The following is a 57671-nucleotide window of genomic DNA, read 5'->3' on the forward strand; positions in this document are numbered from 1 at the left end:
GTATTTTTACGGATGTCTTTTACGAATTTTTCGGAACTTTTCTTTTTAGGTGTTTCCATAATTAAATGTAATTCTTTTTTTGAAAACACTCCTTAACTATTATACTATATATTGTCTACTTTTTGCTGACGATTTACAGTGTTGTAACTCCAGCTTACACAATACTTCAATTATATAAAAAAATTCTTTTAGCGGCATTTGTAGGCATTGTTACTGGGGCTATCGCAATTTTAGGCATAGCATGTTATACATATTTAACAACAGAATTTAAAGAAATAGGCTGAAAGTCTGACTGACTACGAAGATTATGCTTTTTATTGTTGATATGAATATGGAAAACCACTACGAGGAAAAAATAAATATAAATGAATTCTCGGTTATAGTTTTATACCATTATTAATATTTATGATTTTCTATTTTTTCAACCTCACATTTAATGATTTTAAATATTAAGTTATATAATGAACAAAAAAGCAGTCATTTTTCTTTTATTGATGGTATTTCTACCTATAATATGCTTATTCCTGTATTTTTGGATTCCTTCAATTATGGATGGTAGGAGTAGGCGAGAAATTTATCTGGATGATAATAGACAAATTAATTATAGTTTTAAAATTGATACTATTTTCCGAGATCACAGAAACCATAATGTATTGACTTTAAAAGGAATTTATGATTCTGATATTGAAACATCTCCTCCTGAATGGGAGAATAATATATTTAAAATTGGCGATTCCATTGTAAAAGATAAAGGATCATTAAAAATTTATATTTACAGAAATAGTAAACTGGATACTATTTTAGATTATAATGATATTAGCATTAGGTAATGAGCAAAACAGCAAAAATTATATTAGTAATAGCCTTGCTTCCTCCATTTATATTTATGGGCTATTATTTTTTTAGTGGCGTTTTTAGTAATAAAACCTCTAAACAGATATACTTGGATGGAAAAAAAGAACTATCATACGGATTTAAAATAGATACCATTTATAGGGATAGAAGAGGGCATAACGCTTTAACATTAGCAAATAATGAAAGAGATATATCCATTACATCAGCTGTTGAATGGGAAAATGGTATCTTTAGAGTGGGGGACTCCATCACCAAGCAAAAGGATTCATTAAAAATTTACTTATATAGAAATAAAAAATTAGATACGGTATTAGATTACAGCAATATCTACATACGAGAAGATTTATAGGGCTGGTCGTGTATCGGAGTTAGCGAGGCTTACCCTCGATCTACTGTGTTGACCTTGCGGAAAAAATCATTACTTTCACCGATATTTATGATAATTAGGTAATACGTTTATAGACCTTAACAAGGATGGTCATAAGAAAACTAACCTGCAACTTACACCCAATACGATTAAAAATCTAAATAAAACTCAACGATGATGTTTATAAGATTCCTATTGTTAATTACTCTATGCCTTATCGGTTGTCAATGTACAAAAAAAAGTAGCTTTGCAACTGAAGTTTCTGAACGAATAGACTCTTTGTGTATGTACAAAGCGTTTCAGTCGAAAGAATTATTTATCATACAACATGAAGAAAAACAAAATAAAAATTATATTAGAATATCAACTTCTGAATATTTTGATAAAGATTCTACCTGCTTAATATTGGAACATAAAAATAAGTTAATAGTATATTATTACACTCCTTTCTCTCCTGCAAAAAAAGATAGCGTAAAAATGAACTCTTATCTGTCCAAATATGAAAATAGGATGTATCGAGATAATACAATATCTATTTTCCGTCCCAATTATATTATTTTTGAATTAACCAATGAAGGAAAACTTAAAAATATACCAAAAGATAAATACAGAAACCTATTCCTGTATGGGAGTACCAAACAAATACAAGAATTATAGGTCGTGTATCAGAGTTGGTTGTGTACCAGAGTTAGCGATGTAGATTATTTAGAATATTGTGATCTAGAGAAGAGGTTTAAAATATTGATATGGGCTATAAAAAGCTAGGAGCATCGGGGTTAGGACAGACAGTTATTGAAGTTCAGTCAGAAATAATGTCCCAGGGTATTTCAAAGGGATTGCAAGAAAAGTATAAAAAATAAAAGAGTATGAGAGAGAAATATAGTAAGTATTTTCTATTAGTATTGTTGGTTGGTTTGTTGTTGATGTTTATGTATGGATACTTTATATCTAAACCAGATTTAGAAAAAAATGGAGTTTGGGTTGTGGCTTATCCCTATGCTACGGAAGGAGGGGGGAAAGGAGGAAGTGTCTATATAAAATTTAAGTATTATTATAAGGGTAGAGAGTATTCCAATAAAGAAAATGGTTTTAATGGGAGAATAGATAAGATTCTTGAAAATAAATATTTACTCAAAATTTCATCTAAAACGCCTTCATTATGCTTGTTTACAGATGAATATTTGATTACGGATGAGCAAATAAAATCGGCACCGCCTGAAGGCTGGAGCGAATTACCGGAATGGGCGAAGGCTCAAATGAAGGGTCGTAAGTCGGAGTAAGGAACTTAGAATGGGGAGGCTGCTCAGTAATTTGTAATTTTGGGTAGGTCTTACTGAAACATAGGGGAAACGGGGGGGGAGGGCTACAGAAGGGAAGCAAAAGCATAAAGGATGATAAAAACATTTTTCAAATCGTCGTATTTTTCGATTGTGATTATATTGATGATGCTGATATCAAGTCAGTTTGATTATATTTTTGATGGGTTTAATTTCTTTTTTAGAGAAATAGCACACATTTGTTTTAATCTCTTTTTGATTTTTTTAATGGTTGGCTATAAAGATTATGTGGGGGTTGGCAAGGGAGGGATAAGGGCGAAAGTTGGGATTTATACGGGGATTGTATGGTTTTCTTTGGTTACGGTTTGGTCTTGTTTTAATTTGCTAATGGAATTGTTGATTTGACCGATGGGATGAGGGCTGAGTGGGAAGGCGGGCAGCGGAAATTAGGATGTTGCGGCTCCGAAAAAGAAAAAACTTAGGATTTGAGGGGGTGTCCTGTGGGGCACTCCGTAAAATCCTAAGTTGAGGCTCTTATAGAAGAGAAAGATTATTTGTCGATTGACCCTAAAACTTTTTGGGCAAAGCCGTTTAGGGCGTCTTTTTCGCTCATGCCGCTTTTGACGTTGGCGTGAACTTCCATGGCACCTAGCATGTTGGTAATGAGTTCGCCTACTACGTTTAAGTCTTCGTCGGAAGCGCCACGGAATTCACAGAAGGCTTCCAAAACTTCTACGGCTTTTTCTAGGTTTTCAGGGGATTGATTTTGATAGAATTGTCGGATAATCGGTAGTTTCATTTTGTTTGATTTTTTTTAGATAAAGCCTTTCTTACCTAAATAAGAAAGGCTGTTTTATTGAGGATTAGCCTAATTCGTTAAATAAGGCGATCAGGCTTTCGGCTTGGTTGGTTTGCACCTGATTCACCAACGTTCCGTTTTTAAAGATGGCAAAGGTGGGCAGGTTGTCCACTTTGGCAAGTTTACGGCTTTCGGGTAATTTTTCGGCATCCACGTAGTAGAAGGGGATGCTTTCGTTTTCGGAAGCCAATTTTTTGAATTTGGGTTTCATAATTCGGCAGTTGCCGCACCATGCTGCGCCGTATTGTACCACGACTTTTTCGTCTTGGGCTACTAATTCTTGCAGTTTGTCTTCGGATAATTCAATGTACATAATACTTTAATATGATTTGTGTTTTTAAAAAACTAGTCCTCTCCGAAAGGAAGAGAACTAGCCGTTTTCTTTCGTTTTTTTTTGGTTCGGATTAGTGGTTGGAAAGGTATTCTGCTACTCCTTTTCTGTCAGCATTCATAGCGTCTTTACCTTCTTCCCAGTTAGCCGGGCATACTTCGCCGTGCTTTTGAACGTGGGTGTAGGCATCGATCAAACGAAGATACTCTTTCACGTTTCTTCCCAAAGGCATATCGTTTACCGACTCGTGGAAGATTTTTCCGTTTTCGTCGATAAGGTAAGTGGCACGGTAAGTTACGTTGGAACCGGTAAATGTTTCGTTGCCTTCTTCATCGTATTCAAAATCTTGGTCTACGATGCCTAGAACGTTGGCCAGTTGTCTGTGTGTGTCGGCAAGAATTGGGTATGTTACTCCTTCGATACCTCCGTTGTCTTTTGGTGTGTTTAGCCAAGCGAAGTGCACTTCGTTTGTGTCGCAAGAAGCACCGATGACTTTGGTGTTTCTTTTTTCAAACTCTGCCAAAGCCTCTTGGAAAGCGTGAAGTTCCGTAGGGCATACGAAGGTGAAATCTTTAGGGTACCAAAACAAAAGCACTTTTTGTTGGTTTTTGGTAGCTTCCTCAAAGATGTTGATTCTTAGGTTGTCTCCCATTTCAGACATGGCATCAACCGTTAGGTTGGGGAATGGTCTTCCTACTAATGACATAATAGTTTATTTTTTTTAGTTGTTTTCTTTAGGACAAAGATATTGAAGTTTTATCTATTAAAAAATTAATTTTAATTAATATAATCAATCACTTTGATAGGGGACTTTTGATTTTGTAAATCATCCGAAAGGCTTTTTTGTTTTTTTTATTGGATGAGGGCTTGGGTTAGGCAGGCTTTGATCCGTTTCATGGCTTCGGTCAGTTCGGCTTCGGAAGCGGCATAGGAGAATCTTAGGCATTCAGGATTTCCGAACGAGACGCCGCCAACCGAGCCTACGTGGGCATTTTCTAACAGGAACATGGCAAAGTCGTTTGCGTCGTTTATTGGGGTGCAGTTTATTTTCTTTCCTAAATAGAACGAAATGTCGGGATAGAAATAAAAGGCGGATTTCGGGAGCCTAACCTTGAATCCTGGGATGCTACTCATCAGGTCGTAGACCAAATCTCTCCGTTTGCGGAATTCGTCAATCATGTAGCGGTATTCCGACGGGTCGGTTTTTAGGGCGGTAATGGCGGCGCGTTGTGCTACGGTGTTGGCTCCGCTGGTCATTTGCCCTTGGATTTTGTCGCAGGCTTTGGCGAGCCATTCGGGGCAGGCGGAGTAACCGATGCGCCATCCGGTCATGGCGTAGCCTTTGGAAAGGCCGTTGATGATGGCCACTTGCTCGTAGATTTCGGGAAAGGAAGCGATGGAAGCGTGCGGTCCGTCGTAGTTGATGTATTCGTATATTTCGTCGGAGATTACTGTTAGGTGAGGGTTTTCGGCAATAACTTCGGCGAGTTGCTTTAGTTCCTCGTGGGTGTAGTAACTTCCTGAGGGGTTGCAGGGCGAGCTGTAGAGCAGGACTTTGGTTTTCGGGGTGATGGCTTTCCTAAGTTGGTCGGCGGTCATTTTAAAGTCCGTGGCGTAGTCGGTGGGGATAAAGACGGGCTGGCCTCCGGTTAGTTTCACCATTTCCTCGTAGCTTACCCAGTAGGGGACGGGAAGAAGAACTTCGTCTCCGTCATTGACCAGAGCAGACAAAACGTTGATGATGGCTTGCTTGGCCCCGTTGGAAATACAGATTTGTGTGGGTTTATAATCGAGGCGGTTGTCTCTTTTCAGTTTGTTGGCAACTGCTTCTCGGAGTTCTAAGAATCCCGGAACAGGGGAGTAATGACTGTAGTTTTCGTTGATGGCGTCAAAGGCGGCTTGTTTGATGTTTTCAGGAACGTCGAAGTCGGGTTCGCCCAAGGTCAGGCTGATGACGTCAATGCCTTGTGCTTTCATCTCGCGCACCTTATTGCTCATAACGAAGGTTTGGGAGTAGCTCAGGCGGTTGAGTCGGTCGGATAATTTATTCATGTTTTTTTTCTGTTCAAAATCGACACAAATATAAGGACAAATCATCTCTTGGAATCATTCGATTTCATTAATTTTACTTTTCCGAATAGACGGGTTTAATTAAGAGATTTATGAAATATTCTTTCAAAAACGATTACGCTGAGGGGGCGCATCCTCGGCTGTTGGAGCGACTTTTTCAGGAAAATTTTCTCCAGCAGGAAGGGTACGGTAGGGATGCTTTTTCCATAAATGCAGAGGCTCTTCTTCGCGAAGCGGTGGGGAATCCTACGGTTCAAGTGCATTTTGTTTCGGGGGGAACGCAGGCGAATTTGGTGGTGCTTTCGGCTTCTCTTCGTCCTCATGAGGCGGTGATTTCGCCTTCGGTGGGGCATATTGCTAATAACGAAACGGGGGCGATAGAAGCCACGGGGCATAAAATTATCAGTGTGGAGACCAATCGGGGGATTCTTGAACCAGAGCAGGTGGATCGGGTTTTGAGGGCGCATGCCAATGTGCCGCATCAGGTGAAGCCTAAGATGGTTTATATCTCCAATGCGACCGAATTGGGGACGATTTATACCAAGTCGGAACTTGAGGCTTTGTCGGCGTTTTGCAAATCGAAAAACTTGTATCTCTATATGGACGGGGCACGGTTGGGTCATGCGCTTACGGCTGAAAATAATGATCTTACGCTGGAGGATATTGCCGGTTTAACCGATGCTTTTTATTTGGGCGGAACCAAAAACGGGGCGTTGTTTGGGGAGGCTATTGTGCTTGTTTGTAAGGCGTTGCAGGAAGATTTTGGTTTTCATGTCAAACAGAAAGGCGCATTGTTGGCCAAGGGCAGGGTGCTTGGGATTCAGTTTGAAGAGCTTTTGAAGGACGGGCTTTATTTTGATTTGGCTCGCCATGCCAACCGTCAGGCGATGAAAATCAAAGCGGCTTTTCAACAAAAGGGGATTGGCTTTTTGGAGGAAACGTTCACCAATCAAATTTTTCCCTTACTGGAAAACCATAGGATTGAAGCCCTCTCCAAAAATTATGATTTTTACGTTTGGAAAGCGATTGATGCCGACCGTTCGGCCATTCGTCTCATTACGTCTTGGGCGACTACGGAAGCCATGACCGACCGTTTGGTGGAGACGATTCTCAGTCCCGGTTTTTAAAAACGAGGGAGAGAGGGTTAGAATGGATAACCGAAAGCGAAATTGAGGGTCGGTTTCAGCGGGTGCCATTGGCTGATGACCCAGCGCTGGCCGGAAGGCTGGTTAGGGTCGTGTACTTTCCATGCGGCGTCCAGTCTTAGGGTGATGTAGGCGACATTGACGCGGAGGCCTAAACCTGCGCCGACTCCCATTTGAGACAGGAATCGGTTGAATTTGAACTGGTCTCCCATCCCGTGGTCTCTGAGGTTCCAAATGTTACCTGCATCGACGAAAGCGGCTCCTTCAAACATGGTGTTGAAAGGCATGCGGTATTCCAGATTTGTGGTTAGTTTTACGTTCCCCATCATGTAGGCTCGTATTCTTTGATCCAGTTGTGAATCGGCAGGGCCCAATCCGCCAAACACCCGCCATGCACGGATATCGTTGGAGCCTCCGTTGAAGTAGGAACGGATGAAGGGCATGGTACTGGAGTTGCCGTAGGGAATTCCCACGCCGATGAATTGCCGAAAAACCAGCGTGTGTTTTCCATCAAAAAACTGGAGGTATTTTCGGACGTCGGCATCCATTTTTACGAATTGCGAATAAGGAATACCGAAAAGGGTTCTTTGGGTGTTGGTGGTGGCCAGTCCTTCTTGTTTCAGAGTTCGGGTAAAGAGGCTTAGGACGTTGCCTGCGGCTTCGATACGTCCGTTGAAATAGAACGGATTTAGGCGGTCTTTTCTTCCGATTTCGTTGTAGGTGAAATTGTAAATAACAGAGGAGACGATTGCGTCTTGGGTTTGGCGGTCTTTGTTGAATAGGGTTTGGACGAACGTATTGAAGAGATTGAGCGAGTTGCCCGAAAGCCCGTTTTGGTACGCTTGGTCGTTCATAATTATGGAAGAAACTTGGTCGGAAGAGACGGCTCCGTCTAAAAACTGCTGGTAAAGCGCCGGGGAATATTGTCGGAACATTTCGTTTCTTATTTCGCCTTCTCTTGGGAAGAATTCATAATAGCGGTCCTTGTTTTTGGTAAGGCTGAGCTGGGTGTTGAAAATGGACAAACGGTGGCTGACGACGTCGTTTACGTTGGCGTTGTAATTGAGTCCTGTATTGAAGGTGGTTCGTCCCAAACCGATATTGTTTTGGATGTTGATTCCCAGGTTGATGTTAGAAGTTGGCGAGTACCGTTTGGGGATTAGTTTGTAGGATTTGAATGGCAGAAGGAGTCTGGGGAAACTCAGATTTCCTTGGGCGGAAAGCTCGTAAGCGAGTATCCTTTTGTCGATGTTTTTGGTGTTGACGACGCTACCGAAAGTTCCGGATAAACTTGTGGTAAGGTTTTCGGCGCCGCGGAAGATGTTGCGGCTGGTCAGGTCCACGGAGGGAGAAAGCCCGAGATTGAGGATTTGCGAATAGTTTAAGTCGGTTGCTATTCTCAATTCGTATTTGGGGAGAGGGGCAAGGAAGTAAGACACGTCGACGATGCTGTCGCTGCCCTTTCGGAAGTCTTCCTGATAGTTGATGAGGTTAAAATTGTTCATCGCCGAAATGTTTCTTTTCGAGAGATCTAAATTTCGTTGCCGGTAGATTTCTCCTGGAGAAAGAATGATGGGACGCCAGAGAGCACCTGTTTTGTACTGGTGATCCAGTTTATGGAAGGTGATTCCCCGAAGAGAATCTTTTTCGGTTTCCAAAGAGTCGGAAAGTTTTTCGAGGACGTAAACGTTGATGGCGCCAATGGTCGCCCTTTTGAATCGCCCTTGGGCGGAATCTTTTTTGATTTCCAAAATCAGGGGGACGTTTTTTCTGCTGTTGAGGGTGTCGGCGGTAAAATAAACCTCTTCGTTATTTGCGTTGAAACGGTAATAGCCGTGCCCTCGCATCTGTTGGTTGATTCTTGCCACTTCTTTTTCGAGTTTGGTTTGGTCCAATACATCGCCGCTCAGAATATGGCTTTTCCGATAATCTTCTTCGTAGAGGCGTTTGATTTCGGGGTCGGGGATGTCGTAATAGTAGTCTGAGATGAGGGTTGGGGTGTTTTCGTGAACGGTGTAATGAACGGTTGCTTTTTTACTGGCGGAATCGGTTAAGGCTTGGTGTGTTACTTCGGCATCCCAAAAACCACGGTATACCAGTCTTTTCCGTATGTTGTCGGCGCTGGTTTTCGATCGGCTTTGGTCCAGTATGACGGGCGGTTCGCCAATGGTATGGAAAAATCGGGAGAGAAAGAGGTTTTTACCGAGATCTTCCTTCATGTTGTATTTAAGGAAAAGGGAATCTCGGAGTTTTTGGTTTCTGATTTCGGAGGGATAGGTCATGTACTCCGAAAGCAGGGTGTCGTATTTCGGATTGGCCATATTGTAGAGGCCTAAACGCAGAGGGAAGAGGAAGAGAAATTTTCGGTTGGGTTTTTGGTTTACGTAATTGGGGAGTTCGTCTTTGTGGCTTTTTCCGTTTTCGAAATCGAAGACGTTTCGGGTGAGAAGAAACTCGCCTTCGGGTACTTTTTGGGTGGTGCTGCAGGCGTAGAGGAATACGGTAAGAGTTGCAACAGAAAAAAATATGTGATACTTTTGGAAATATTTCTTGAAATGATTACCGCTCATAAAGTAAAAATTATACAGTCTTTAGATAAAAAGAAGTTCAGGCAAAAATACAACTTGTTTTTAGTTGAAGGGAACAAAATCATACGCGAATTATATTCTTCTAACTACAAAGTGGCCGAAATATTTTCCACCGATTGCACACATGAGGATCTTTCGGGGTTTTCGGCTTCGCTTTTGGAGTCGGTTTCGGCTTCGGAATTGAAGAAAATTAGTTTTTTGCAGCATCCTAAGGATTCTTTGGCGGTGTGTGAATTGCCTGCGTCTTTGCCTCCGAAAGATTGTGCTTTCAATTTGGTGCTGGACGGGATTCAGGATCCGGGGAATTTGGGGACGCTTATTCGCCTGGCGGATTGGTTCGGTATTGAGCAGGTGGTTTGCAGCGAAGATACGGTGGATGTTTACAACCCGAAAGTCATACAGGCCAGTATGGGGTCGTTTACTCGGGTTAATGTGGCTTATTGCCATTTGGAAACTTTCCTCAAAGATTCGCCTAATCGAGCGGTAGGTACAGACATGCAGGGGGATAATATCTACCACTACGAGTTTCCTCGAAACTTAAATTTAGTGATGGGCAATGAAGGGAATGGAATCAGACCCGGTACGGAAGCGTGTTTGGACGATGTGGTGTCGATTCCTCGTTTTGGGGCTCACCGCTCTACCGAGAGTCTTAATGTTTCGGTGGCGGCGGCCATTATTTTGGGGCAGTGTTTTTCAAAATAAAACACGGCTTAACACAAAGTTAAACCGTGTGGCTTTTTTTTTGTTTTTTTAAATCAACTTTTTGATGCTGGAGAGGCTCTTTTGCGTTTGATAGCTTTCGAGACGGCTTCGCAGTACCCTTAGGGCTACGGGCAGAAAATAGACTAATGCCAAGCCGAGGGCTTTTTTCTTCCAACTTGAACTTTTCAAATTCTTTTTTGCAATATTGCTTACGAGGGCGGCGCTGCCTAATTTCAGGGTGGTTTCGAGGATGCCGCCGGAAAGCCCGGAATGGTCAAACGAAACAATGCTTTTCTTGTTTCTGCCGCTCAGGACGTTGCCTAATCCCTTAACGATGGAGCCGGTTTTTAGCGCAAGCTGATTGGAACCGTCTTCGGAAGTTTTCTCGGATAGAAATTGGTCGGTGAACCCATTGGTTAGCAGGCTGAGGCTCTCTTTTTTGTTTTCAAAGGTCAGGAGGGATTCCATTTCGGCAACCTCTTTTTGAAGTTGAGCTTTTCTGTTTCGTAAATCTTTTAAGGTATTTTGTTTCATTTTTCCAGGCTTTTTATCCGTTTAGGGCTTTTACAATCAGATTGGCAACCATGCTTTTTACCGAGCGTTTCAGCATCAGAAGCAAAAGCGTTAGTAGAAAGTAGAATCCGGCCACAATAAGTACGCCGTAGCCGTAGTTGCCCAAAAGCGAGCCGATCCACAATCCCAAGCCAATGTTTAGTAGGATTACAAAGAAAACCAAAACGAAGGCCAAAATAAGTAGGAAAGCCAGCGCACCGACTCCCATAGCGGATTTTTCGGTGGCTTCTAATTTTAGTAATTCTAATCTTTTGGAAAGGTAGTCTTTTGTAAGGTTTAGCATTGGTTTTTGTTTTTGGTCGTGAAGGGTTCTATTAAAAAAGGGAAACCTCAGTAATTATCAGTTTCCCTTTTATAGTAAAGTCGTACAGGGGATTTATTTTAGTCCGTCCAATTCGGTTTCGATGTCTTTGGAAACCTCGGCTACGGTGTCAGCCGCTTTGTTTTTATACTTGTCGTATCCTTCTTTCACGGACGATGCCACTCTGTCGGCAGTGTCTTTTACTTGGGAAGAAAGTTGGTCGTAGTGGCCTTTTACTTTTTCGGATACTTGTTGGTATTGGTCTTTTACTTTTTCTGCGGTTTTTTCGTATTCGTCCTTGGCTTTGTCGGCAAGTTCATCCGCTTTGCATTTGATTTTTTTTCGGGTTTCTTTGCCTTCTTCCGGAGCATAAAGCATTCCTAGAACAACGCCGGCAGCAGCACCGGCCAACAAGCCTGCCAATACGGCAGCGGTATTTCCTTTTCTTGACATTTCTTATCTTTTTTTAATGATTAATACTGTATTTTATTGTTCAGTAAAATTACAATAAAAATGCCAATTGCGGTTGACTTTACTCCTAAAATAGTGTTAAAATGGAAATTTTGATAGTTTTCCTTACAATTGTACAACCTCCGGTGGGGTAAGGTAGGACAGTAGGAGTTCTATTGTTTCTTCTTTTGAGAGCAAACTGTTGTCGATCAGGATGGCGTCGTCGGCTTGTTTTAGCGGGGCTATTTCTCTCTGACTGTCAATGCGGTCGCGCTCGATGAGATTTTTTTTCACTGTTTCGGCGTCGATGGATTCTCCCATGGTCAACAGTTCAAGATGGCGTCTTTTGGTTCGCTCTTCCACACTGGCGGTAAGGAAAAATTTGTAGTCGGCATTAGGCAGAACGACGGTACCGATATCTCTTCCGTCCATAACGACTCCGTGGTGTTTGGCCATGCGGCGTTGGGTGTCCAAAAGGAAATGGCGTACTTCGGGCTGTTTTGCAATGAAGCTAACATGATCGGCAATTTCGGATTTTCGGATTTCTTGGGAGATGTCTTGGCCATTGAGGGTGAGACGAAGGGTTTGGTTTTGCTCCGAAAATTCAAGCGATAGGTTCTCCAATTCTTTAAAGAGTTGATTCAGGTCAATAGAGCCGTCATTTTTTTTACAGTTTTTCAAGGCGTAATAGGTAACGCCGCGGTAAAGTGCGCCGGTGTCGATGTGGATGAGTCCCAGCCGCTGAGCGATAATTTTAGAAATCGAGCTTTTTCCTGTGGAGGAATAGCCGTCGATGGCGATAACGGGTTGTTTTTTCATCATGATTTTTTATCTTCTGTATCCGCTTAGTTCTGTTAGGTCCATGGTGAGTCCAATCATATTAACGTTTGATGCGCTATGGTAGCGTACGTGGGCATAATCGAAACGAAAGGAAGCTATTTTGATGCCGAATCCAGCCGAAAGACCTGCGAAACTGCGTTGGTCTACTATGGCGAGCTCTGTTCCTCTTTTGACGTTGTATCCCAAACGAAGGTTAAAGGATTCTTCTGGGAAGAGTTCGGCTCCGATGGAAAAATGATCCATGAGTTTTCTTCCAAACTTTGTTTTCTGTCCGGTGTTATCGTATTCGGAAGAGATGTTAAAGCGTTGGAGGTTGTGTGCGGTTACGGAAATCGCTAACGGAATATGCTCCAAAATTTTGGTATAGCCTAGGTCAATCCTGAAAGGAAGTTTTTCCCTCTCGCCATTGTAGGTTTTTATCTGGTAGCCGAAATTGCGAACCACCAAAGCGACGGTTTCTTTCTGTTTTTGAACGTGGTAGGTCAGAGCACCGGTGCCGGTAATGGCTGCGGAAGTGTAGTGGTCGATTCTGGAACTTACCACTCCTATGTTTCCACCAATGGTCCAATCGTCCTCAAATTGATAAGCGTAACCGATGCCGAGGGAAGCGTCCATGGCAGAAAATTCGCCGTTAACTTCGGCAAAGGCGTCGGTTCGGGGCATGCTGCCGTAATCCATGTAACGGGCATGGGCTGCTATGAGGTGGCCGTTTCCGAGATCTTTGGCGTAGCTGATGGTGCCGTATTTCGTGTCGGCAAGAAACGCAGCATAATTTACGGAGAGTCGGTTTTCCATGGCCTGATGCAGCAGGGAGGGGTTAACCATTGCAAAGTTTACGTCATGATCCCTTACGGTGATCGCATCGCCTCCCAAGGCCGCTTGTCTAGCAGATACGGGCAGGTTGAGGAACGGGTAGACGTTGGCTCCGTTTTGGGCTAAGCAAAACGAGCCTATTCCTACGGACAATATGGCAATGGTCTTTCGAATCATAACTGGCCTGCAAAAATAACTTATTTGGATGGGGTAAAAAAACGCAAAGGCGTTTATTTCTGTAAACGAGTTTATTCACATTTCATTATATTTGCATAACCAAAATTAAATGTAAAAATGAAATATAAAAGAATCCTTCTGAAGCTCAGCGGCGAGGCCCTGATGGGAAATCAGCAATACGGTATTGATAACCAGCGTTTGCAGGAGTATGCCAAGGAAATAAAAAAAGTGGTGGACGAAGGATGCCAGGTGGCGATAGTCATCGGGGGAGGAAATATCTTTCGTGGTCTTACGGGGGCTGCTAACGGGATGGATCGTGTGCAGGGGGATTATATGGGAATGTTAGCCACTGTGATCAACGGTATGGCACTGCAGGGGGCTTTGGAAAACATGGGAGTGTACACCCGTTTGCAAAGCGCCATTGAGATGGATAAAGTCGCGGAACCTTTTATCAAAAGACGGGCTACGCGCCATCTTGAAAAAGGGCGAGTGGTGATTTTCGGCGCGGGAACGGGGAATCCTTACTTTACGACTGATACGGCAGCGACGCTTCGTGCCATTGAAATTGGAGCGGATGTGATCCTTAAGGGAACGCGTGTGGATGGTATTTACGATAGCGATCCCGAGAAAAATGCCGGTGCGGTAAAATTCAATTCGCTTTCATTCGATGAGGTTTTTGAAAAGAATTTGAAAGTGATGGACATGACGGCTTTTACGCTGAGTCATGAAAATAAACTGCCTATCATTGTGTTCGATATGAATAAAGAAGGTAATCTTTTGAAAATCGTTCAAGGGGAGCAGGTGGGAACGTTGGTTAACTAAAGATTTCTCGAAATAGTCCAATTTTAGATGTGTAACTTATCAAATTATCAATATATAATGGAAGAATTAGATGTAATAATAGACACGGTAAAGCAGGAAATGGATGCAGCAATTCGTCACTTGGATCATGCTTTTCAGAAAATTCGTGCGGGGCGTGCGTCAACCACGATGGTTCAGGATGTGATGGTGGAGTATTATGGTTCTCTGACTCCGATTAACCAGGTGGCGAATGTATCGGTTCCGGATGCCATGACCATTTCCATTCAGCCTTGGGATCGCACGGCGATTAATGCCATCGAAAAAGCGATTATCAATTCTAATCTTGGTTTTGCACCTTCCAATAATGGTGACACGATCATTTTGAATGTTCCGCCTCTTACGGAGGAACGTCGTCGGGATTTGGCAAAACAAGCGAAAGCGGAGGGGGATAACACGAAAGTGACGGTGCGTAACGCACGGCAAGACGGAATGAAGGAATTAAAGAAGTTGGATGGGGTGTCGGAAGACCTTATTAAAAATGCCGAAGCGGATATTCAGGCGCTAACGGATCAGTACGTGAAAACCATTGACGAACATGTTAAGGCTAAGGAAGCCGATATTATGAAAGTCTAGTTTTGTTTTCGACGATACCTACGGCTAAGGCCTTTCTGCGGGTTGCAGAAAGGCTTTTTTATGGTGTGTTTTAAGGGGTGAGATTGTTGATTATCCACAAAAACGTTTATTTTGTGGATAATTTTTTTAAAGGCTAATTTTTTGATTTTTAGTGTTTTATTTGTTTTTTGTGCTTCGGGAGTCTTCCTTACTTTGTAAAAAAGTGTATTTTTGGGGATTAAAATCAAATTATGGCTAAAATCATTGGGGTTGCCAATCAGAAAGGAGGGGTAGGTAAGACTACCACGGCGGTAAATCTGGCTGCAGCTTTGGGCGTGCTGGAGAAGAAAATTCTTCTTATCGATGCGGATCCGCAGGCTAATGCGACGTCCGGCCTTGGGGTAGAAGAGGTTCAGTACAGCACGTATAACCTTTTGGAACACAGTGTGGATGTGGAGCGGTGTATTCAGAAAACGACATCGCCTAATTTGGATATCGTGCCTTCGCATATTGATTTGGTGGCGGCGGAGATTGAGTTGGTGGATCGCGAGAATAGGGAGTATATGCTCAAAAACGCTTTGGAGAGTGTGAGGGACCGCTACGATTATATCATTATTGATTGTGCACCTAGTTTGGGTCTGATAACGGTTAATGCGCTTACGGCGGCGGATGCGGTGATTATTCCGATTCAGTGCGAGTATTTTGCGTTGGAAGGTTTGGGTAAGTTGCTCAATACCATTAAGAACGTTCAGAAAATTCATAACCCCGATTTGGATATAGAAGGGCTTTTGCTGACGATGTATGATGGGCGGCTTAGGCTTTCCAATCAGGTGGTGGAAGAGGTGAATATGCACTTTCCCGAGATGGTTTTTGAAACCATTATCAATCGGAACGTACGCCTGAGTGAGGCGCCTAGTTTTGGGGAGAGTATTTTGATGTACGATGCGGAGAGCAAGGGGGCGGTTCAGTACATCCAACTGGCGGAAGAAGTGCTTTTGAAAAATCAATCTAAACCGATAAAAACCGAACAAGTTGAAAGATAAAAAAAGAGCTATGGGCCGGGGACTGGGCGCGATTTTGAGCTCCGAATCCAAGGTGTCCATCAATTCGGCAACGGACGAAGGGGCAGAGACCCTGGTTGGCAATATTGTTGAGGTAGCGATAGAGGATATTTTTCCTAATGCTTCTCAACCACGGACTTATTTCGATGAGAAGGCTTTGCAGGATTTGGCACAGTCGATTAAAAACTTGGGGGTTATTCAGCCAATTACGTTACGTAAGGATGGGGATCGTTTTGAAATTATTTCCGGGGAGCGCCGATTTCGGGCGTCGAAAATAGCGGGACTGAAAAGCATTCCGGCTTACATTCGTTTGGTTAACGATCAGGAGCTTTTGGAAATGGCTTTGGTGGAAAACATTCAGCGGGAAGATTTGGATGCCATCGAGGTGGCGCTTACTTACCAGCGATTGTTGGATGAAATAGGGCTTACCCAGGAGCATTTGAGTCAGCGTGTGGGTAAGGAACGCAGTACGATTACCAACTCCATCCGTCTTCTGAGACTGAGTCCGGATATTCAGAATGCGATTCGAGGAGGGGTGATTTCGGCGGGGCACGGGCGTGCGATTCTTAGCTTGGAAAAGGAAGAGGATCAGCAGTGGCTTTTTGAAAAAATTTGCAAAGAAGGGCTTAATGTGAGGCAGTCGGAAGTTGCGGCAAGTGGACTGAAGAACGAACGTGCGCCGAAGGTTAAGCAAAAGCAACCGCTTTCCAATGAATATAAAAGGGCAGAAAAGCGACTTCAGGATTTATTGGAAGTGAAGGTGGAGATTAAAACGGCGGCGAACGGTAAGAAGGGGAAAATCGTTTTGGATTTTAAGAATGAAAAGGAACTGGAGCAGATTTTGTCGCATTTTGGCTAAAGAATGAGGGTGTTTCTTTTTTTTGTGGGTTTGTTTTGCGGCATTTTTTTGTCGGCTCAGTCCCGTAAGGCCGATACGCTTCGTATGGAGCGTTACCCTACGGACTCGGTTGAGGCCGAGCAGGTGGTTTCGACCATTGAACGCTTGAATGCTCCGCCGGCTCGGTTGGCGTATAATCCGACCAAAGCGGGGTTGTATTCGGCGGTTTTGCCGGGGCTTGGGCAATATTACAATAAGAAATATTGGAAAATTCCCATTGTTTGGGGGGCGATTGGTACGGGTATAGGCGTTACGTTGTGGAATGATAAGCAGTATAGGCGGTACCGCAATGCTTATGTGGCGAAACTTAATGGTTTGCCGCATGAGTTTTCGGATATTCCGAGCATTACGGCTGAGGTTTTGGGACGTGCCCAGGATCGCAGCAAGAGGCAGCGGGATTATTCGATTGCGGTAACGGGGCTGGTTTATGTGCTGGGAATTATGGATGCGGTGGTCGATGCTCATCTTCAGGAGCAGCGTAAAGATCCGGATTTGGCGATTCGGCCTTCGGTGGTTTTTGACGAATGGGCGAGCCAGCCGGCTAAGGCAGGGGTGAGTTTTAGTTATAGATTTTAAACAGAATAAATGGGCTTCACGGTTTAAGCGTGAAGCGTTTTTCAAATAATACGAATTATGAAAATAGCATTGGTCGGGTACGGCAAAATGGGAAAAATAATCGATGTCATCGCCACTGAACGAGGGCATGAAGTTGTAGCAAGACTTAACGAGACGCCTACTTCGGCGAATCTCAATAATCCGGATGTGGTGATTGAGTTTTCTCAACCCGAGGTGGCTTTCAATAACATAGCGTCTTGTTTGGCGTTGGGGATTCCTGTGGTTTGCGGGACGACGGGATGGTTGGATCGGAAGTCGGAGGTGGAACAGATGGCGGAGGAAAAAGGAACGGCCTTTTTATACGGTTCTAACTTTAGTTTGGGAGTCAATTTGTTTTTTGCGCTTAACGAAAAGCTGGCGGCTCTAATGCGCCCTTTTGGGGAGTATGGCGTTCAGTTGGAGGAAATTCACCATACGCACAAGAAGGATGCTCCGAGTGGAACGGCGATTTCTTTGGCGGAAGGGATTTTGAAGCATGATGATCGGTTCAGCGGATGGAAGTTGGATCAGACGCAGGGGGATCGTTTGGGGATTGTGGCGCTTCGGGAGGATGAAGTTCCGGGGACGCACAGTGTTTATTACCGTTCCGAAGTGGATGAGATTGAAATTAAACACACTGCGTTTAATCGTAATGGTTTTGCTTTGGGGGCGGTGGTGGCTGCCGAATGGATCAAAGGTAAGCAAGGCGTATTTTCCATGAAAGACGTTTTGGGGGTGTAATGTAACAACGGCTTTGGGCGGGCGACTTATCTCGGAACCAATTTTATTTTAATTTAGATTATGGCATATTTTATTACTTATACCGTTTATGTTTTGGTGTTGTCTCTTCTTATGGGGGCTTCCACTTGGAAGTTGTTTAAGAAGATGGGGTACTCACCGGTTTATGCATTCATTCCTTTTTACAATTATTTTATTGTTTTGAAGGAGACCAAGCATCCACGGTGGTGGGTGGTGTTGTCTTATTTTCCTGTGGTTGGGGTGATTATGATGACGGTGTTTCACTTGTTTTTGATGGATAAATTTGGTAAGAATACGATTGGGCAGAAGCTTATGACCGTATTTTTACCTTTTGTGTATATGGCGGTGGTCAACTATGCCAAGGACACGGAATTGGACGAGCCTGCTTTTTTGCTTCCGGGAGAGGAACCTGAAACGAAAAAGAAAGAAACCTTTTTGGGAAGCATTACTTTTGCGGTGGTTTTTGCTACGTTGGTTCATGTTTTTGTGGCTCAGCCGTTCGGTATTCCTACGGGGTCTATGGAGAGGACGATGTTGGTGGGGGATTTTCTTTTTGTCAATAAGCTGAATTATGGTTTTCGGATGCCGATGCGTCCTTTGGCTATTCCTTTTTTGCAGGGGACGATATTGGATACGGGGGAAAAATCTAACCCTAAAGACGATCCGAAATCGTATGTAGAGGCGGTTCAGTTGCCTTATTTCAGATTTCCGGGGTGGGAAAAGCCTAAGCGTAACGATATTGTTGTTTTTAATTACCCTGACGATTCGGTGCATACGTCAATTGACCGTAAGGATCCCTATGTGAAACGGATGGTGGCTGAGCCGGGGGACTTAATCGAATTTCGGGCGGGTAAACTTTATATTAATGGCAAGCCGGAGGTTCGCATGGGGGATGCGGAGGTACAGCATGCTTACGAGGTGTATACGAGTTCGCAGTTGGATATTCCGGGGTTGTATAAAATTTACGGTTTTCTTCCCGTGGCTGAGAAGCAAATGAAGGAAGGGGGGTATTACTATCGTTTTCAAGGCTTGACGGATAAGATGGCGAAGGAGATTGGGGCACTCGATCAGGTGGTGAAAATTTCCGAAGAAATTGAACCTAAGGGAAAGGCGGCGATACAGTATTATCCGATTATGCATAACGGGCAGTATGTGGATGATGGTCAGGGCTATGTGGCGATGTCTGGTAAGGTTAATGTGTCCAATAGCATTTTCCCGATTAACCAATCTTGGAATCAGGATTGGTACGGGCCGCTTAGGGTTCCGAAGAAAGGCGATGTTTTGACGCTTAATGCCCAGACGCTTCCGGAGTACGAGAAGCTGATTACCCGTTACGAGGGGAATACTTTGGAGAACAAGAACGGTACAATATACATCAATGGAGAGGCGACGAATCGTTATACGGTAAAGTATGATTATTACATGATGATTGGGGATAATCGGGATGCCTCATTGGATTCCCGTTTCTTTGGTTTTGTCCCCGAAACCCATATTGTGGGTAAGCCTATGTTTACTTGGCTTAGTGTGGAGGGGCTTTTTCCGGATTCGGGCTCCAGTTATCAGGCGGCAGGCAAGAGGATTCGTTGGGATCGGATGTTTAAGGCCAGCAATACGGGCGATCTTCATAAGACGTCTTATTGGTGGTTGGCGGTATTGGTTTTGGTTCTTTTCTTTGGTTGGGATTATATTGTTAAGCTTTTTAGAAAGAAACCTTCGGACGATTAATTTTTTTTGGAGCTTTTTCCCGCTTTCCGCTTTTACTCCTCGCGCCTTGGCTTTGGCTTTGGGGCTGCGGGGTAACCGCTTCAATCGGGGCTAGGGAACGGGGTGATATTTTAATTATAGTGAGATTATGAGTTTGGAATTATCGGGGCATCGCCTGATGCCTGTTTTTTATATGCCTCCGGTTTCTTGGTTTTCCTTTTTTTTGGAGCAGGGGTCGGAGATTACTCTTGAGCAGTACGAGCATTTTCCTAAACAAACTTACCGCAATAGGGCTAATATTTATGGGGCTAATGGGCGTCTTTCTTTAATTATTCCTATTCGGCACACGGGGGCTCGGGTAATGAATTCAATTGAGATTTCTTATGCCGAGAACTGGCGGGGGCTTCATTGGAAGTCGATTAAGACGGCTTATCAGAGTTCGCCTTATTTTGAGTTTTACGAATCCCGATTGGCTGAAATTTTTAAGTTGGAGGAACGGTATTTGCTGGAGTACAATCTGAAGGCTTTGGCTATTCTTTTGGATTTGCTGAAGGAGGCGAAACCCTATACTCTGAGCGAGGAGTATTTGGGGACGCCGAAGGGGGCGGATTTGCGGATGGCTTTTTCGGCTAAACAGGCTTCGGAATATCCGATGGAGGCTTATTATCAGACGTTTTCGGATAAGTATGGCTTTATTGGGGACTTGTCTGTTATCGATTTGCTTTGCAACAAGGGGCCGGAGTCTTCGGGGTATATTAGAAATTTAGAAACAAAATTATTATAAAATGAAAAAAATACTTATTGCGGCATCGTTTTTGGTGGGGACCGTGGGCTTTTTTGCTCAGACGGATAAAGACCCTATGGCGGATAAAGATCTTATGACTTGGTATCATAAAGATTTTGCTGCGACTAATGTGTACGGGGTTAATACCCAAAACGCATATAAATATTTAGAATCCAAAGGGCTTAAACCTCGAACGGTGGTGGTTGGTGTTTTGGATAGCGGTGTGGAAGTGGATCATCCAGGACTGGTGAAAAATTTGTGGAAGAATCCGAATGAGGTTCCGAATAACGGGAAGGATGACGACGGTAATGGTTATGTGGACGATGTGCACGGCTGGAATTTTATCGGCGGTAAAAATGGCGACATAGATGTCGATAATATGGAGGTTACCCGGGTGGTGAAGAAATACAAACCTCTTTTCGAGGGGGAGGATTCGGCTCGTAACAAAGCCAACCAGCAGTCGATGCCGGAAGAATTCAAGATGTATATGCGCAGCAAGGAAATTTTTGCTAAAAAATCCATTGAAGCGCAGCAGTCTTATCAGACTTACACTAAGATTCAGGAGCTTGTGCCTACAATGGTTTCCATGTTGGCGGGGCGTAATTTGACTTCGGAGGTGGTGGCTTCCTTTAAGCCGACCAATCAGAATGAGGCGATTTCGGCTCAGATATTGGGGAATCTTTCGAGGGATTCGGATTTTGCGGGAAAGACGTCTGCCGAAGTGGAAAAAGCACTGAAGGACCAGATGAAGGAGGCTTTGGATTATTATGGGCCTCAGGCGACGCAGCAGTATAATTTGGATTTTGATCCTCGCGCGGAAATCGTGGGCGATCGTTACGACGATTATACGGAGCGGTATTACGGCAATAACAGCTACGAGGGACCTGACGCTGAACATGGTACACACGTGGCGGGTATTATTGCGGGCTTGCCTCACGGTAATGAGGTGCAATACGGCGTGGCTTATAAGGTGGCCAAAATCATGACGGTAAGGACGGTTCCTAACGGAGATGAGCGGGATAAAGATGTGGCGAATGCGATTCGTTACGCTGTGGATAATGGGGCTAGAATTATCAATATGAGCTTTGGTAAACCGGTTTCTCCGGGGATGAAGGAGGTTTGGGATGCGATGAAGTATGCGGAGGACAAAGGGGTGCTTTTGGTTAAGGCGGCTGGAAATGATAACGAAAACCTTTATGAGCATGTTTATTACCCGACCAATTTTAAATCGGTGGATGACGAGAAGCCTTTTATCAATAATATGATTGTTGTGGGGGCCAGCACGAATGACAACGAATTTTTGAGGGCTAATTTTTCTAATTTTAATGGGAAATTGGTGGATGTTTTTGCTCCTGGGACTTCGATTTATGCTCCAGTGCCGGATGCGAAATACAAGTATAACCAAGGGACTTCTATGGCTTCTCCAGTCGTGGCGGGTGCAGCGGCGGTTCTTTTGGCTTATATGCCGACACTGACGCCTTCGGAAATTATTGAATCTTTGGTGAAGACAGCGAATCAATCGACGGTTAATGCGATGCTTCCGACCAATGAGAATAATCGTTTTGATCTAATTTCTAGAGCGGGTGGAGTGATTGACTTGCGCAAAGCGGCGGAATACGCTTACACGCATTTTTATAAAGCGCCATCGTCTTCGGCTCCATTGAGGAAATCGGCAGGAAGTGCGAAATCATCGACACTCAAAAAACATCCCGTACGAACCAAAAAGGTTAAATAAAAGAGATTTTTCTTTTCAAAAGTCCGACTTGTTCGGACTTTTTTTTGTTTAGGGAGCGGGAATGGCACGGTTTTCTAATACAGCTAAGGGGAGAGAGCGGTCTTTCTTCGGAAAAGCAAATGAAAGGAAGGCGCTGAATAAAACAAAGTAAACAAAAAATAACACAAATGATGAAAAATAGTCTATTGGCAGGTCTTTTCGGGGTGGCTCTTAGTGTGGCATCCTGCTCTACGGTTTCTAATGCGAAAACGGCTCAGCAAAACCGTGCGGAATTTTTGAAGCTAAAGGGCGATTGGGAAATTACCAGCGTGGAATACGACCGTTCACTCAGGGTTAAACCCTTTGATGAAGGAGCGGATGCGACTTGTTTCATAGGAAGTCATTGGCGGTTGATACCGAATAATTATTCGGGGGCTTATACTCTTAACGGAGCGAGTGGTTGTCCTGCTCTTACCCAGCCGATTAAATTCGAGATGGTTGGCGGCAATACTTTTCTTTTCAAAAAATTGATTGAAGGTTCAAAGGCCAAGGCGGTAACTCAGGGGTATGCGCTTACTTTGGTTGACCAGTCAACGGATCAGTTCAGTTTGCAGCAAAATATTCCTTTTGAAGGTAAAACGGTACGGGTGGTGTATCATTTCCAAAGAACGGCATCCAAGTAAATTTAATTTCAAAATTTTAAAAAATATAACAGTATGAAAATTTTTAATAAAACCGGTATCGGAGCATTGTTTCTTTCTTCGGCATTACTTTTAACGGGTTGCGAAGCGGTGCAGAATTCCAATAATCAGCAAAGAGGTACGGCGATAGGTGCTGCGGCGGGTGCGGTACTTGGCGGTATTTTGGGAAACAACCTCGGTAAAGGAGGAAATGCGCCTCAAGGGGCTGTTTTGGGTGGTGTTGTCGGCGGTGTTGTCGGTAACGTTATCGGTTCAAGAATGGACAAACAAGCGAAAGAAATCAAAGAAACTCTGCCCGGAGCGGAAGTCGAGAGAGTGGGCGAGGGTATAAAGGTTACTTTGCCGGAGAGCATGGTGAACTTTGGTTTTGATTCGTCTAACCTTACGGCATCGGCTAAGGCTAACTTGGATAAATTGGCGGAGGTACTGACCAATAATCCGGATACCAATATCAATATTTACGGACATACGGATAGCCGAGGCTCGGCGGATTATAATCAAAAACTTTCGGAACGAAGAGCCGGAGCGGTTAAGTCTTATTTAATGTCCAAGGGAATTGCTTCATCGCGAATGTTTGCGATGGGGATGGGGATGAACGAGCCTGTTGCCAGTAACGATACCGATGCAGGAAGAGCGAAGAACCGGCGAGTGGAGTTTGCCATTACGGCTAATGAAAACATGATAAAAGAAGCTCAACAGCAAGTTAAATAAGTTTCAAGAAAATAATCTTTTTTGAATTTGAAAAAGCCGCCTTTTTGGCGGCTTTTAATATGGAAATCCGTACTTTTGCAGTTGATTACATGCACAAATGAAGAATTATCTTAAGCTTATCCGGATAGAGCAGTGGGTGAAGAATTTTTTTGTTTTTTTGCCTTTGTTTTTTTCGGGGCATTTTTTTAACGATGGGCTTTTGTTGAAAAGCGTCTATGCTTTTTTTGTTTTTTCGTTTGCGGCGAGCTGCATTTATATTATTAACGATTATTCGGATATTGAAGCGGATCGCCGACATCCCGAGAAATGCAATCGTCCGCTTGCCAGTGGAAAAATCGGCCGTCGGACAGCTTTGTTGCTTTTGGGGGCTTTGTTGGTAACTGTTATTTTGTTAATTTGTTGGGGGGGAGCTTACCTTTCGGGGAACTTGTGGAAGTTTGCTTTTATCATTATTTTTTACTTCGTTATGAATTTGGCCTACACGTTCCACTTGAAGCATGTGGCCATTATTGATGTGTGTATTGTAGCTTTAGGGTTTGTACTCAGGGTATTGGCAGGAGGCTATGCTACGGGGATTTTTATTTCGCAGTGGGCGATTCTTCTTACGTTTGTTTTGGCTTTGGTTTTAGCTTTGGGTAAACGGCGGGGCGAGCTTATTAATGCGCAAATTTCGGGCAAGACAAGACGGGCTTTGGATGGGTATAATGTACAATTTGCGGACATTGCATTGTCGGTTTCGGTGGCATTGGCTATTGTTTCTTACCTTATGTTTACGCTGACTTCCGAAGTGCAGGAACGTTTTGGGATGAAGGTTTTTTATACTTTCATTTTTGTGGTTTTTGCTTTTCTCCGTTATCTCCAACAGACGTTGGTTTACAACAAAACCGAATCGCCAACTAAAATCGTTTATAAGGATCGATACATTCAGATTACGGTAATTCTTTGGGGATTGTCTTTTTTGGGATTGATTTATGACAACTATCTAATGCAGTAACATGAAGCCTGATTTTATACAAAAAGTAACAAACTGGGGGAATTTTCCTGTGGTTGAAAAGGAAATAAAGAGCGAAGACTCGCTGGAAAAAATTAAGGCTTTTGTGCTGAAAAATAAGGAGGTTATTGCTCGTGGTAACGGACGTTGCTATGGTGATGCTTCTTTGGCGGAGCATATTTTTTCAACGAAAAGGCTTAATAAGTTTATTGGCTTTGACCGTTTAAACGGGATTTTAGAATGCGAATCGGGGGTTTTGTTGTCTGATATTTTGGAGGTTGTGGTTCCTCAGGGGTACTTTCTTTCCGTTACTCCGGGAACGAAATACGTGACGGTGGGCGGAGCGATTGCCTCGGATGTTCATGGGAAGAACCATCATGCGGAAGGGTGTTTTTCGGACTGGGTGGTGTCTTTTACGCTTCTTGATCAAAATGGAGACGTGCAGACGTGCAGCCGAGAGGAGAACGCCGATTTGTTTTGGGCTACGGCGGGCGGTATGGGGCTTACGGGGATTATTCTTTCGGCGAAACTGAAACTTAAGAATATCGAGTCGGCTTATATTCGTCAAGAAAGTCTAAAGGCTTCCAATTTGGAAGAAATTTTCAGATTGTTTGAGCAAAGTGAAAACTGGACGTACAATGTGGCTTGGATAGACTGCCTTCAGAAGGGCGGGGGAATTGGCCGTTCGATACTTATGAGGGGAGAGCACGCTTTGAAGGCGGAATTGCCTGCTAAACTTCAGGCGGAACCTTTGAAGTTAAAACCGAAGTTTAGGTTTACGGTTCCGTTTTATTTTCCGGGGTTTGTGCTTAACCGATTTACGGTTAAGGTCTTCAATTGGTTGTATTACGGCAAGCAGCGTCGTTCTCAGGTGAATGGTTTTGTGGATTACGAGACGTTTTTTTACCCTTTGGATGCGGTTAATGATTGGAATAAGATCTACGGACGTAAAGGGTTTATCCAGTATCAGATGGTGATTCCGAAGGCGAAGGGCTATGAGGGGATGAAGCAGATTTTGGAGACGATTGCCCATAGCGGGAATGGTTCGTTTTTGGCGGTTCTTAAGCTGTTTGGTAAAAACAACCCCGAGGCGTATAATGCGTTTCCGATGGAGGGGTACACGCTGGCTTTGGATTTTAAAGTTAATAAGAAACTTCCGGAGTTGGTCCAGAAGCTGGATGATGTGGTGGAAGCGTTCGGCGGGCGTATTTATCTGACGAAGGACAGCATGAGCCGCTCTTCTCTGACTAATTATTTGAAAAATGTGAGGAATCCGAAATTTGTTTCTTTGCAGCAGAAAAGAATTGCCAATAATCAATAAAAGCCAAGAATAATGATAATATTAGGAAGTAACTCGGAGGTGGCACAGGCCTTTGTGGAGAAAATGTTGAGCGAGGGCAGGCGTTATCCTGTGGTGTATCTTTTTACTTCGAATGTGGCGACGACGGAGAAGTTTGCCAAACATTTGGGAGTGAGATTTCTTCAACATTGTGAGATTATTCCTTTGGATTTGATGGGGGAATTTCATCCGAAGGCTTGGGATTTTGTTCAGTCGGATTTATTGTTTTGTGCTTCGGGGTATTTGGGGCAGGGAACGGCAGAGGGGCTTTACGATGATGGGAATACGCAACGCATTATTACCGTGAATTATGCGGCATTGGTTCCGGTTCTTAACTATTTTGCCAAAAAAATGGAGAGCCGCAGAAGCGGAACGATGATTGTTTTGTCTTCGGTGGCGGGGGATCGCGGGCGGCAGAGTAATTTTATTTATGGTTCGGCTAAGGCAGGTCTTACAGCTTATCTTAGCGGTTTGCGCAACTATCTTTTCGATAAGAAAGTGCATGTAATGACGGTTAAACCGGGGTTTATGGCGACCAAAATGACGGAGGGGCTTCCGCTTAATCCTTTGTTGACGGCGAGTCCTAAGCAGGCGGCCGAGCATATTTATAAGGCTTATGTAGGAAAAAGAAATACGGCTTATGTCTTGCCGGTCTGGTGGGGGATTATGACGATCATTAAGGCTATTCCCGAATTTATTTTTAAGAAAATGAAACTTTAGGGTGTTTTTTTACGTTTTTTTGATATAAAGGCAAGTATGAAAAAGTTATATTGTTTTGATTTCGACGGTACTCTGACGAATCGGGATACGATGTTTCTGTTTTTACGGTTTTATCGCCCTTCACGTTACTATGTGCAGTATTTGAAACATTTACCTCTGTTTGTTCTGCTAAAACTACGTTTGGTAAAGGCGGAAGGGGTGAAAAAGAGTTTTATTTCGGGGGTACTGAAGGGGGAAACCCGCGGGGCAATCGAACGCAAAGCCCAAGCTTTTTTCCAACGGTATTACCCTGAAATCATCCGTGAAAATGCATTGGAGTTTATCGCCAATAGGGATCGGCAAAATACCGAAGCTTTGTTGGTGACGGCATCCATGGATTTATGGGTGAGGCCTTTTGCTGAAAAATTCGGGATGTCGTTGTTGGCTACGGAAGGTTATTTCCAGCAGGAGGTGTTTACGGGGGAATTTAAGACGCCTAACTGCAATGGGGAACAGAAAGTGTTTCGGATTCGGCAATTTATTGAGGGGAAACGTTACGATAAAATCATTGCTTTCGGGGATACTTCGGGGGATCGTCCGATGATGAAATTTGCAGATGACCGATATTATCGTTTTTTTCATTAAATTAGCCTCGCGATAATCGAGGTTTATGAAATTAATAAAAATATCTTTTTTCTTGCTTTTGTCGGGTCTTTTAGCGGCTTGTACGGTAAAGAAAGAGAGCGATAAAAATAAGGAATCAGTATCGTCGTCTATGGATTCAACTAAAAACGGAAAAGCGCCTGTATTGTTCCTTTCCGAGTGGAACGGAGGGAGAGAAAAACCGGGCTTTATACGGGCAAGAGGGAAGACCGAATATCATTCGATTTACCGTACGTTCAAAGGCGGTGGAGGATTAACGGAAACTTTGGAGGCTTTAGATTCGTCTGTGCCAGAACTCCCAAAGGGGCACGACGCGGTGTTTTATTCGTTCGGAACGATGACTTCAGGAAGTTACACGGCTCCGGGGATTGAGGCGTTAAAAATAGAGCACGGTGTGCTGAAAGTTTACCTTAAGAAAACGGCACCGAAGGATATCAACGAACCTCAGATTATGGTTTTGTCTCGGCCTTGGATGGTGTTTTCTGTTCCGTCGGATGATGTGTTTGAAACAATTGAAATAAAATAACAGCAATCGGTTTTAATGGAAATCAGAAAAGTATATTTGGATAATGCGGCTACTACTCCGATAGACGAGCCGGTGATTGAGAAAATGGTGGAAGTGATGCGGATGAATTACGGTAATCCTTCTTCTACTCACAGCGTTGGGCAAGAGGCTAAATCACTTATTGAAGGGGTTCGTCGAAAGATTGCCGATTATTTGAGGGTGCAACCTGGGGAGATTATTTTCACCTCTTGCGGGACGGAGTCCAATAATTTGATTATAAAATCTTGTGTGTCCCATTTGGGGGTGGAGCGGATCATTACATCACCCTTGGAGCATAAATGTGTAGCAGAGGCTGTACGGGATGCCAAAACCCGAAAAGGCGTGGAGGTGGTTTATCTGCGTCCTGATGCTAACGGCGATATTTTACCCGAGAAGGTAGAAGAAGCTTTGAAGGCTTCGGATAAGAAGACTTTGGTTTCCCTTATGCATGCCAATAACGAAGTTGGTAATCTTTTGGATTTGGAAGCCGTGGGTAAATTATGCGAGCAGTACGGGGCTTATTTTCATTCGGATACGGTACAGACGATAGGGCATTTGGATTTGGATTTTTCCAAAATTAATATTGACTTTGCTTCTTGCAGTGCGCACAAGTTTCACGGACCTAAAGGAGTGGGGTTTGCTTATGTCAAAAAATCTTCCCGATTGAAACCAATAATTCTTGGAGGAGCCCAAGAACGTGAGCTTCGGGCAGGAACGGAAAATGTAACCGGGATTGTCGGTTTGGGGGTTGCGTTGGATTTATGCATGACGAACCTGGAAGAGTACGCCCGTCATATTCAACAGATCAAGGAGTACACGAAGGAGCGCTTGCAAGCGCGGATTCCGGGAGTGAGGTTTAACGGGCGCTCTGCGGATTCTCAAAGAAGCCTTTATACGGTGCTTAGTGCATTGCTTCCGTTTAAAAATCCGATGATTGGTCTTCAATTGGATATGAAAGGGGTGGCTATTTCTCAAGGAAGTGCTTGTTCGTCCGGTGCGGCTAAACCTTCAATGGTAATGATGATGCTTCTTGATGATAACGATTTAGAAGAGACTACGCCGCTTCGTATTTCGTTTTGTCATCATACGACGAAAGAAGATATTGATTATTTTGTCGAGGCGTTGGTGGAGATTTCTTCCTCTTCTCTTATAGAAAAAAACAATGCCTAATATAGATGAGAGGGTGTTGCATTTGGGATTATAATTATTACTTTTGTAGACGGTAAAAAAATAAATTAAAAATAAATTTTGTATTATGGCATTAGAAATTACAGATAGCACGTTTAAGGAAACGGTATTAAACTCGGATAAGCCGGTATTGGTAGATTTTTGGGCGGTATGGTGTGGTCCTTGCCGTATGTTGGGGCCGATTATCGAAGAGGTTTCAGCCGACTTCGAGGGCAAGGCTGTGGTAGGTAAAGTGGATGTAGACAATAACCAGCAGGTTTCGGTGGATTATGGGATTCGTAATATTCCGACGATGCTTATCTTCAAAAATGGAGAAGTGGTCGACAAGATTGTTGGGGTAGCACCAAAAGAGGTGATTGCTGAAAAACTATCTGCTCATTTGTAAAAAAAACAGATTGAAAATTAATGCTTTCCGTTTAGGGAAGCATTTTTTTGAAAAAATATTTGCAGTTTTAGAAAAAAGTCCTATATTTGCAATCACAAAAATGAAGGGTTTCTTCATTGAAAGATCCGGTAGTTCAGTTGGTTAGAATGCCGCCCTGTCACGGCGGAGGTCGCGGGTTCGAGTCCCGTCCGGATCGCAAAAAAGTCGCAAAAGCGACTTTTTGTTTTATCAAAAATAGGATTAACTTGACTGGCAAGTCTGTTTTTTATATTTTTGTTGAGAGATAAGGGGAATTGGCGCAGTTGGCTAGCGCGTTTGACTGGCAGTCAAAAGGTCACGGGTTCGAATCCCGTATTCTCCACAAGTGCTATTGAAAATCAATGTTTTACGATAGTAAGGGACTAAAACAGGGACTTGTTCTCTGTTTTTTTTTCAGAATCTTCTCGCTCAGATTTATCCAACCACCTTACTCAGATTTATCCAACCACCTTACTCAGATTTATCCAACCACCTTACTCAGATTTATCCAACCACCTTACTCAGATTTATCCAACCACCTTACTCAGATTTATCCAACCGCCTTACTCAGGTTTATCCAACCGCCTTACTCAGATTTATCCAACCACCTTACTCAGATTTATCCAACCTTTACTCAGATTTATCCAACCACCTTACTCAGATTTATCCAACCTTTACTCAGGTTTATCCAACCACCTTACTCAGATTTATCCAACCTTTACTCAGGTTTATCCAACCTTTACTCAGGTTTATCCAACCACCTTACTCAGGTTTATCCAACCTTTACTCAGATTTATCCAACCACCTTACTCAGATTTATCCAACCTTTACTCAGGTTTATCCAACCACCTTACTCAGGTTTATCCAACCTTTACTCAGATTTATCCAACCTTTACTCAGGTTTATCCAACCACCTTACTCAGATTTATCCAATTCTTGTTTATAATGATTTGATTAACAATTTTTTATGTATAAAATGTGAATTCATTATAAAGAATGACATCACACACATATATATATAATTATGTATTATAAATATAATATATGTGATCGTAATTTTTATTTTTTTTCTGTCAGCCATTTAGTCCTCTAAAAAAGGATTTTACAAATATTATATAATGATAATCAGTATTTTAAAATTTTAGAGGAATAAAAAAATGAAGAAAGTCAATATAATTTGAAGAACAGGGATTTCAATGTGGGCTTCAAATGCAATGTGGGCTTCAAATGCAAGATGTGTCTTTGTATATACACTTCAAGCGCATAGACAAAGACCATCTTGCCCATTTTTCTTTTGGGAAAAATGGGGGCAAAAAACTTCGGAACTCGTTTTTTGTAATAAAAAAAAATAGAAATAAGAATACAAGCTATTAAAAGTTATTAAAAAACATTTTTACATTTTTCTTTTTTATGTTATTAATAATATTAAATGACTTTATTTAATAATAAATATTATTTTTTTGTTTTTTATTGTTGTTTTGTTAATAAATTAAGAATTTTGCCTAAAGAAAAAAATGAGGGAAGGACAAAAACCATTGCTAATCTATATTGATGAAGAACAAAAAGCAAAGTGGAAGTCAATCTGTAAAAGTAGGGGGATAACATTTAAAAGCCTTATCGTAGATTCCGTAGAAGGTAGAATTATGGATAACGAAAGGCGAAGAGTAATAGAGTTCATTGAGGTACAGGATAATATTTTTAAGAAGATAGAAAACAACATCAATCAGTTTGCAAAAATTGCTAATACCTCTAAATGGATTAGTGAAATGGAAATGAAAATTTTTAATCAGAACCTATCTGAATTGAGAAAAATGAAACAGGAGCAAACTGATATGTTCAAGATTATTTTTGAAATGCTTGGAAAATGATAGTAAAGATTTTATCGGCAAGTAAAAGTTTTAGTGGTGTAGAATATAACGATAAAAAAGTGGAAAAAGGAAAAGGAGAATTGATGGCGATGAAAAACTTTCCCTCATTCATCAATGAGGAAAGTAGTCCACAGACAGTGAAAGATTATTTAAAATCTATCTCCAAAAGTAACAAGGTTAAAAAACCTCAATTTCACGCAGTAATTTCTACCAAATTTCAAGAACACTCAAAAGAGGAATTGAAAATTGTTGCTGAAAATTTCATGCAGGAGATGGGATATGGAGAACAGCCATACATTGCAGTTTTCCATAATGATACAGATAATAATCATATCCATATAGTTTCCACAAGAATTGACAAAGCAAGTGGGAAAAAGTTGAATGATAGCTTTGAGCGATTAAAATCCCAAAAAGCATTGCAAAAGGTAATGGATAAACTTTATCCCGAACAAAAACTAAATGAAGAGTTGGATAAGTTACTAAATTACAAATACAGTTCTTTAAATCAATTGAAAGAATTACTGGAAAGGAATGGTTTCAAATTGTCTAGAAACTCTGAGGACGATAATCGGTTGGATATTCTAAAAAATGGCGTTTTGCAAAGAAGTCTTACAGGAAATCAACTTTCTTTTAATACTAGTGAGGATAAGAACAGGAAGAAGCAGATAGCGGCTGTCATTAAAAAATATTCTGAAATCTTTTCTAATAAAACCTTTAAAGTCATTGATGACAGAAAACAAAAGGATTTATATGAGAGAGAAACAAACGCTCAACCCAAGATTGAATGGGAAAGCGAACTGCAAAAGAAACTTCGGGATATGTTCGGGATTGATATTATTTTTCATCATAAGGAAAAACAAACACCTTTTGGATATACAGTGATAGATAATAGGTCTAAATCTATTTTCAAAGGGAGTGAGATTCTCAAAATGAGAGAAATTTTCCAATTTACTGATGAGCAAATTGATAAAAAGAATTTTGAAGTTTTAAAGGATTTTAATATCACCACCGAGAAGGAGAAAGAAATTTTAAGAGAATGGTATAACGAAAAGCACCCTCACGCTCCTATTCAAATCCATATGCTATTTTATAATAAAAATAAAAACTCTGAAATCAGAAAACAGGGGCGTGAAGATGTTTTAAATCTTATCAAAAGCGGAGAGGATAAATCCGACAAAATAGATGTTGTGAATGTAGAAGGGAAATATTATGCCATACACAATCTGTTCCACCAAGTTTGGGAAATGGATAAACTGATTGGAGAAATCCAATACCAAAAGCTTATGGATAGAAAGGATGTTGAACAATATGGAGATGATAATGTTATAGAGGGTATCGTTGATTGGAGTACAGATTTACTGGAAGGTACTTCGGATATTATAGATAGTATTTTGAAACCTAACTATGGGGCAGAAATAGAAGATGAATTTGACCCAAGAAAGAAGAAACGAAAAAAACGATAATTTATGATAATCACATTTGGAACACAGAAAGGAGGTGTTGGCAAAACTACAATTGCTGTGGCGTTAGCTAACTACCTTACTTTACATAAAGAACGAAAAGTTTTTGTGTATGATTTTGATTATCAAAAGTCATTTTACAAACTATGGGAGATAGATAATGGCAAGGAAAATTCAATTCCACCAATTTATGATGTACAAGTTATAAATAATGAAGATGAACTGCCTTTTTCTAATATGGAGGAACTAAAAGCTATAAAAGATAGTCAAGACATTTATTTATTTGATTTGGGCGGAACATTAGATGCAAGGTATAACTTACTATTGGTTTATTCGGATATTATCGTGATTCCATTTGAATATTCTAATGTTAGTATCGAGTCTACATTAGTATTTATAAATGTAATTACTAAACATTTTGAAACAGAAGCTTCATTACTATTCATCAGTAATAGAAGTGATGCAGGATATAATTATCCAAATAAAGAGTATACAGATGGTGTTCTTGAACAATATGGAGAATTAGTACCTACACCCATTTATAAAAGGAACGCTTTACAAAAAATAAACACAAGGGAGTTCAAAAAAGAAATCAGGAATGCTATAAAGCCTAACCTTGATGAGCTTTTAGATATCATAAACAATTTAACTGAGAAGAAGTACAATTTATGACAATGGGAAAATTTGTATTGGTAGTATTGATAATATACATTCTATACTATACAGGAAACATTATTTATGACCTATATATCAAAAAAGAAAAGGTAGAAGAAGTGGAAGAAGAGGTTGTAACTATTGAAGGCATTGATACGGAAGAAAATGTTGCCAATGTAGAAATTGATGATATAGAGGAAATGGCAACTCCAAAAGGTTTCACTAATGAAGAAGAATACAATATAAGAGAAGGGGAACAAGAAAACGAGTTTGACGAAGGAGAAAAAGAAAGAAATATCCTTGAATTAGAAAAGAAACATAAAGAAGAAAGCCAATTAGACAACATCACAAAAGGGCAAGAAGTGGCAGAAAAAAAGGTTGAAGAGCAACCTAAACTTAAAACAGATTTCAAAAGAACACCCACGCCTGAAGAATTTAGAAAAATCATTAATGATGCCGAAAGTAATGTCTATATAGCCAGTGAAAAAGAAGGACATATTTGTTACAATATGAAATAACATAAATTTTATTAAGATGAAAAAGTTCAATTTTAAAATCAACAAAAAAAGTTTGGTAAAGAATGCTTTAACATTAGCATTAGTATTATTTGCAGTTACGCCGATGTTTGCCGGCGGTGGAGCTCTAGGAATAGCTGCACAGAAAATAGGAGAATACAAGGAGGGAGCCAAACTATTAATCAAAGCCATAGCTGCCGTTGTAGGTTTAATAGGAGGTATTCGGATTTATAACAAATGGCAGAATGGAGACCAAGACGTGAACAAAGAAATCATGGGCTGGGCAGGTGCTTGTATTTTTTTATTACTAGTTCCAACTTTCTTGGATTCCATATTTGTAGGTTAAAAAAAATGCAAACATGCAAACCAAATTTTTTCTCTACAAAAGCCTAAAAAAGCCTTTAATTTTTTTTGGATTAAAGGAGAAGTACATCTACTATGCTTTTGGAGGAGTTGCAGGAGGAATAGTAATAGGGACCATTCTCTCAAGCTTTTTTGGATTGTTAGGTAGTATTATAGGCTTTTCCTTATCTGCAATAAGTGTATGGTTTACATTGAAACTCCAAAGAGAAAGAGGGCTTTTTAACAAAACTAAAAACGCTTTTGAAGTTCACATTTTCAAAAGTGGCTTCAAAAAGAATACTTAATAATTCTTTTTATTTAAAATTAAGAGGAAGAGAGGGGGGAAATGAAAGAGTTTTTCTTAACTCTCTTCTTCGTTTTTAGCTATGATAAAATACAAAACGAAAATATTTGATGTACCTTTCATCGGTTATGATTTAGGCGAAAAGCACGGCTGGACTTTTGATGTTCTTATTGGAAAATATGGAAATCCTGTAATTGGCATTAAAATAAAGAATGCCGTTGAGCAATATTCTGCCGACCCTGAAAGTTATATGAATTTTCATTCTTTACTTAACCAAATTATTGCCATTGTTGGGGAGGGTTTTATTATTCAGAAAACAGATATTTTTTCTAAGAAAAAGTATTTAGCTGAACCTTCTAAAGAATTTTTACAACAGAAATATTCGGAACATTTTGATGGGAGATATTTCAAAACAATAGATACACTTCTATTGTTTACAGACCTTATTGATGATAAGAGTAAAAAGAAAAACAAGTATAAATTTGACGAAAACAGGTACAAAATATTAAGAGAAAAGTGTCAAAAAGTTTTAATGCTTCTAAATCAACACGACTGTCCTGCATCTTTCTTAAAGAAAAAAGATTTTGATTACTACATAGATAGGGCTTTCACAATGAAGTTTTCCGATATACCAACTTTTGATAATTACAAAATTATGGACACTTATATAAAGGTTGGGAATGACTTTATAAAAACCATAGCATTTGTAGATGTAGAAGATATTGCCTTGCCTGCAACAATCTCTCCTTTTACCTATTTAGGTGGGGGCGGTACAGCTTCTGAGACAGCAGTAGATAACTTTTCGTTTTTCAATGAATTAGAGGACTATAATGCCGTTATTTATAATCAGGTTATTTCTATTCCAATACAGGGTAAAAGGCAAATAGACCTTGAGAAAAAAAAGAAAAAACATGAAAGTGCAGGTTCTCAAAGTCCAAGTAATTTACTCATTGCAGAAGAAATAGACGCACTAATGATAGATGTGGCAAGTAACAGCCAGTTGATTGTAGATGCCCACTTCTCTATGGCTTTTTCTACTGATAGTAAAGAAAAAATGGAAAAATTATATTCCCAAATAGAGTCTAAACTATTCACTAAAGGAATAAGAATTTCACAACGCTCTACCAATCAATTGGAGCTGTTCAGAAGTTGTATTCCGGGAAATGCGGTAGAGTTAAAAGATTATGATTTCTTTATGACTACGAGCGAAGGTGCGAGTTGTTTTTTTTTTAAAGAAAGTTACCCAACAAACGAAGAATCCAATTTTTATTTAAGATTCACGGATAGGCAAGGCGTACCGATTAAAATAGACCCATCGGATTTACCTATGAGAACAGGAAGGATAAATAATAGAAATAAATTCGTTCTTGGACCTTCGGGTTCAGGAAAATCCTTCTTGATGAATAATATAGTGGAGCAATATCTAACCTATAATTACGATGTGGTAATTGTAGACACAGGAGATTCCTACTCAGGAACTTGCAAATACAAAGGAGGGAAGTATATAAAATATACAGAAGAAAATCCAATCACAATGAATCCTTTCATAATGAATGAAAAGGAGTTTAATATTGAAAAAATTGAATTTTTAACAAATCTAATTTTTATGATATGGCAAGGGGCTGATGCTACAATGACAAAGGAGCAAAAATCCATATTGGACAATACCCTAGTGTCCTATTATAACCAATATTTTAATCAAGGAAAAAACTGGTATGAGTCAAAATCTAATGAAGATTTATTACTTCATTTAGAAAAGTACAATATCCATAGAGAAGAATTACTAGAAGATTTTGAGGAAGATTTAGAACAAAGCAAAACTTATTACGAGATATTAAATGTTTCAGAAAATGCTACTATGGATGAGATTAAAAGGGAAGGGAGAAAATTAATTAATTTTTACCACCCTGATAAAAATATTGATAATCCCGATTATGATCAATCAAAGTTTTATCGGGTATATGAAGCCTATGAAACTTTGATTGATGAAGAAAAAAGAAAAAGATACAACGAAACAACATTAGCGGTTATCACTTCAGAAGTCATCAAAAAATCTCTAAATGCAGAGGAATGGAATGATGCGTTCCGATATTCCTTAATAAAAAGAATAAAGGAACTTGATGATAAATTAGTTGTTTCGGAGTTATCGTTCAATAGTTTCTATGAGTATTGTGAACGATTTTTACCTATCTATTTAAAAAACAAGAAATATAAGATTACGGAAAAAGAGTTTAATCTACGAACATTTTTATTTGTATTAAAGGACTTTTATAAAGGAGGTCGGTATGGAACTACTTTAAATGAAAGTGCTGATAGTACATTGTTTGATGAACCTTTTATCGTTTTTGAAATTGATAATGTAAAAGATAATCCTACTCTTTTTCCCATCGTGACACTTATTATTATGGATACTTTCATCCAAAAAATGAGATTGAGAGAAGACAGAAGAAAAGCCTTAATTATAGAAGAAGCGTGGAAAGCAATTGCATCCAAATTAATGGGTGGGTATATTCTTTTCCTCTATAAAACTGTAAGGAAGTTTTGGGGGGAAGCCGTCGTAGTAACACAGGAATTGAACGATATTATCGGAAATGCAGTTGTAAAAGATTCTATTATAAGTAATTCCGACACTTTCATTTTGCTAGACCAAACGAAATTCAAAGACAACTTTGAAACAATTGCTTCTCTTCTGTCATTAAATCAGGTGGAACAAAATAAAATATTTACAATCAATAACTTAAATAATAAGTCTGGCAGAAGTAGATTTAAAGAATTTTATATCAAGAGAGGTTCAAAAGGCGAAGTTTATGGAAACGAGGTATCCTTAGAACAATACCTGACCTATACCACCGAGAAGCCTGAAAAATCTGCCATTGAATACTACTTTCAAAGTCTTGGAGATTATGATGTGGCACTAAATAGTTTCGTAGCCGATTCCAAAAAGCTCAATGGCGATTTAGGGAGTTTGGTACCATTGGTAAATCTAAATAAAAAGCCGATAGACAACAATGTGATAAGGTATTATGAAGCTTTAAAGAAGAAACATATAGGTCAGGATGTTTTCAAAATTATAGAGGGGAAAATGTTAGAAAAAAAGCAAACTTTCAACGAATTAATAAAAGAAGTAATATGAAAAAAGGTATCTTAACATTACTCTTATTACTAGTGCTTGGCAAAGGATGTATCAAGGCTCAATCACTTTATTTGGACCCGACTACAACAGCAGCATTAATGTATTATTCATCTGACCTAAGAAAGCAGCAAGAGAAAACAAAAAATGAAGTAAACGGGTTGAAAAAGGTTCAAGCAACAGTAGGAGTGGCAATGGCAGAAGTGGGGCGCGTTCAAAATCAAGTTTATAAAGGACTACGTGAAGTTTCGGGAACCCTCACTAACGCATATCAAGTAAAAGAAATTTATATCAACTTAGAAAGAAGCACAATGGCAATGAAAAAAATAAAAGACATTGCTATAAAACATCCGCAATATATGGTTTTTACAGAAAGTATTATTGAAAAAGCTATCGAGAGAATCACATCTACTTCGCTAGAATTATCAAATTTAATGACTTCATCAGACACTAATTTAATGACATCAGGAGATAGATATAGGGTGTTGAAAACAATTAATGATGCCGTAATGATGCTGAGGGTGGACTTAATGAGCATCTTGCTGAGATTAGAGAGAGTTGAAAGAATTGGTTTTTGGAGAGAATTGAACCCTTTTAAGGGGTACATAAATACCGACAAAAGTATTGTGGAGAGTATTATGCTGAGATATAAATACTTATAAAATGAAAGAAAAAAAGTTAATTCACTCGATATTGTTTTTTTTCTGCCTTCCTATATTGATGTCTAATGGTGGTGGTGCTGGAAGTGTAGAAGTAGAGCATGTCTCGTTCCCGATGATAAATTCCGAAATAAGAAATTCATTAGAAGAGCATGAAAATCAAAAACAATTAAGGGCAGAACAAACTGTCAGTTTGGCTTCAGAGAGAATAAATAGAGGGCTTTGGACAAAATATAAGGATACCACTAAAAAAATTCAGAATAGATTACGATTTGTTGATTTTGCAGTTCAGTCCATTCCTACAGGATACTCAATGTATCTCGATGCAAAAGAAATAAAAGAAACCCAGGAAAGAATTATTCGAGAATTATCAGAGGCTCCATATGCGATAGTTATGGCAATGCCTGCGCAAATAAAGTTTGCCGATGATTTACAAATGACAACGAGATTATTGATGGGTATTGTAGTTTCTTATGGAGCTATTAATCAAATGGAAAAAGCCGATCGAAAACAACTGTTACAATATGCCTTGGATGAAGTAAAAGCAATTAAGTATCAAGTAAGATACTTACTGCATAAAATTATCGAGTTTAAACGAATGATAGAAATGAAAAAATATCTTTTGAAATACCACAAAGAAAGGGATTTGAATATAGTCAAAGATATCGTAAGAAATATAAAAAAATTATGAAAAAGATACTATTCATAGTTGTTGCTATAGGAGGGATTGTTTTGATAAAATCTCAACAACCGCAAATTGTTGTGAATGACAGACTGCTTTTTCAACTCCAAAAAAATCAGCTTGTCCGTGTCGGGAGTGAAAAAAATTTTTTCAAATCTTACGAAAAACAAAAAAAAATTTATGAAGACTCAAGAAAAAAAATTGCCCAAGTCGTAGCTGTGCAAGAATACATTTATCAACAATTGAAAAATGTAAATTCTGCATTCCGTCATGGAAAAATGGTACAACAAATATGGGAAGAGTTTGATGAAGTTATGAAAAACTCTAAACAAATTATTGAATATAATGCTTTATATCCGCAATACAGTGTATTCCTTACTAAAGCCTATGAAGAGATATGGATTAGGCTTATAAGAATAAAAAACTATTTGGAAAAAGAAGCCTTAAATGAGAATAACAATTTTTTGATGGATTCTTACGATAGGGAGAAAATCCTTGTTCATGTAGGTGATGAGTTAAGAGCACTAAGAGCCGGAACGTATGGCATCATAATGTTTTTCCAAAGAGCGAGAACAATTCCTTATTTACTTCATTCAAGAGAAATAAGAAATTATATAAATATTGACAAACAAATCATCCAAGAAATGATACATAAAATCAAATATTTCAAATATTAATTATGAAAAAAATATTTTTTAGTGGAATGATTTTTTTGGGCATTTTTATACTAGCTCAAAAAAGGCTATATGATCCAACTATCGTTGCTCAAGAAAAGAGGCAAGTGTTTGAAAGTTGGGGAGACTGGCGGCCTTATCCTAAGTATGCTTTTGGCATTCAAACAAATTTTTCTTACGCTACTGTGTGGGGGTGGATGGCACCAAGAAGAAATAGACTATACAAACAAGGAGCAGATATTCGCCCTTTGAAAGTAGGAGGGATAGAAACTCAAAGATTAGTGGAAGTCAAAATACAGGAGTCTGAAACTGAAAAAATAAAAGTAGAGATAGATAGTATTTACAAACGAAATATACAAGATTTCGCTTATTGGACACCTGAAACAGTAGAAGCAGACCCTTTATGGATTTTATATTATAAAAGAATGCTTCGTCCATTGCAGGAGTTTCCAAGCAATCCTTATCAATGGGGAATTAAAAATTTCGACACTTATAAAATGCTTCTTGAAACGGGAAAGATAGAGCAACTCCAAAAAACACTGGATATTTTGAAAGATAAATATCGAATTTCTAGAACGGTAGCAATGCCTAGAGGAAAGAGATTTCTTCTATATCATGAATGCTTATTAGGATGGCGTAGATTTAAAAATATGCTTTCCGAACAAAGCGAGAAAACTACTCTAGTTCTTGAATATGAGAACTTGTTTACCAAAAAAAATCTGATTAAAAAAGAAACTCAAAAAAGCGATTTAGAAATTGTAAAAGGAGTAATTGACGATTATAAGAAAAATGAGAATAAATATGAATAAGTATTTTGGATTGACATTGATTTTTTTGATGTTTCCGTTCATGGGATTTGCCTCAAATGGAGCGTTAGAATTTTTGAAAGGTGATGGAGCCATTGAACAGTGGTTTTTAAAGGCCTTCGCAATGGTGGAATTTGAAGCCGCAAGCCACCTCTCTGGAGCAGCTTCATTTGGTAGAGCTATTGGAGGTTTGGGGGCATTATTTTACATGGGGCATTTAGGATGGCAAATGCAAGAAGGACAGCGACCATGGGCTGTGACTCCTATGATTAAACCAATAATAATTGCTTTGATACTAGCCAACTGGTCACTGTTTACAAACATGATCAAAGCTCCTTTCAACCTATTAGCAACTCCGAGCATTTCTATGTTTAACGATATAGAAAATCAAGCAAATTTGCTAAGAAAAAAAAGATATGAGTTGCAACGGAAAGCGATTGATAAAGCAATGGAAATTCAGGCAAAAAATGAAAAAGAAAAAGCAAAAGCAAATGCTGAAGCAACAGCAAAAAAAGATTTTATGGATAAAATAATAGACGGGGTTTCGGATTCTGTTTCCGAAAAATGGGATAAGCTTACAACCGAAGTTGAAAAATGGTCGTTAAAAACACAGGCCAGCTTACAAACATTGATAGCAGAAGTGATTGAAGCTATCGCACTAATCATTTTAAGAGTTGCTGTGTACGGAATCTTTGGGTTCCAAAAAATTTGGTCCATTATGCTGATAATATTAGGTCCGATAGCAGTAGGGTTATCTCTTATACCGGGCTTTGATGGAGCCTTAAATAGCTGGATAGCAAAGTTTATTAATATCAATCTTTTTACATTTATTTCATTTCAAGCTATGAGTATCGGTAATTTACTCATATCAAGCGGATATAAAATGGAGATAGAAAGGTATGAAACAATACTTAAAGGTAATGAAGATCAAATTACCGCAGCAATAGGAATGTTTACTGAAGGAAGTGGGTTTATTAATACAATCACGTTTACTGTTGTTTCCTACATCGTAACTGGGTTACTTGTATCCCTGACACCTGTTATTGCTGATTCAATCGTTTCTGCAGGAGGTTCAAGTATAGCTAACTCAGCAAGGAGAGAACTGTCCTCAATTTATCGAGGAGGAAAGTCAACAGCAAGGGGGCTTCAAAAAGGCTCTCAACAAATTGGACAAGCATTAGGAAATATAGTTAGTAGATTTTAAATATTAATATATGTTGGTAAAAAGTATCGAAAAAAAAATAAACATCAATAAATCGGTTTCTATTTCTGTCATAATAGCAGCTGTAGTGATGATGTTTTCAGTTTTAGTTTTTGCTTATATGCTTATTCTTGATTCTAGAAAAAGTATGTATATTTTGGATAATGGAGTGCCTATTTTGGTAAAACAAACGGACGAACTTTTAAATCGTCCGGTAGAGTATAAATCACAAGTAGAGCTTTTCCATAGGTTGTTCTTTACTCTTCCTCCAGATAATGAATATATCAAGGAAAATGTAGAAAAATCCTTATACCTTATTGACGATAGTGGAAAAAAAGAGTACACCAACCTCAAAGAAAATGGATTTTACAATCAAATCGTTTCCTCAAACTCAATAGCAACTGTAAAAGCAGACTCAATAAAAATAAGTGAAGCTGAAAAAAGATTTATTTATTACGGAACGCAAACTATTAACAGAAAAAGTGTTATGATTATGCGAAAATTGATAACTGAGGGGAGTTTTGAAAATATAACCAGGACTCCTAACAATCCTCACGGTGTCATGCTGAAAAACTGGAAAATAATAGACAATAGTGAGATTTCTTCTCAAGACAAATATTAACCATGAATAAAATAAGAAATAGATTACTGAAAATAAAAGCCTTTGTATACAAAAATCCTAAACGATTTTATAAATATTGGATGGCTATTTTGATTGTCTTATTTGTTTTTTCAACATGGAAAGAGATTTACTACCCATCAAAATATTTTGAATCCACGCAAATCCCTCAAATTCAAAAACAAAGTGACGAAGAAATCGCAGCAATTAAAAAAGAAGAAAAAAGCAAGGAAATGAAAAGTAAGGCTATTCTAAAAGAGTTAGAATACTTGGGTAAAAAAAGAGAAAATAAAATCCTTACGAAAGAGGATAGTGTTCGCGTCGAATATTTAATGAATAAATACAACGAAATAAATCATGAAGGTTTTTGAAAAAATTAACTTTAGGCACCCCAAATATATAATTCCGCTAATTGCTCTTCTGCCGATTCTTTATTTTGGCTCACAAATAATCAGTTTTCAAAATGAAACTAATGAAAAAGATAAGCAAGAGGAACTTTCAACCGGTTTAGGAGAAACGAAGGCCGAAATTTTAGCTAAAAATGAAGCCTACGATGCTTTTTATAGCAACAAGGACAGTCGAACGATGATGGAGGGTTTAGATGATGAGCAAGATAGTTTGCTTTTTTACGAAGAAAACCTTTCCGAAAAAGAGAAAAGATATATTGACTCTCTTAAATGGGCGAAATCTAGAAATAAAAAAAATGAGAATTACATTGATAATAATCAATATTACAAACCACCTTCTAAACAAGAATTCGACAGGGACTATGAAAGGTCTGCGGAGATAATTAGAATGCTCAATGAAGAGGCTTCGGAAAATGGTAGAAGTTCACAAAAAAAGGTTCAAAACTATCAGGTAGAAGAGGAACAAGAAGAGAATCCTATTAAAATGATGCGAGAGCAAATGCTCCTGCTAGATTCATTGGAAAAATCCAAAGACCCAGAGTTTCAGCAAAGATTATTAGCTCAAAATAGACTAAAAAAGAATAAGGCTAAAATGGAAGCATTCCTAAATAGTACTCTTACGGTCAATAAAGCAAGGCTTAATAATCAGTTCAATTCTATTACAAAAGATAAAGAAGACACCTTCATAAAAGCAGTAATTGATGAAAATCTGAAAGGATATTTAGGTAGTAGAATAAGATTTAGACTTTTAGAAGATGTTTATGTAGGAAAGAATAAAATATCTAAAGGAAGTATACTTTATGGACAAATTTCAGGCTTCCAGATGCAAAGGGTAAACCTGAATATTGTTTCTATCCTAAATAATGGAGAAATCCTACCGATAAATCTCACAATTTACGATGTAGATGGTATACAAGGTCTTTATGTTCCCCACTCTGCTTTCAGAGAAATGATGAGAGAGTTAGGTCAAAACTCAATACAAGGGACAAATATGGATAGCGGTGGCGAAGGCTTTTTTACAAGTTTTATTTCTAGAGCCTTTTCCTCTACATCAAGGACTATTGCAAACCTTATAAGACAAAATAAAGTAAAGCTGAAGTATAATTCCTATGTGTATTTAATTAATGACCAACAACTTAAAGAAAATTAATATGAAAAATAACGTGAAACATCTGTTTTTAGTATTGGCAATGATTTGCCTACAACTGACCAATGTAAAAGCTCAAACTGAAAGTAAAGAAATTCAACTGAGGGATTTACCTGTTCTTAATATGTCTGAAGGGGTAAACATTCATATCATTTCCCCTGAACCTATTCAATTCGTTGATTTATCTTCAAATAATATGATCGGAGATTTACCTTCTGAAAATATAGCAAGAATTAAAATTGGACAAGAAGTTTCGGATTCTATACAAATTGGAAAAAAAGAAATTAAAACTCATTTCCAAAATGGAGATGGAGTTGGAGTAATTACTATTGTAGGACAATCCTTTATGGCTCAATATAAAATAATATGGAGAGACAATTTGAATCCAAATGTCCAATCAAACATACACATACAGGCGGAGGATATGCAACCTTTGGAATATCCAAAAGTGAAGTTTTCTCAAATAGAACTTAGAGACCTATGTCTTAACATTCTGAACAAAAAAAAGTCGGAAAAAAAGCCTATAAGAAAGGTTAAAGACCTTAAAATGGTAATGCAATTAAACAATGTTTATGTTCTTGAGGATTATATTTTTATGGATATTACTCTTCTAAATAACTCTAATTTGAATTACGATGTAGATGGTATTAGCTTTTCTATAGAGGATAAAAAAATCTACAAAGCGACTAACAATCAATCTGTAGAAGTAAAACCTGTATATAGGCTCTATGGAACTAAAAAATTCAGAAAAAACTTTAGAAATATTTATGTTTTCAAAAAATTTACCTATCCAAATTCCAAAGTTTTCAATATTCGATTTTTTGAAGAGCAAGTTTCTGGAAGGACTATTGAAATGAAAATGAAATATTCCGATGTTCTCAATGCGGACACTTTCTAACTAAAAAAAACCTAAACTTATGCAAGAGCAACAACACCAAATAAAACTTTATGATTTTCTGCAAAGAGCCGTATATATGGTTGTTGTAATGGACTGCTTGGTATTATTTTTCATGAATGCTAAGATACCCGTTCTTTCCAATCTTCTAAGCTCTTTTGGGAAAATGAAATTTTTCTATCCACCAATTAACGCAAAAATAGCAGTACTGCTTCTTATTGCCATTGTTGCAAGTGGAACAAAGGCAAAGAAGAAAATGGACTTAGATATAACTAAGCATATCATCGCTCCAATAGGTTTAGGTTTGTTACTTATTTTTTCTTCACTATTTTTCCAAGAAGAGGCTGCTATTATTGACGGAGGCATAAAAATAAATTTATATCAGATTTTGTATGCGGTATTTTCATTTGTTGGTGTTGCTATTACTCAAACTGGAGCTGATAGTATATCAAAACTAATGCAACAGAAAATGGGAAAAGACCGTTGGAATGTAGAAGAAGAAAGTTTTGACCAAAATAAAGAATTAGTAAATACAGATACATCGGTAAACATTCCATATTTATTTAGATATAACAGGAAGAATCACAAAGGTTGGATAAACATCAATCCTTTTAGGGGTACCTTGGTATTAGGAACACCAGGTTCGGGTAAATCTTTTGGAGTGATTAATCCTACCATTAGGCAATTAGTAAGTAAAGGATTTTCTCTCTGCATTTATGATTTTAAATTTCCTGATTTAGGACAAATTGCCTATTATCATTATCTTCTCAAAAGGAAAAAAGACCCTACCTATAAACATAATTTTGTAGTTATCAATCTCAATGAAGTGGAAAAATCCAAAAGGGTAAATCCACTAAAAAAAGAATACATTAAAACTTTGGCAGATGCCCAAGAAATGGCGGAAAGTATGGTGTCAGCATTGCAAAAAGGAGGGTCAAGTGCAGGTGGTGGGGCGGACCAGTTCTTTACACAGTCGGCCATCAATTTCCTATCGTCGTGTATCTACTTTTTTGCAACATTTGAAAATGGAAAATTTTCCACATTGCCACACTTACTTTCATTTATGAATAAGTCTTACAAGGAAATCTTTGATACTTTGTTCTCTCACGAGGAACTAACATCTTTACTTTCGCCTTTCAAATCTGCTTACGATAATAAAGCATTTGACCAATTAGAAGGTCAAGTCGGAACACTCAAAATTTTCCTTTCAAGATTGGCTACAAAAGAGAGTTTTTGGGTGTTTTCGGGTGATGAAGTGGAGCTAAAAATTTCGGATAAAGAAAATCCAAGCGTTATGATTTTGGCTTCCAATCCAAGTACTCAAGATATTAATTCGGCTTTATATTCAGCTGTTTTAAATAGAATTTTAAGATTGATAAATGATAAAGGGAATTTACCCTCTGGAGTAATTGCCGATGAGTTTCCGACCATCTACATCCATAAAATTGACAATGTTATTGCAACAGCAAGAAGTAATAAAGTAGCTGTAATGCTAGGGTTGCAAGAGCTTACACAGCTTAGGCAATTCTATAAAAAAGAAATCGCAGAAACCATTTCTTCCATCATAGGAAATATTTTGAGCGGCTCTGCAAGGGACAAAGGAACATTGGAATGGTTAGAAAAGATTTTTGGAAAAATTAAACAAAAAAGTTACTCTCAATCTATTTCAAATCAAGGTACAACTACAAGTATCAACGAAAAAATGGAATCAATGATACCTGCAGGAAAAATCGCAGGATTAAGAACTGGGGAAATGGTCGGAATGATAGCACAAGGGGAAGAAAATGATACTGAAGAGTATAAAACATCAGCTATAAGCGGAAAGATAAATCTTGATATGAAGGAAATAGCAAATGAAGAAACTAACTATAAGCGACTGCCAAGCTATTTTTCTTTCATAGATAAAAAAGGAAAAGATAGAAAAGAAGAAGTGTTAATGACCAATTTTAGAAAAATAAATGCCGAAGTAGATTTAATTGTGAAGTTGAACATCTCCTAAAAACTGAAGTTATGATAAATAAAATTTTGACTTTAAAATTATTCTTGTTGAGCATATATGTTACGGCTCAATTCAATACACTAATCTATAATGCTCCAACAGTAGTTGAAAAGGAAAAAATGGTTTTAGATTCAAAAATTGAAAAGGATAAGGAAGAAGATAAAAAGGAAAAGAAAAATGAAAAGAAACTCTTCAATTTCACTACAAAATCTGAACTGAAAAGGGAAATAGATTCTCTTAAAATGATGATAAAAAATATCAATGCAGAAAAGAAAAATGACCAAAATTTAGAAATAAAAAAATCCTTGCAAGAAGCTCTTATTGAAGTAATGAAAAAAGGTTATAATCATTCGGGGGCTTTACAGTCTGTAAACTCTGTTAAAAAATACGATTATGTAGAGGATTATAAACCGTCTATAGAAATTTCTAAAATTGCGATGCCTGTAAAGGGAAAATTTGTAGTTACATCACCTTTTGGAATGAGAAATCACCCAATAGAAGGTAGAAAAAAAATGCATAATGGAGTTGATTTAAGGGCATATTATGAGAATGTTCATTCGGTTTTAGATGGTGTAGTCACGGAAGTAGGTTATGAAGCAAAAGGAGGAAACTATATAAAAATAAAACATTCCGACAGATTTGAAACAGCTTATCTCCATCTTTCAGAAATGTATTACAAGATAGGGGAAAGAGTGAAAGCAGGTTTTGTGATTGGAAAAAGTGGCAACTCTGGGCGTTCCACCGCTCCACATCTTCATTTTTCTGTAAAAGAATGGGGAAAACATATCAATCCTGTAAAGTTTTTAAACGAATTGATTTTTGCTAATAATTTAATATCTAAATAATATGGAAAACAAGAATTTACCAACCGAAGAATTAAAGAAATATGGAATTATCAACGAGGATAATTCTAGACATCAGAAAATTTCTAAAGATGATTTTGAGAGGTTTACTAACGAAGGCTATACGCTTATCGTTCAAGATAAGGAGAAGCGTGTGAGTTTCCAACTTACAAAGGATAAACAACTGGATGTAAAGCACTATATCATTGATAAGCCTATTGATGATATTTTGGAACAAGCAAAAGATAACCTTATTCAATATGCGATAGAGAAACAATTGGATAAAGACAATGGTACTGTTAAAGATGAAACGCTGAAAGTCTTCATCTACAATTCAAAGGAGAATAATGTAAGTGAGGTGGACTTTTTGAAAAAATCTAAGGAAATTACCGATTTTGTTTTAGAACAAAAGGATATTGAAGAAAGTAAAAAATATAAAGCTCAACTGGAAATGTTGAAAGGCTTTTTGCAGGATAAAATAGATAAGTTCCCTGAAGTGGCAAAATACATAGCTAATGATATGAACATTGTTTCTAAAAATATTAGCCGAATAGATGATGCCACCCCAAATGAAGAACAGGCTCGAGAGCAAAAGAATACAAAAGTACAGCTGAATGTAAACGACCCTGACCTTTATCAGGATGCTAATCAAGAAAGGGAAGATGTTTGGGAAAGAGAACAGGAGCAAAAAACAAGGTTCAAAAGGTAAATACTTATGGCTGAATTATCATTTAAAGACAAATATGTTACTCCTCTAACTAGAGGATATAAAGATTTTGTTCAAGAGATGGAAAATACCTCGCCTGAACAATTTTATATGGATGGAGAGAGAGAGTTTACTCTCGAAGAAAAAAAATATCTTAAAATTTATAATCATAAACAAGGAATTATTACTCAAGAACAGGAGCAAGTAGAAAGGATAAATCCAAATATAGAAAATATCAGTTCTAAAGCTCTTATTGATGCTAATTACTTCAAAAATTTAGATTCAAATAAACAAAAAGAGGTTGAGGATTATTTGGAGAAAAAAGGAATAGAGAAGATTAGCGTCCAAAACCCATTTGAAGGAAATGAAATTGATTTTTTCGTTGGAAAATATATCATTAGGGATTTAGAAAACTTAAAAACAAATGTTGAAAGTTTACAAAAAAATGGGGTAACAAGTTTTAAAATAGCAGAAGTATTTCATCAAGGAGATAATGAGCTTGATGTGGATTGGTTATCAAAAAGAAACTTCAACATTAAGGAAATTAAATATAATCTTAGTGATGATATTAGAGATTTGAAATTGGAAGAAGTAAATTACGAAAGAGTTAATAATTTATCCTCCAAAAATTCTGAATTATTTATCAGTACAGATTATTTGTTAGAAATAATAAATGACAAATCAATTTTGTTTCCATACTTGGCTAGATACGATGAAGTAGACTTATTCATAGAACCAAATAATTTGTATGAAATAAATTCAACTGTTAATGAAATACTAGAAATTAACTTAAAAGAAAATAATAAAATGGAAGTTTCAGAAAAAGTAGAAAGCCTTATAGGTCAGATAGCTAATACCAAAGATGACAATTTAGGGCATAAGGTAAAACTTTTCAATGAGTTATCCGATACTGAAAAAGCCTTTTTTAAAGAAAATGCGAAAGAAATTGCAATAAAAAGTATTGCAGAGATACAAGAGGGTATCAGCGATGAAGAAAAACAAACAATTTCACAAAAGTTTGATATTTTTTTTGAACTTGAACAGGTACAGCCCCAAAAGACCTATGAGCAAGAAGAAGTTATCGGTTATCTGAAAAATCAACTTATGTATCTTGGCTTTGGGAAAGAAGAAAAACTGCATAAAGATTTAGAAAAGGGTGTTTTGGAAACTCAAAATGGAGAGAAATTTCAGATTGCTACAAAATACGATAAAGCATTAGAAGGGAATGAAGCTCATTTCATTATAAATTTTCATAAGTCAGAACAAGGAGGCGTTTATCTTAATTCATTTAAAGGTGTATTGAAAGAGGGGAATACTGGAGAGGAGAGGATACATTCTTTTGGAGCAAATAAATTCACTGCGAAAGAAGCTATTAACCTATTAGAGGGGAGGGCTATTAAAACACAATTCACGAACAAACTTACAAATGAACAAGACGATGTTTTTGTGAAGCTCAAGCTAAAAGAAGAGAAAAATGAATTTGGTAATTATCAAATGCAAATATATAACAAAGGATATGGGATAAACACCGAAGACATTGTAAATAAATCTCAATTAGTTTTTGATGGCGAGAATGCAGAAGAAATAAAGGAATTGGTCATTAAATCTTTGGAAAAAGGCAATGTGGTCAATGTGAAATTCAGAAATGACGACAACAAGGAAATGCAAGGAAAAGCCATTTTCAATCCGCAATATAAAACGATTAATCTGTACGATGAACAGATGAATCGCATAAATACCAATAAACCCATAAGGGGTTTGGAAGCGGATAGACAACAAGAAAAAAGTAATGCTAGGGAGTACAGCAGAGGGCGGAATCCTCATTAGTTGATGTTTTGTTTGTAAGGATAATGGGCTATTTCGGTAGCCCTATCCTGTATATAATCGGTAAAAAATATGAAAAACTACATTTTATATAGCTTTATAATATTTCTGTCATCTTGCAATAAAGAGAAAGTAATGGCAGAAAAGGGAGGGATAGACATTATTTCTAACATCTATTTCAATGCTTCAAAGGGACTTGACAGTATGAAATCTTATCATATTTCAAGCATCAATTTTGATAAAAACAGAATTATAGAAGTTGTTCCCGATATGGAATATCCCGAACTATATTCCCAAATTTTCTTTATCAAAGATAGCCTTTGTTATCCATTAGGAGAATTTGAAGAGGCCAAGAAAATTTCTATTTCAGAAAAATTAAAGAATGGAAAGCCTTTTAATGTATATGAAAAGGAAATAGGGGCTGTATTTGACAATGGCCACATTTTGAATTTTCACATAAGAAAGGCTCTTAAAGACACTACTATATTCAACCGGGAATATCGAAGATTTGAAATAAAATCGCCAAAATCTTATACTCGTTACTATGTTCTCAAAAACGATACCATTTTGCCTTATGCCCTCTATAGAAAGAACGAAAAAGAAATGGGCGGAAGATTAGAACGGATAGATTCCTACGACAAGATGAATGATATTTTTGTGACTATGCAACTTATTCCACGCAAAGAATGGGATATAGAAGCCAAAGAGATTTTTGAGTATGACCAATTTGTTAATTCTAAAAACCAAAAAAAGAAATGAAATATACCTCTGAAGAAATAAAACATATTACTGACAATGCGTCTGTATTAGATTATTTCTTGTATTTGGAGAAAGCAGGAAGGATAAAGTTTGAGCGAAAAACTGGACACGATTATTATTTCCGAACAGGCACCAATAAGTTTTCAGTATCCGAAAAAAGATGGTATGATTATAAAAATCAAATAGGGGGTGGAATAGTAAAAGCCGTAATGTCTTTGGAAAATAAATCTTGGAAAGAAACGATTGATTTTTTAAAGGATTTTAATAATATTCAGCTAGATAGAGATTTAGCAGAAAGAAAAGCAAACTGGAAAAAGCAAGGCGAACAAAAAGCCAATATTGAACTCCAAAAAACTTTGAAGCCTAATAATGGTAATTTGATTGATTATTTTGCTGAAAGGGGAATTGAGCGTGATATTTTGGAAAAATACACAGAACAAGTTCATTATAAAATAAATGATAAATATTATTTTGGTATTGGAATTAAGAATGAAGCAGGGGGTTACGAGATAAGAAATCCTTACTTAAAATCCAAAATAGGTGCAAACGATATTACCATTAAGAAAGGAGAAAAAGGAGATGAATTAATGGTATTTGAAGGAATGACTGATATGCTTTCGTTCCTACAAATGCAGAAAAATAAAGGTTTAGAAACTAAAAGAACCCTTGTAATCCTTAATTCAGTGACCAACACTAATAAGTTTTTAGAACGATACAAAGACTTTTCGGGCAAGGTGTTTTTGGCATTAGATAGAGATGATGCTGGGGATTTATCTACCAAACAAATTATAGATGGTTTACCGAATGCGAATACTAAAGATATACGCCAAATTTTGGGTTTGGAGTATAAGCAAGATTTAAACGATTTTTTGCTTAAAACCTTTGATATTCATGAAAATACAACTAAATTAGCAGGAGTAAATAAAACACAAAATGAACACGAAAAACCAACTCGATCCACAGAAATTCCCCCATCTGAGTCAGTGGGAAACAAACAAATTGAACCAAACCATCGAGAGTTTGACCAAACAAGCCAATCCAAGCAAAGAAGTGATAACGGAGGAAGACAAAATATGGTCAACAATGATGTTGGAAATGGATTTGACACATCAGAGCGGAGTGATTTGGGAAGTACAGGAAGAGGACAAGACACTGGAACTCCTGCAAATTCACAACCGAAAAATGATGAAATACCTAGGTTGGTACAAGAAGAAAAGAGCCGACAAACTGGCGATAGCTTGGAATTTCGAGAGGGAACAGATGGACGACAGAGCCGAAATGAGAATAGTATCACTCGAAAGAATGATACTACACATTACAGGGATAACAGCGGAAGAAGTGTTCTACCACATAGAACAGATGCCAACTTACGAGGAGGATTAACTAACGAACAGATTACTGAACTTATAAATTCAGTAACGGAAATTTCAGACAGAAAAGAGGTGCTTCTTAAGGGAGAAATACCTATTTCTGTAAAAGATGCAGCATCTCAATATAAAAGTGGAGGCATTACAAAAGATGGGCGAGGTATTTTAGATGAATACTATACCGCTCACGAAATAGTTGATGTTGTTCGCAATCTTATCAAAGATAATTTTAAAGGGAAAACAGAAATTTCAGTTTTAGAGCCATCTGCCGGCACAGGAAATTTCTTACACGCCACAAAAGATTTAGGCGTAAAAACTAATATTACAGCATTCGAGATTAACGAAACGACTGCCAAAATAGCAAAAATTCTCTATCCCAAAGCCAATATCAATTTTAGGTCTTTTGAATCGGAATTTATAACTGATGATGGACAGAAGAAGTCCCCAGTAGCAAAATATGATTTGGTTATTGGCAATCCACCTTATGGGCAACACAGAGGTTTTTACAAAGGCTTAGGCGAAGAGGAGAAAATTTCACGATACGAAGATTATTTTGTAAAGCGTTCTCTTGATGTTCTAAAAGATGGGGGCGTTCTTGCTATGGTCCTCCCAAGTGGGTGGCTCAATCGTCAAAAAGACAGTAAAGGAACGCTTCTAATGGATGCCTATCGTTTGCCTAATGGTGTGTTTAAAGGCACGGATATAGGCACGGATATTATTATATTGAAAAAAGACAGCTTTCAAGAAAATATAGATTTTTCAAATTATTTTAATGAAAACCCTGAAAAAATTTTAGGAGAAATTACAACTAAAACCAATCAATGGGCAAAAGAGGTGGAGTATGTAAAAGGTTCTTTGGATAGTGCCTTGGAAATTATTCAATCTTTCATTCAGCAAAATGAAAAACAAAAGCAAAAACAAGCCGAACAGGTAAAGGAGATAAAAGAAGTGATAGGCGATTTGTGGGGAGAATGGACACAAGAAGAACAAAAGGAAGTGCAGAAAGAAAAATCTGTTGCCCTATCCGAAGAACAACCTAAAAAAGAACAGACAGAATGGGATATTGAATTAGAAAAAGCAAAAAAAAATCTTACCAAAGCATTGGAGGGTTTGGAAGGGATGAAGTTTAAATCGTCTGCGGTTAAAAATAAAATTGTACATTATAGGGATTTAAGAGCTGACCTACACAACAAATCAAAAGATTTTACATTAGATGATTTAAAGGATATTTCCGAGAAAACAGAGAAAACCATTAAGCTCAAAAATAATATTGCTTATAGTTCCGAATATTTGGTTCAAAATAAGCCCGAGATAAAAAAAGGGGTTTTAAAATATCAATTTCAAAAACAAGATGAAATTGTAGATACTAAAAATCAAGGCAAGTTCAATCATTTGTCAGATGAAGAGATAGAACTTTTCCGACAAACCGACTATGATGGTAGTTTGCCTTATAACCACGAGTACAAAGAATACATCAACTATGTAGGTGGAAAATGGGTGCATAACTTCTATTATACAGAGGGCGACATTTATGAAAAATTAGCCCAACTAGAAAGCCTCTATCAAAAAGGAAAATTGGATAATGATGAATACGAAAATGAGCGGCAGTATAGGAAACAAAAAGAACTTTTAGAGAGCGTTCTTCCAAAAAAGAAAGGGTTAGATGATATTATCATTTCTCCTAATCACGAATTTGTTCATCAGTTCATTTTAGGACAAGTAGAAAAAGAGAAAAATTGGAGAAATCCACTTACTAAACAATGGGAATATGAAAAATTAACAGTAGATTATAGCCTTGCGGACAAATTTCAAGATTTTGTCAGAAGTCTCCCTAATGAAGCTTTTGGACAGTCTAATTCTTGGGAAGTCAATTCATTTGTTCGTAATGAAACGGTTACAGGTAGTGATAAAGCAAGAAATGCTGAAGTAAGAGAACGAAGAAAAGAAGTCGCTAACAACCTTTTCTATAAATTCGTTCGAGAAGAATTAGATGATGAGCTAAAGGAAAGGTTTGTTAACGAATTTAATAGAAAGTATAACAATATTCATATTCCAAATTACAAAGAATTTCCATTGTTTTCTAAAATTCATAAAAATTTTAAGGGTAATCCATTAAGGATTACCGAAGTTCAGAAAGCAGGTATTGGACGATTAACTACAAAAGGAGTAGGGCTTCTAGCACACGAAGTGGGGTTTGGTAAAACCTTATCGGGAGTTCTAGCGATGCACGAAGCAATGGAAAGAGGTAATGCTAAACGACCTTTAATCGTTGTGCCTAATGATAGTATTTTAAAACAATGGGTAGAAACTATTTTTGAAACCATTCCTGAAGCTAAAGTCAATGTTTTGGGAAATCTTGGGAAAAATTATGACCTTTCAAAATTTGATAATAAAGATGGAGAAATTACTCTTGTAACTTATGAAGGATTTAATAATATTGGCTTCTCTAAAGAAACTACCGAGAGATTGGCAAATAAATTCTCGTACATTTCCAAAAACGAAACTAAAGTTCTGAAATTTTCAGAACGAGATATTCAAATGGAAATAAAAAAACGGGAGGAAATTCAAGGAAAAATTAAAAAAGGTAAAATATATGATTGGGAAGACTTTGGATTTGACCATCTAACCTTTGATGAAGTCCACAATGCTAATCATATTATAGGAAAAGTAAGAATCGAAGACCGTCGTTTTGCGTCGGACTTCAGAAATCAAAGCCAAGTTACTTCTCTTTTGGGAATAAATACTTGGGTAGCTTCTCAATACATTCAAGAACAAAATGACGGTAGAAATGTTGTTCTTCTTTCTGCAACGCCTTTTACAAATAAGCCACTTGAATATTATTCTATTTTGTCACTCATTGCCAATAAACGATTGGAGGAATCAGGTTATTTTAATGTCAATACCTTTTTTGAAACCTTTATGGAGGCAGACAATGAAATGGAGATTGATGCTAAAGGAGACATCAAATATAAAATGAATGTTAGGAGGTTTAAAAACAATGCTTTATTTCAGCAACTTTTGGGTGAATTTATTGATATTAAAGGCGAAGAGGATAATCCCGAACTGAAACGACCAAATAGAATCAATAAGGAATATAAAGTTGAGCAAAATAGTTTGACAGAAAAAGAATACGAAAATCTAAATGCGAGTTTTGATGAGAGTGCAGATGGAGCGATTTTAACCCATATATTGAATGCCAGGCTTATTGCACTTTCTCCCTATTTATCTAAGTTTTACGAAGGACAAAAACCAACAATGGAAGAGTTTGTAGAAAATTCTCCAAAGTTGAAAACTACAATAGATTTAATAGCTCAAAACAAAAAAGATAAACCAGAAGCAGGACAAATCATTTATTCTGAATTGGGAATTTCCGAATTTCCAAAGATAAAGGAGTATCTAATCGCTAAAGTTGGCTACAAACCAAACGAAGTGGAAATGATTACTGGAGCTACTTCCAAAAATAAGAGGTTAGAAATTCAAGAAAAATTTAACCAAGGAAAAATCAAAATAATTTTGGGAAGTGAAGCTATACAGGAAGGAATGAACCTTCAGATGAATACTTCTGATATGTATCTTTTAACTTTACCGTACAATTTTACCTCGCTGAGACAGGTAGAAGGCAGAGCTTGGAGGCAAGGTAATAAATGGGAAAATGTTCGTATCAATTTTATGTTAACAAACGATAGTATTGATGTTTTTATGTTACAAAAACTTCAAGCTAAACAAAGCCGATATATGGAAGCAATGAAGAACGGAGCTAATATTATAGATGTTTCTGATGTAGACACACAGGAATTGAAAACAGCTATCATTACCGACCCTGAATTAAGGGCAAGAATAGAAATAGAAGTAGTAAAAAAGAAATTTGAAAGTCAAAAAAATAGACAATCATCTGAATTGGGTTATATTTCTCGTAAATTTAAAAAATATACCGAAAGCGAAGAGTTTAAAAAAGTCCAAAGGCTTAAAGATGATATTGAGCAATATACAGAATGGGCTAAAGATGATAAGTATTGGGCTGACATGTTAAAATCTGCAAAAGAAAATTTGGCTAATGCAGAAGAAAATTTAAAAGAGCTTATTGATAGCCTTGCTAAACAAGGTGTCAATGTAGAAGCTTTTAAAGAACAACAAAGAATGACAGAAGAAAAAATCGCTGAACTCGATAGGGTAATTCAAGAGGATTTACCAAAAATGGAGGAAGAACTGATAAAGAAATATAAAGAAGAAAAAGCTGAACAACTTCGGAAATCTCCCCTTAACTTTGTGGAAGAACGAGCCGAAGAAAATAAAACATTTTTCAAATTAGTTCATATAGAAAAAGTGAATACATTTAAAAGATAATTATCATTTATTTTGTATCTTTGTGTACCAAAAGATAAATATGGAATACCCTATCAGTTTAGACACCGCACTTTCTATAGTTGGTTCTTTGAAAGTGAAAACTATGAAAGAAAAATCTAATGCTCATAATGAAGATGAAAGAAAGGAATTAGATGATAAAATTAGAATGTACCTCCAAGAAGAGAGAATTTTGTATGGAACGGATGAGTATAATAGGATGTCAGTAATGGATAAAGTTGTGAATTACTATAGTCCTCTAATAAAACAATTAAATGGATTTACATAGAGTAAAAAAAATTTATCAGCAAGAAAAAGAAAATTTACTTCTTGATTTAAAGCCACAGGATAAACCTTTGGCTTTTATTTTGGGAGGACAACCTGCATCGGGGAAAAGTAATTTGGCCAATGTGGTAATTAGCCAATTTCCAAATGCTAACTTTTTGTTCGTAAATGGGGATATTTATAGAGAGTTTCATCCACAGGCAAGAGACTTGATAAAAGACCCTCATACTTATTCCGAGAAAACACAAATTTTTTCTAATTTTTTCACGGAAGAGTTAATAAAAGAAGCGATAAAGAATAAATATAACATCATTGTAGAAGGGACAATGAGAAATCCGCAAGTTCCTCTGAATACTGCTAAAATGTTCAAGGAAAACGGATTTTATGTAGAAGCACTGGCAATTTCTGCACCTGCTATTTTTACTGAAATAGGTTTATATACAAGATATCAAGAAGAAATTAATTTTCAAGGGGTAGGAAGATTGGCTGACATAAAATCTCATCATTCTGCTGTAGAGGGCATATTGAATTCTTTAGATGCACTATACGATGAAAAAGTAGTGGATAAAATCCAAATATATTCATACCAAGGCAAAAGTCACATCATTACTTTTGAGCAAAAAAATGAGCAATGGAACTATGATGTTCTACCATCCGAAGAAGTCATTTAT

At 38.1% G+C, this 57671-nt stretch carries 59 protein-coding genes and 2 tRNA genes (1 of these 61 running past the window's edge); 51 read left to right on the forward strand and 10 right to left on the reverse strand.

The annotated features are described in order from the left end of the window. Nucleotides 1-461 precede the first annotated feature (461 nt). The 5 genes from VQ048_RS07505 to VQ048_RS07525 all read left to right on the forward strand — a co-directional run bounded on the left by VQ048_RS07505 (nt 462) and on the right by VQ048_RS07525 (nt 2904). Nucleotides 462-830, forward strand: coding sequence for a hypothetical protein (locus VQ048_RS07505; protein WP_327611080.1), 369 nt, complete (start codon nt 462-464; stop codon nt 828-830). After that, nucleotides 830-1204, forward strand: a complete 375-nt coding sequence (locus VQ048_RS07510; RefSeq protein ID WP_327611081.1) for a hypothetical protein — start codon at nt 830-832, stop codon at nt 1202-1204. Before VQ048_RS07505 ends, VQ048_RS07510 begins: the two co-directional genes overlap by 1 nt. Nucleotides 1205-1507: 303 nt before the next feature. Continuing rightward, nucleotides 1508-1879 (forward strand): hypothetical protein, encoded by a 372-nt coding sequence (locus VQ048_RS07515; protein ID WP_327611082.1) that lies wholly within the window; start codon nt 1508-1510, stop codon nt 1877-1879. Between the two features lie 209 nt (nt 1880-2088). Beyond that, entirely contained in the window at nt 2089-2502 is a 414-nt protein-coding gene (locus tag VQ048_RS07520) for a hypothetical protein (RefSeq protein ID WP_327611083.1), read from the forward strand. A 111-nt stretch (nt 2503-2613) separates the two neighbouring features. Then, nucleotides 2614-2904, forward strand: coding sequence for a hypothetical protein (locus tag VQ048_RS07525; RefSeq protein ID WP_327611084.1), 291 nt, complete (start codon nt 2614-2616; stop codon nt 2902-2904). A gap of 145 nt (nt 2905-3049) precedes the next feature. Here the strand turns inward: VQ048_RS07525 and VQ048_RS07530 are convergent, their stop codons facing one another. The 4 genes from VQ048_RS07530 to VQ048_RS07545 all read right to left on the reverse strand — a co-directional run bounded on the left by VQ048_RS07530 (nt 3050) and on the right by VQ048_RS07545 (nt 5741). Then, the gene (locus tag VQ048_RS07530) at nt 3050-3298 is read right to left on the reverse strand and encodes a DUF6952 family protein (RefSeq protein WP_327611085.1); all 249 of its coding nucleotides are present in this window, start codon (nt 3296-3298) and stop codon (nt 3050-3052) included. Between the two features lie 64 nt (nt 3299-3362). Then, entirely contained in the window at nt 3363-3671 is a 309-nt protein-coding gene (locus VQ048_RS07535; RefSeq protein WP_327611086.1) for a thioredoxin family protein, read from the reverse strand. Between the two features lie 91 nt (nt 3672-3762). Continuing rightward, the gene (locus VQ048_RS07540) at nt 3763-4395 is read right to left on the reverse strand and encodes a peroxiredoxin (protein ID WP_327611087.1); all 633 of its coding nucleotides are present in this window, start codon (nt 4393-4395) and stop codon (nt 3763-3765) included. A 146-nt stretch (nt 4396-4541) separates the two neighbouring features. Then, nucleotides 4542-5741, reverse strand: a complete 1200-nt coding sequence (locus tag VQ048_RS07545) for a pyridoxal phosphate-dependent aminotransferase (protein WP_327611088.1) — start codon at nt 5739-5741, stop codon at nt 4542-4544. A 110-nt stretch (nt 5742-5851) separates the two neighbouring features. Here VQ048_RS07545 and VQ048_RS07550 point away from each other — a divergent pair, with 110 nt between their 5' ends. Continuing rightward, nucleotides 5852-6886 (forward strand): threonine aldolase family protein, encoded by a 1035-nt coding sequence (locus VQ048_RS07550; RefSeq protein WP_327611089.1) that lies wholly within the window; start codon nt 5852-5854, stop codon nt 6884-6886. A gap of 17 nt (nt 6887-6903) precedes the next feature. Here VQ048_RS07550 and tamL read toward each other — a convergent pair whose 3' ends face one another. Then, nucleotides 6904-9474 carry a translocation and assembly module lipoprotein TamL gene (gene tamL / locus VQ048_RS07555; RefSeq protein WP_327611090.1) on the reverse strand — a complete coding sequence of 857 codons (2571 nt, stop codon included), beginning with the start codon at nt 9472-9474 and terminating at the stop codon, nt 6904-6906. On the opposite strand from tamL, the gene VQ048_RS07560 reads away from it, so the two are divergent. Further along, nucleotides 9460-10194 (forward strand): TrmH family RNA methyltransferase, encoded by a 735-nt coding sequence (locus tag VQ048_RS07560; RefSeq protein ID WP_327611091.1) that lies wholly within the window; start codon nt 9460-9462, stop codon nt 10192-10194. The genes tamL and VQ048_RS07560 overlap by 15 nt on opposite strands. 48 nt (nt 10195-10242) lie before the next feature. Here the strand turns inward: VQ048_RS07560 and VQ048_RS07565 are convergent, their stop codons facing one another. The 5 genes from VQ048_RS07565 to porQ form a co-directional block, all read right to left on the reverse strand. Next, nucleotides 10243-10728 (reverse strand): phosphoribosyl-ATP pyrophosphatase, encoded by a 486-nt coding sequence (locus VQ048_RS07565; protein WP_327611092.1) that lies wholly within the window; start codon nt 10726-10728, stop codon nt 10243-10245. A gap of 13 nt (nt 10729-10741) precedes the next feature. Continuing rightward, complete coding sequence (locus VQ048_RS07570) at nt 10742-11050, reverse strand: phage holin family protein (protein ID WP_327611093.1); 309 nt, start codon at nt 11048-11050, stop codon at nt 10742-10744. A 93-nt stretch (nt 11051-11143) separates the two neighbouring features. Then, nucleotides 11144-11521: a YtxH domain-containing protein gene (locus tag VQ048_RS07575; protein ID WP_327611094.1), complete on the reverse strand. Its 378-nt coding sequence runs from the start codon at nt 11519-11521 to the stop codon at nt 11144-11146. A gap of 123 nt (nt 11522-11644) precedes the next feature. Next, nucleotides 11645-12337: a (d)CMP kinase gene (gene cmk / locus VQ048_RS07580; protein WP_327611205.1), complete on the reverse strand. Its 693-nt coding sequence runs from the start codon at nt 12335-12337 to the stop codon at nt 11645-11647. A gap of 9 nt (nt 12338-12346) precedes the next feature. After that, entirely contained in the window at nt 12347-13348 is a 1002-nt protein-coding gene (gene porQ / locus VQ048_RS07585) for a type IX secretion system protein PorQ (protein WP_327611095.1), read from the reverse strand. A 117-nt stretch (nt 13349-13465) separates the two neighbouring features. On the opposite strand from porQ, the gene pyrH reads away from it, so the two are divergent. The 44 genes from pyrH to VQ048_RS07805 form a co-directional block, all read left to right on the forward strand. Then, complete coding sequence (gene pyrH, locus VQ048_RS07590) at nt 13466-14170, forward strand: UMP kinase (protein WP_327611096.1); 705 nt, start codon at nt 13466-13468, stop codon at nt 14168-14170. A gap of 57 nt (nt 14171-14227) precedes the next feature. After that, on the forward strand, nt 14228-14782 hold the full coding sequence (gene frr / locus VQ048_RS07595) for a ribosome recycling factor (RefSeq protein ID WP_327611097.1): 555 nt from the start codon (nt 14228-14230) through the stop codon (nt 14780-14782). 230 nt (nt 14783-15012) lie between these two features. Continuing rightward, a complete protein-coding gene (locus VQ048_RS07600) occupies nt 15013-15804 on the forward strand; it encodes a ParA family protein (protein ID WP_327611098.1) in 792 nt (263 codons plus the stop codon). Next, the gene (locus VQ048_RS07605) at nt 15794-16681 is read left to right on the forward strand and encodes a ParB/RepB/Spo0J family partition protein (protein WP_327611099.1); all 888 of its coding nucleotides are present in this window, start codon (nt 15794-15796) and stop codon (nt 16679-16681) included. Before VQ048_RS07600 ends, VQ048_RS07605 begins: the two co-directional genes overlap by 11 nt. Nucleotides 16682-16684: 3 nt before the next feature. Next, nucleotides 16685-17296 carry a DUF5683 domain-containing protein gene (locus VQ048_RS07610; RefSeq protein ID WP_327611100.1) on the forward strand — a complete coding sequence of 204 codons (612 nt, stop codon included), beginning with the start codon at nt 16685-16687 and terminating at the stop codon, nt 17294-17296. A gap of 57 nt (nt 17297-17353) precedes the next feature. Then, complete coding sequence (dapB, locus tag VQ048_RS07615; protein ID WP_327611101.1) at nt 17354-18055, forward strand: 4-hydroxy-tetrahydrodipicolinate reductase; 702 nt, start codon at nt 17354-17356, stop codon at nt 18053-18055. Nucleotides 18056-18115: 60 nt separating this feature from the next. Further along, the gene (gene lepB / locus VQ048_RS07620) at nt 18116-19798 is read left to right on the forward strand and encodes a signal peptidase I (protein WP_327611102.1); all 1683 of its coding nucleotides are present in this window, start codon (nt 18116-18118) and stop codon (nt 19796-19798) included. A gap of 127 nt (nt 19799-19925) precedes the next feature. Beyond that, nucleotides 19926-20561, forward strand: coding sequence for a WbqC family protein (locus VQ048_RS07625; protein ID WP_327611103.1), 636 nt, complete (start codon nt 19926-19928; stop codon nt 20559-20561). A 1-nt stretch (nt 20562) separates the two neighbouring features. Continuing rightward, nucleotides 20563-22296 (forward strand): S8 family serine peptidase, encoded by a 1734-nt coding sequence (locus tag VQ048_RS07630; RefSeq protein ID WP_327611104.1) that lies wholly within the window; start codon nt 20563-20565, stop codon nt 22294-22296. A gap of 170 nt (nt 22297-22466) precedes the next feature. After that, nucleotides 22467-22958 (forward strand): hypothetical protein, encoded by a 492-nt coding sequence (locus tag VQ048_RS07635; RefSeq protein WP_327611206.1) that lies wholly within the window; start codon nt 22467-22469, stop codon nt 22956-22958. A 33-nt stretch (nt 22959-22991) separates the two neighbouring features. Further along, nucleotides 22992-23687: a YiaD family glycine zipper/OmpA-like lipoprotein gene (locus VQ048_RS07640; RefSeq protein WP_327611105.1), complete on the forward strand. Its 696-nt coding sequence runs from the start codon at nt 22992-22994 to the stop codon at nt 23685-23687. A gap of 97 nt (nt 23688-23784) precedes the next feature. Continuing rightward, nucleotides 23785-24681, forward strand: a complete 897-nt coding sequence (locus VQ048_RS07645; RefSeq protein WP_327611106.1) for a decaprenyl-phosphate phosphoribosyltransferase — start codon at nt 23785-23787, stop codon at nt 24679-24681. Nucleotide 24682: 1 nt separating this feature from the next. Beyond that, a complete protein-coding gene (locus VQ048_RS07650; protein WP_327611107.1) occupies nt 24683-25999 on the forward strand; it encodes an FAD-binding oxidoreductase in 1317 nt (438 codons plus the stop codon). A 12-nt stretch (nt 26000-26011) separates the two neighbouring features. Then, nucleotides 26012-26737 carry an SDR family NAD(P)-dependent oxidoreductase gene (locus VQ048_RS07655; protein ID WP_327611108.1) on the forward strand — a complete coding sequence of 242 codons (726 nt, stop codon included), beginning with the start codon at nt 26012-26014 and terminating at the stop codon, nt 26735-26737. Between the two features lie 36 nt (nt 26738-26773). Beyond that, a complete protein-coding gene (locus VQ048_RS07660; protein ID WP_327611109.1) occupies nt 26774-27361 on the forward strand; it encodes an HAD family hydrolase in 588 nt (195 codons plus the stop codon). Nucleotides 27362-27386: 25 nt separating this feature from the next. Beyond that, nucleotides 27387-27905: a hypothetical protein gene (locus tag VQ048_RS07665; RefSeq protein WP_327611110.1), complete on the forward strand. Its 519-nt coding sequence runs from the start codon at nt 27387-27389 to the stop codon at nt 27903-27905. Between the two features lie 21 nt (nt 27906-27926). Beyond that, nucleotides 27927-29093 (forward strand): cysteine desulfurase family protein, encoded by a 1167-nt coding sequence (locus VQ048_RS07670; RefSeq protein ID WP_327611207.1) that lies wholly within the window; start codon nt 27927-27929, stop codon nt 29091-29093. 85 nt (nt 29094-29178) lie between these two features. Continuing rightward, on the forward strand, nt 29179-29496 hold the full coding sequence (trxA, locus tag VQ048_RS07675) for a thioredoxin (protein WP_327611111.1): 318 nt from the start codon (nt 29179-29181) through the stop codon (nt 29494-29496). A gap of 122 nt (nt 29497-29618) precedes the next feature. After that, nucleotides 29619-29692: transfer RNA gene (locus VQ048_RS07680), tRNA-Asp, on the forward strand. Nucleotides 29693-29783: 91 nt separating this feature from the next. Further along, nucleotides 29784-29857 (forward strand) — tRNA-Ala (locus VQ048_RS07685). Between the two features lie 1171 nt (nt 29858-31028). After that, nucleotides 31029-31382 carry a hypothetical protein gene (locus tag VQ048_RS07690; protein WP_327611112.1) on the forward strand — a complete coding sequence of 118 codons (354 nt, stop codon included), beginning with the start codon at nt 31029-31031 and terminating at the stop codon, nt 31380-31382. Further along, complete coding sequence (locus tag VQ048_RS07695; RefSeq protein ID WP_327611113.1) at nt 31379-32845, forward strand: relaxase/mobilization nuclease domain-containing protein; 1467 nt, start codon at nt 31379-31381, stop codon at nt 32843-32845. Before VQ048_RS07690 ends, VQ048_RS07695 begins: the two co-directional genes overlap by 4 nt. A 3-nt stretch (nt 32846-32848) precedes the next feature. Beyond that, nucleotides 32849-33514, forward strand: coding sequence for a ParA family protein (locus VQ048_RS07700; protein ID WP_327611114.1), 666 nt, complete (start codon nt 32849-32851; stop codon nt 33512-33514). 2 nt (nt 33515-33516) lie between these two features. Beyond that, on the forward strand, nt 33517-34014 hold the full coding sequence (locus VQ048_RS07705) for a hypothetical protein (RefSeq protein WP_327611115.1): 498 nt from the start codon (nt 33517-33519) through the stop codon (nt 34012-34014). 16 nt (nt 34015-34030) lie between these two features. Further along, entirely contained in the window at nt 34031-34357 is a 327-nt protein-coding gene (locus VQ048_RS07710; protein WP_327611116.1) for a DUF4134 domain-containing protein, read from the forward strand. Between the two features lie 13 nt (nt 34358-34370). Further along, the gene (locus tag VQ048_RS07715; protein ID WP_327611117.1) at nt 34371-34658 is read left to right on the forward strand and encodes a DUF4133 domain-containing protein; all 288 of its coding nucleotides are present in this window, start codon (nt 34371-34373) and stop codon (nt 34656-34658) included. Between the two features lie 81 nt (nt 34659-34739). Beyond that, nucleotides 34740-37790, forward strand: coding sequence for a TraG family conjugative transposon ATPase (locus tag VQ048_RS07720; protein WP_327611118.1), 3051 nt, complete (start codon nt 34740-34742; stop codon nt 37788-37790). After that, nucleotides 37787-38449: a hypothetical protein gene (locus tag VQ048_RS07725; RefSeq protein WP_327611119.1), complete on the forward strand. Its 663-nt coding sequence runs from the start codon at nt 37787-37789 to the stop codon at nt 38447-38449. The genes VQ048_RS07720 and VQ048_RS07725 overlap by 4 nt, the downstream gene beginning before the upstream one ends. 1 nt (nt 38450) lies before the next feature. Next, entirely contained in the window at nt 38451-39137 is a 687-nt protein-coding gene (locus tag VQ048_RS07730; protein WP_327611120.1) for a hypothetical protein, read from the forward strand. Further along, a complete protein-coding gene (locus tag VQ048_RS07735) occupies nt 39134-39805 on the forward strand; it encodes a hypothetical protein (RefSeq protein WP_327611121.1) in 672 nt (223 codons plus the stop codon). Before VQ048_RS07730 ends, VQ048_RS07735 begins: the two co-directional genes overlap by 4 nt. A 2-nt stretch (nt 39806-39807) precedes the next feature. Continuing rightward, nucleotides 39808-40611 (forward strand): hypothetical protein, encoded by an 804-nt coding sequence (locus VQ048_RS07740; RefSeq protein WP_327611122.1) that lies wholly within the window; start codon nt 39808-39810, stop codon nt 40609-40611. Then, a complete protein-coding gene (locus VQ048_RS07745) occupies nt 40604-41812 on the forward strand; it encodes a TraJ family protein (protein ID WP_327611123.1) in 1209 nt (402 codons plus the stop codon). Before VQ048_RS07740 ends, VQ048_RS07745 begins: the two co-directional genes overlap by 8 nt. A 10-nt stretch (nt 41813-41822) precedes the next feature. Then, nucleotides 41823-42431, forward strand: coding sequence for a conjugative transposon protein TraK (gene traK / locus VQ048_RS07750; RefSeq protein ID WP_327611124.1), 609 nt, complete (start codon nt 41823-41825; stop codon nt 42429-42431). Nucleotides 42432-42433: 2 nt separating this feature from the next. Next, nucleotides 42434-42799, forward strand: coding sequence for a hypothetical protein (locus VQ048_RS07755; protein ID WP_327611125.1), 366 nt, complete (start codon nt 42434-42436; stop codon nt 42797-42799). Continuing rightward, entirely contained in the window at nt 42786-43985 is a 1200-nt protein-coding gene (gene traM, locus VQ048_RS07760; protein WP_327611126.1) for a conjugative transposon protein TraM, read from the forward strand. The genes VQ048_RS07755 and traM overlap by 14 nt, the downstream gene beginning before the upstream one ends. 1 nt (nt 43986) lies before the next feature. Continuing rightward, the gene (locus VQ048_RS07765) at nt 43987-44880 is read left to right on the forward strand and encodes a DUF4138 domain-containing protein (RefSeq protein ID WP_327611127.1); all 894 of its coding nucleotides are present in this window, start codon (nt 43987-43989) and stop codon (nt 44878-44880) included. 19 nt (nt 44881-44899) lie between these two features. Beyond that, complete coding sequence (locus VQ048_RS07770) at nt 44900-46876, forward strand: type IV secretory system conjugative DNA transfer family protein (RefSeq protein WP_327611128.1); 1977 nt, start codon at nt 44900-44902, stop codon at nt 46874-46876. An 11-nt stretch (nt 46877-46887) separates the two neighbouring features. Next, the gene (locus tag VQ048_RS07775; RefSeq protein WP_327611129.1) at nt 46888-47721 is read left to right on the forward strand and encodes a M23 family metallopeptidase; all 834 of its coding nucleotides are present in this window, start codon (nt 46888-46890) and stop codon (nt 47719-47721) included. Nucleotide 47722: 1 nt separating this feature from the next. Further along, entirely contained in the window at nt 47723-48427 is a 705-nt protein-coding gene (locus VQ048_RS07780) for a hypothetical protein (protein ID WP_327611130.1), read from the forward strand. A 6-nt stretch (nt 48428-48433) separates the two neighbouring features. Next, complete coding sequence (locus tag VQ048_RS07785; RefSeq protein ID WP_327611131.1) at nt 48434-50251, forward strand: hypothetical protein; 1818 nt, start codon at nt 48434-48436, stop codon at nt 50249-50251. Nucleotides 50252-50320: 69 nt separating this feature from the next. Then, complete coding sequence (locus tag VQ048_RS07790; protein ID WP_327611132.1) at nt 50321-51007, forward strand: hypothetical protein; 687 nt, start codon at nt 50321-50323, stop codon at nt 51005-51007. Next, nucleotides 51004-56718: a DUF8464 domain-containing protein gene (locus VQ048_RS07795; protein ID WP_327611133.1), complete on the forward strand. Its 5715-nt coding sequence runs from the start codon at nt 51004-51006 to the stop codon at nt 56716-56718. The genes VQ048_RS07790 and VQ048_RS07795 overlap by 4 nt, the downstream gene beginning before the upstream one ends. A 40-nt stretch (nt 56719-56758) precedes the next feature. Beyond that, nucleotides 56759-57004, forward strand: a complete 246-nt coding sequence (locus tag VQ048_RS07800; protein ID WP_253037402.1) for a hypothetical protein — start codon at nt 56759-56761, stop codon at nt 57002-57004. Continuing rightward, nucleotides 56991-57671, forward strand: the 5' portion of a protein-coding gene (locus VQ048_RS07805) for a zeta toxin family protein (RefSeq protein ID WP_327611134.1). The gene runs 171 nt beyond the window's last position; only the first 681 of its 852 coding nucleotides appear in the window; the start codon lies at nt 56991-56993; the stop codon falls past the right edge of the window. The genes VQ048_RS07800 and VQ048_RS07805 overlap by 14 nt, the downstream gene beginning before the upstream one ends.

The sequence above is a fragment of the Bergeyella anatis genome, from assembly GCF_036016955.1.
Classification (GTDB): Bacteria; Bacteroidota; Bacteroidia; order Flavobacteriales; family Weeksellaceae; genus JAYWXI01.

Bases quoted from the DNA above. Each gene is read 5' to 3' on its own strand.
- VQ048_RS07505 (WP_327611080.1), top strand. From the start codon at position 462: ATGAACAAAAAAGCAGTCATTTTTCTTTTATTGATGGTATTTCTACCT.
- VQ048_RS07510 (WP_327611081.1), top strand. From the start codon at position 830: ATGAGCAAAACAGCAAAAATTATATTAGTAATAGCCTTGCTTCCTCCA.
- VQ048_RS07515 (WP_327611082.1), top strand. From the start codon at position 1,508: ATGTACAAAGCGTTTCAGTCGAAAGAATTATTTATCATACAACATGAA.
- VQ048_RS07520 (WP_327611083.1), top strand. From the start codon at position 2,089: ATGAGAGAGAAATATAGTAAGTATTTTCTATTAGTATTGTTGGTTGGT.
- VQ048_RS07525 (WP_327611084.1), top strand. From the start codon at position 2,614: ATGATAAAAACATTTTTCAAATCGTCGTATTTTTCGATTGTGATTATA.
- VQ048_RS07530 (WP_327611085.1), bottom strand. From the start codon at position 3,298: ATGAAACTACCGATTATCCGACAATTCTATCAAAATCAATCCCCTGAA.
- VQ048_RS07535 (WP_327611086.1), bottom strand. From the start codon at position 3,671: ATGTACATTGAATTATCCGAAGACAAACTGCAAGAATTAGTAGCCCAA.
- VQ048_RS07540 (WP_327611087.1), bottom strand. From the start codon at position 4,395: ATGTCATTAGTAGGAAGACCATTCCCCAACCTAACGGTTGATGCCATG.
- VQ048_RS07545 (WP_327611088.1), bottom strand. From the start codon at position 5,741: ATGAATAAATTATCCGACCGACTCAACCGCCTGAGCTACTCCCAAACC.
- VQ048_RS07550 (WP_327611089.1), top strand. From the start codon at position 5,852: ATGAAATATTCTTTCAAAAACGATTACGCTGAGGGGGCGCATCCTCGG.
- VQ048_RS07560 (WP_327611091.1), top strand. From the start codon at position 9,460: ATGATTACCGCTCATAAAGTAAAAATTATACAGTCTTTAGATAAAAAG.
- tamL (WP_327611090.1), bottom strand. From the start codon at position 9,474: ATGAGCGGTAATCATTTCAAGAAATATTTCCAAAAGTATCACATATTT.
- VQ048_RS07565 (WP_327611092.1), bottom strand. From the start codon at position 10,728: ATGAAACAAAATACCTTAAAAGATTTACGAAACAGAAAAGCTCAACTT.
- VQ048_RS07570 (WP_327611093.1), bottom strand. From the start codon at position 11,050: ATGCTAAACCTTACAAAAGACTACCTTTCCAAAAGATTAGAATTACTA.
- VQ048_RS07575 (WP_327611094.1), bottom strand. From the start codon at position 11,521: ATGTCAAGAAAAGGAAATACCGCTGCCGTATTGGCAGGCTTGTTGGCC.
- cmk (WP_327611205.1), bottom strand. From the start codon at position 12,337: ATGAAAAAACAACCCGTTATCGCCATCGACGGCTATTCCTCCACAGGA.
- porQ (WP_327611095.1), bottom strand. From the start codon at position 13,348: ATGATTCGAAAGACCATTGCCATATTGTCCGTAGGAATAGGCTCGTTT.
- pyrH (WP_327611096.1), top strand. From the start codon at position 13,466: ATGAAATATAAAAGAATCCTTCTGAAGCTCAGCGGCGAGGCCCTGATG.
- frr (WP_327611097.1), top strand. From the start codon at position 14,228: ATGGAAGAATTAGATGTAATAATAGACACGGTAAAGCAGGAAATGGAT.
- VQ048_RS07600 (WP_327611098.1), top strand. From the start codon at position 15,013: ATGGCTAAAATCATTGGGGTTGCCAATCAGAAAGGAGGGGTAGGTAAG.
- VQ048_RS07610 (WP_327611100.1), top strand. From the start codon at position 16,685: ATGAGGGTGTTTCTTTTTTTTGTGGGTTTGTTTTGCGGCATTTTTTTG.
- dapB (WP_327611101.1), top strand. From the start codon at position 17,354: ATGAAAATAGCATTGGTCGGGTACGGCAAAATGGGAAAAATAATCGAT.
- lepB (WP_327611102.1), top strand. From the start codon at position 18,116: ATGGCATATTTTATTACTTATACCGTTTATGTTTTGGTGTTGTCTCTT.
- VQ048_RS07625 (WP_327611103.1), top strand. From the start codon at position 19,926: ATGAGTTTGGAATTATCGGGGCATCGCCTGATGCCTGTTTTTTATATG.
- VQ048_RS07630 (WP_327611104.1), top strand. From the start codon at position 20,563: ATGAAAAAAATACTTATTGCGGCATCGTTTTTGGTGGGGACCGTGGGC.
- VQ048_RS07635 (WP_327611206.1), top strand. From the start codon at position 22,467: ATGAAAAATAGTCTATTGGCAGGTCTTTTCGGGGTGGCTCTTAGTGTG.
- VQ048_RS07640 (WP_327611105.1), top strand. From the start codon at position 22,992: ATGAAAATTTTTAATAAAACCGGTATCGGAGCATTGTTTCTTTCTTCG.
- VQ048_RS07645 (WP_327611106.1), top strand. From the start codon at position 23,785: ATGAAGAATTATCTTAAGCTTATCCGGATAGAGCAGTGGGTGAAGAAT.
- VQ048_RS07650 (WP_327611107.1), top strand. From the start codon at position 24,683: ATGAAGCCTGATTTTATACAAAAAGTAACAAACTGGGGGAATTTTCCT.
- VQ048_RS07655 (WP_327611108.1), top strand. From the start codon at position 26,012: ATGATAATATTAGGAAGTAACTCGGAGGTGGCACAGGCCTTTGTGGAG.
- VQ048_RS07660 (WP_327611109.1), top strand. From the start codon at position 26,774: ATGAAAAAGTTATATTGTTTTGATTTCGACGGTACTCTGACGAATCGG.
- VQ048_RS07665 (WP_327611110.1), top strand. From the start codon at position 27,387: ATGAAATTAATAAAAATATCTTTTTTCTTGCTTTTGTCGGGTCTTTTA.
- trxA (WP_327611111.1), top strand. From the start codon at position 29,179: ATGGCATTAGAAATTACAGATAGCACGTTTAAGGAAACGGTATTAAAC.
- VQ048_RS07690 (WP_327611112.1), top strand. From the start codon at position 31,029: ATGAGGGAAGGACAAAAACCATTGCTAATCTATATTGATGAAGAACAA.
- VQ048_RS07695 (WP_327611113.1), top strand. From the start codon at position 31,379: ATGATAGTAAAGATTTTATCGGCAAGTAAAAGTTTTAGTGGTGTAGAA.
- VQ048_RS07700 (WP_327611114.1), top strand. From the start codon at position 32,849: ATGATAATCACATTTGGAACACAGAAAGGAGGTGTTGGCAAAACTACA.
- VQ048_RS07705 (WP_327611115.1), top strand. From the start codon at position 33,517: ATGGGAAAATTTGTATTGGTAGTATTGATAATATACATTCTATACTAT.
- VQ048_RS07710 (WP_327611116.1), top strand. From the start codon at position 34,031: ATGAAAAAGTTCAATTTTAAAATCAACAAAAAAAGTTTGGTAAAGAAT.
- VQ048_RS07715 (WP_327611117.1), top strand. From the start codon at position 34,371: ATGCAAACCAAATTTTTTCTCTACAAAAGCCTAAAAAAGCCTTTAATT.
- VQ048_RS07720 (WP_327611118.1), top strand. From the start codon at position 34,740: ATGATAAAATACAAAACGAAAATATTTGATGTACCTTTCATCGGTTAT.
- VQ048_RS07725 (WP_327611119.1), top strand. From the start codon at position 37,787: ATGAAAAAAGGTATCTTAACATTACTCTTATTACTAGTGCTTGGCAAA.
- VQ048_RS07730 (WP_327611120.1), top strand. From the start codon at position 38,451: ATGAAAGAAAAAAAGTTAATTCACTCGATATTGTTTTTTTTCTGCCTT.
- VQ048_RS07735 (WP_327611121.1), top strand. From the start codon at position 39,134: ATGAAAAAGATACTATTCATAGTTGTTGCTATAGGAGGGATTGTTTTG.
- VQ048_RS07740 (WP_327611122.1), top strand. From the start codon at position 39,808: ATGAAAAAAATATTTTTTAGTGGAATGATTTTTTTGGGCATTTTTATA.
- VQ048_RS07745 (WP_327611123.1), top strand. From the start codon at position 40,604: ATGAATAAGTATTTTGGATTGACATTGATTTTTTTGATGTTTCCGTTC.
- traK (WP_327611124.1), top strand. From the start codon at position 41,823: ATGTTGGTAAAAAGTATCGAAAAAAAAATAAACATCAATAAATCGGTT.
- VQ048_RS07755 (WP_327611125.1), top strand. From the start codon at position 42,434: ATGAATAAAATAAGAAATAGATTACTGAAAATAAAAGCCTTTGTATAC.
- traM (WP_327611126.1), top strand. From the start codon at position 42,786: ATGAAGGTTTTTGAAAAAATTAACTTTAGGCACCCCAAATATATAATT.
- VQ048_RS07765 (WP_327611127.1), top strand. From the start codon at position 43,987: ATGAAAAATAACGTGAAACATCTGTTTTTAGTATTGGCAATGATTTGC.
- VQ048_RS07770 (WP_327611128.1), top strand. From the start codon at position 44,900: ATGCAAGAGCAACAACACCAAATAAAACTTTATGATTTTCTGCAAAGA.
- VQ048_RS07775 (WP_327611129.1), top strand. From the start codon at position 46,888: ATGATAAATAAAATTTTGACTTTAAAATTATTCTTGTTGAGCATATAT.
- VQ048_RS07780 (WP_327611130.1), top strand. From the start codon at position 47,723: ATGGAAAACAAGAATTTACCAACCGAAGAATTAAAGAAATATGGAATT.
- VQ048_RS07785 (WP_327611131.1), top strand. From the start codon at position 48,434: ATGGCTGAATTATCATTTAAAGACAAATATGTTACTCCTCTAACTAGA.
- VQ048_RS07790 (WP_327611132.1), top strand. From the start codon at position 50,321: ATGAAAAACTACATTTTATATAGCTTTATAATATTTCTGTCATCTTGC.
- VQ048_RS07795 (WP_327611133.1), top strand. From the start codon at position 51,004: ATGAAATATACCTCTGAAGAAATAAAACATATTACTGACAATGCGTCT.
- VQ048_RS07800 (WP_253037402.1), top strand. From the start codon at position 56,759: ATGGAATACCCTATCAGTTTAGACACCGCACTTTCTATAGTTGGTTCT.